This is a genomic window from Streptomyces platensis (genome assembly GCF_008704855.1).
Taxonomy (GTDB): domain Bacteria; phylum Actinomycetota; class Actinomycetes; order Streptomycetales; family Streptomycetaceae; genus Streptomyces; species Streptomyces platensis.
The window spans coordinates 6,061,179-6,118,849 of the sequence record NZ_CP023691.1 but is presented as its reverse complement, the minus strand read 5'-3'; the positions used below and the strand labels follow the sequence as shown (position 1 = coordinate 6,118,849).

The following is a 57,671-nucleotide window of genomic DNA, read 5'->3' as shown; positions in this document are numbered from 1 at the left end:
GCGCCTGTTCCTCCGGGCCGCCCAGCGCGAGCGGCGTCGCCCCGCGCCAGGCGCGGACGGGCCCGAGGACACCGAAACGCGGGGGCATGGGCACGGCACGGCGCTGGGCCGGCACCGGGTGGTCGGTCAGCTCGGGCACCACACCCCCCATCCGCTCCAGCACCGGGCTGGCCAGCACCGCGAAGGCCCGCGCCGACGCCTGTAGCCGCAACTCCCCCTCGGCGTCCCCCATCAGGACCGGGAAGTCCGGCAGCTGCCCCATGTACGGCTCCAGCGACCGGCCGACGGCCTCGACGACCTCCACGGCCTCTTCGGCGCCGAGTCCGCTGGACAGCAGCTCCCGTACACCGGGGCGGAAGTCGTAGACGGGGTGGACGAGATGGCCCGGTGCCGGCGCGCCCAGGGCACGGTCCAGGGTGTGGGCGGCGGCCGCGTCCCGCGCCTGGTCGGTGCGCTCCAGGAGGCCACCGAGCAGGATCTCGGCGACATGGGTGGGCCCGGCGTCCCGCATCGTGGCGGCGCGCACCAGCTGCATCAGGGGCGTGGTCAGGGGGCGGATCGCCGAGAGGCGGACGGCGAGGCGGTAGGCCTCGGGCGAGAACGCCCCCCTGAAGTGGGACAGCAACTCCTCGGCCGTGCCCTGGGGTACGGCGGGCCCGGCGCACGCGGCAGGCGCCTCGTCCAGCAGCGCCGTTTCGATCAGATGCGGCACTCCGGGGCGGGTGAGCAGCCCGGCCCACTGCTCCAGCGCGGAGGCGGTCGGGTGCAATACGGGCAGCGCGAGGAGGCCGTCCGCCTCCGGGTCGCGCTCGCCACTGAGCGCATCGCAGACGATGAGCCGGCCGAGGGGGTCGAACTCGCCCGGTGCGGCCACGAGCCGGGGCCGGGCATCCAGGGCGGTGCCCCGCCACAGCCGCCGGGGCAGCGGGTTCAGTACGGCCAGCGGACCGCGGCGGCCCCATGCGGCGAGGGCGCGTACGGCCTGCGGGCTGCGCCATCCCGGGCTCGTACCGTCGGTCAGCAGGAAGGTCACCGCCGCGCCCGCGGACGGCCGGCGCCCCGCCGGGCCGCTCGGATCCTGGGGATCGACGGGAAGGATGCGGACGGAACGGAAGACCGTACTCCGGGCGAGGAGCGCGCGCAGCTCGGCCGCGAGCGGGCCCCACACCTGCATGGACGGCGAGCAGTCCACCAGCAGCACGGCCGACCGGCACCGCTCCTGCTCCGGGCGGGAGACGACATCGAGGAAGCCGGTCTCGGCGGCGAGCCGGACGGTGGCCTCGATATCGGTGACGGTGCGGTGCGGGTGGTCCCGGGACCGGCGCAACGGCCGCAGGGCCCGCCCCAGTTGCTGGGCATCGGGCAGCGCCCGCCCGCCGGGAACCCGCGCGGGACGGGCCCGCTCCCCGCCCGTCCCGCCGCCCTGGCTGCCCATGGCGTACAGCGCGCGACGGGGCGGAACGGCGGGCGTCAGCGGGTCGCAGGGCGCGGAGCGGGGGCCGCCGTCAGGGGCGGCGGGGGTGGCGTCGGCGACAGCGGGAGCGGTGCGGTCCGTAGGGCCTGTGCCATCGGCGCGGCCCCCAGTACGGCGGGACGGTCCCCCACCCCCCGAGGACTCACCAGGCCGAACGGGGCCGTCGAGACGACCGGCACCATCGGCACCCTCCGCTCCCGCATCAGCCCCACCGGACACCTCGGACGCATCCAACTCGGCCGCCTCGACCTCCGCAGCCTCCGCAGCCCCGCCGGCCCCACCGGCCAAGCCACTTTCTCCACCCCCGTCAGCCCCCTCGTCCCCGGCCCCGTCCCCGACCCCGCTCGTACTCCCCGTCCCACCCACACGCTCCACCGAGTCCCCCGACTCCCCCGTATCCCCCGTATCCCCCGGCGTCCCGGCCGCCGTACGCCCCTCCATCGCCCGCGACAGCCACAGCACATCGAGGAGTTCCGTGGCCCCGAGGTCGTAGCCGGCGGCCGACATCGCCTGTCGCAGTCGGTCGATCATGGCGACATGGACTCGTCGAGGCGGTGCAGTACGGCGGCGAGGAGCTCTTCCTTGGTGAGGTCGGCGCCGCTGATGCGCAGATGGACGGCGGCCAGCAGCTGGTCGGTGGCCAGGGTCTGGGTCTTCGCGCGCTGGTGGAAGACCTCGATGAGGTCCTCCGCGGCGGCGACCGCCTGCTCCCCCAGGTTGTGTTCGATGATCTTCCGCAGCCGGTCGCCGGTCGGCTCCGGCAGATCCAGCCGTACGCAGCGGCGCAGGAAGGCGGGCGGGAAGTCCCGTTCGCCGTTGCTGGTCATCACGACGATCGGGAAGTGGGTGCAGCGGACCACGCCGCGGTGGACCGCGACCCGCTCCCGGCTTCCGCTCAGCAGTACCTGGACCTCCTGTTGGTGCTCGGGCAGCCGGGCCAGTTCCGGGATCTCGAACTCGCCCTCCTCCAGCACCACCAGCAGGTCGTTGGGCAGGTCGATATCGGCCTTGTCGAGTTCGTCGACGAGCAGGACCCGGGGGCGGCCGGCCGCCAGGGCGCTGCCGAGCGGGCCGAGGCGCAGGTACTGGCCGATGTCGCCGGCCCCGGTGGCGCGCCGGACCCGGGGGCGGCGCGCGGAGCCGTGCGGGGCCTCGCGCTCCCGGCGCAGCGAGGCCTCCCGGAGGCGGCCCACGGCGTCGTAGCGGTAGAGGGCGTCCTGGAGCGTGGAGCGGCTGTTGACCGACCAGCGCAGGACGTCACCGAGCCCCAGTTCCTCGGCGACGGCGCGGGCCAGCGAGCTCTTGCCGGCGCCGGGGCGGCCGGTGACCAGCAGCGGCCGGTGCAGATGCAGGGCGGCGTTGATGACGGAGATCTCGTTGCGCTCCAGGAGGTACGGCGCCCGGGGCGTCTCCCCTCGGCCGGCGGGCAGGTGGCGCCAGGGCGGCGGGGCAGGCAGCGGTGACGGGCCGCGGAACACCCACCAGTCCTCCGGCGCCGCCGCCGGGTCGTCGTGTGCGCCTGCTGCGCTCTGTCCGGTCACCGCACGTTCTCCTCGTTCATTACTGCGTCCAGGATCCGGCACTCAGGGCTGGGTCAGCACCCAGGCGTCCGGGGCGAGTTGTGGGGGACGGTGGTCGGGCGCGTCGTAGAGCAGGGACAGCCGGCGGCCGTGGTGGGTGTCGCGGTCCGGCTCGGCCATCGCCCTGGCCCGTTCCAGGCGCACCGCTTCGGGTACCTCGGCGTGGTCGGTGCCGTCGACCAGGGCCAGCAGGTCCTGGGCGATGTGCTCGCCGTGTTCGGCGCGGTGCCACAGCACGGTGTGGACGCCCGCCTGGACGCACTGCCGCAACAGCGTGCCGTGGTGGTGCGGTTCGCAGCACACGATGACCGTGCCGGCATCGCGGTGCACCTCCAGTTGTGCGCGGGCGACCTTGCGGTCGGTGTGCCGGTGGTCGAGGACCAGGCGTTTGGCGTGCGGCAGGGCGGCGGTTCGCTGTTTCCAGCCGGCGTAGCTCTCCCGGGAGCGCTCCGTGGTGCGCACCACCACCCGCCGGGTGATCCCGGGCGCGAACGGCCCGTCCTCGTCGCTGTCGGGCGATTCCCAGGAGTCGACGTCCAGACCGAGCCAGGCGGACGGCAGGAAGTACTCCACCAGGGCGGTCTCCGGGTCTTCCCGGACCTCGGTGCGCAGCACCCGGCGGATGTCGTCGACCACCTGCTCACTGCCCGCCTCGGCATCGCGGACCAGTGCGAGCCGGTGCGGCTGGCGGTCGGCGAAGGTCCAGATCTGGTAGGTGAAGCGGCGTCCGGTCGCGGTGGGCAGCAGCTCCACCTGGACGCGGGGGGCGAGGGCCGCCGGGGTGCCGGTGGCCGGCCGGACGGGGACCGGGGTGCGGACCGGGGCCGCGGCGGCCGTGACATCGGCGCGGAACTGGCAGACCGCCGCTTCGTCGACGCCCGACCGGGCGGCGACGCGCTCGACCCACGCGTCGAGGTCCTCGGCCGGGTACACCCCGGCCGCGCGTTCGTCGACGCTGATCCGCACCACGCCCTGGAGCAGCGGCGGCACCGGCGCCCCGGTGGTGGAGCTGAAGCCCTCCAGGGCGTCCATCGCGTCGGCCAGGCCGGTGACGGCGGGCAGTTCCGGGGCGTGCGGCAGGACACGTTCCAGGAGGGTGCGGGGATCGGTGCGGGTGCAGTGCGCCAACAGGCCGGAGAGGTCGCGGCGTTGGCGGGTGGTCAGGCATTCGGCGGGGCGGACCGTACGGGCGGCGCGGCGCAGGCGCTCCCAGTCCTCGCGGGCACCGTAGAGGCCGGGCCGGGCGTGCGGGTCGTACGGGTCGGCGACCGGCGGCTCGTGGTCCCGTACCAGGTCGAGGAGTTCGGGGATACCGCGGCGGACGCTGACCGCCAGGCCGACCAGCCGTTCCAGGTCGGCGGCCGGGCCCGCGGAGGGCCTGCCGAGCCGGGCGGCGAGCCGCTCCTCACAGGCGAGCACCGCCTCGCGGCCCTTCAGTACCCGCTCCAGCGCGGTGAGCAGCTGCTGGACCCCGCGGCGGGCGGTGGGCACCGCCGAGGGCGGCAGGGTGGGGAGTTCGGCCTCGATGGCGGGGACGCTGATGGCGTACATCGTCGTCGGCCGGGCCCCGGGGGCGGCCCCGTCCGGGGCCCGGTGCACGGCCGCGACCAGGCCGACCACGGCCTGCCGCTCGCGGTCCCACAGCGGCCCGCCGCTGAAGCCCTCGGTGACCTGCGCACCGCCGAGCACGTCCAGCGCGATCCAGGGCGGCGCGGAGACCCGGGGCACGGCGCGCACCGTGGGCAGCGGATTGCCGCTGGCCCATAAGGCGATGGTCTCGTTGGCGTAGTTGTGCTGGAGGAACGGGGCCGGTTCGGCGCCGTCGGGTGCGGCGCCGGTCAGCTCCAGGACGGCGAGATCGCCGTGGTACGGCACCCGGCCGGGCTCGACGGGCGCACTCCCGGCCGCCGTGGCCCGCGGCGGCACCCACATCTCCCGTAAGACCCGGGCGGCCAGGTCGCGCCCGGCCGCGACATGGGGCAGCCGGAGGGTGACGGTGTCGCCGGGTCCGGGGGGCTCCTGGGCGAAACGGTCCCTGCCCAGTGCGCTGTTGACGACATGGGCGCAGGTCAGTACGAGCCGTTCGGCGACCAGCACGCCCGCGCCGATGGCATGGTCGCCATGGCGTACGGAGGCGAAGGACTGCTGGAGCGGGGTGTCCGGGCCTGCGCCTGCGCTCACGGGGCCGTCCCGCCGGGTTCCCCCGTGCCCTGGCCGAGATTCCAGGTGGCCGAGACCTTGAAGCTCGCGTCTCCCTTGCCGGAGAACACCCCGAGGCTCAGATCGGAGCCGAGGGTGACCCCGAACTCCACGGTGACCTCGTCGGGGCGGTGGCTGCCGGCGGCGATCGAGCGGTGAATCTGGCCGAGGACGCCGCCGAGCGGCCGCAGGGCCTCTTCGAGGGCCTCCCCGCCGCGGGTCAGCGCCCGGGCCACCCGGCTGTCGACACTGACCGGCTGGGCGGAGCCGAACTCCTCGGGCAGCTCCAACTCACCGTCGGTGCCGGGCTGCTGCCGTCGGTCACCTTCGGGCGGCGGTTGTGCGCCGGAGTGTTCGTGCGGGCCCGGCCGGCCGGTGGCGGCCGGCTCCTCGGCCCGCAGCCACACGACGGTCGCCTCATCGATTCTGAGAGCCACATCCCCCATGCCGGTCAGTCTGACATGAGCGGCCTGGCCACCGCCCGCACTTTCCTGCCCTTTTTCCGCTTCCGCACCCGCAGCCACCTGCGAAAAGGTACGGAAGCGGCATAGGTCCGCTAGTCCTGGAGCACCGCGCGCGCCAACTGCCGGGACTGGGCGACGAGTCGGTCCTCGGAATCCCAGACCTCGGCGTCCTCCTCCAGGAAGCCGCCGGCGAGGTTGCGGGTGGTGATGGCGACCCGCAGCGGGCCGGGGGCCGGGCGGCGGCGGATGTGGGCGGTCAGTTCGACGGTGGGGACCCAGCCGGACAGGCCCATCTCGAAGGCGGTGGGCGGCAGCGCGTCGACGGTCAGCAGGAGGGACAGCGGGTCGGGTTCGCGACCGTCGGCCAGGCCGAACCAGGCGCGCATCTCGCCCTTGCCGGAGGGGGCGCCGACGGCCCAGCCCGCGGTCGCCGGGTCCAGCCGGAGGGCGAGGCGCTCGGCGATGGCGGTGCTGCCGGGGATCGCGGGACGGCCGTCGGGGGCGCTGTCCGTGCACAGGCAGTGCTCGTACGGCGGGATGGCCGGGGGTTTGGCGGTGGTGCGGACGTCGTCGGGCAGCGCGCCGAGGTCGCCGTACGCGGCCAGCACGCGCAGCCGCTCGACCTCGCTGCCGTCCTCCGCGAACTGGACGAGGGTGGCGGTGCCGGTCGACATCGTGCGGCCGGTGCGGACCACTTCGGTGCGGATCACCGCGGGGCCCGGGACCGAGGCGGTCAGGTAGTGCGCGGTGACCGACATCGGGTCGGGGTGCGGGAGGGCGTCACCCAGGGCGCGGCCCATGAGGGCGAGGAGGTAGCCGCCGTTGACCGCCTGGATGATCGTCCAGCCGGCGGAGAGGTGGGCGTCATAGACGCCGGGTGCGCGGCGGGTGACCGCCGTATCGCGGTCGAACTCGCTGGTGCGGTGGGTCGCCAGAGCCATGGGTTGCACGCTACACGGGATGGTTACCGACCGGTAGTGTCAGTTTTTACCGCCTCGGGCGGAACGACTCGTTCCGCGCCTGCGATGATGTGCGCCATGCTTCACGTCCTCTACCTGGTGGGTGTCGCGGCCTTCGCGGCGAGCGGGGTGCTGGCCGCCTATCGCGCCAACATGGACCCCTTCGGCGGGCTGGTGCTCGCCTTCGCCGCGTCCATCTCCGGCGGCACGCTGCGCGATCTCATCCTCGACCGGCGCCCGCTGTACTGGACGCACGACTGGGTACTGCTCACCGTGATCATCTGTGTCGGCGTCGGCACCATGATCTATCTGCGGTTCTGGCAGCTGCCGCACAAGTCGCTGCTGGTGGTCGACGCGATCGGACTGTCCGTGGTCACGGTCATCGGGGCCCGCGCCGCGATCGACGCGGGCGCCACCCCGCTCGCAGTGATCATCCTGGCGGTGCTGACCGGGGTCGCCGGTGAGGTCATCCGCGATGTGCTGTGCGGGGAGTTCCCGCCGCTGCTGCTGCGGGAGGACGTCTACGCGATCGCCGCGCTGGCCGGCGCCTGCTGCTATCTGCTGCTGTACAACCTCGGCACCGGAGCCACCCCCGCCGCCGGGATCTCGGCGGGGGTGGTCTTCGGACTGCGGATGGGTGCGGTCTACCTCGGGCTGCATCTGCCGCGGCCGCAGCAGCTGCGCCCCCGGGGCGGCCGGCCGGACGCCGACTGACCGCGGGGCCCGGACCTACTCGGGCAGCGCCGGCTTGCTGTCCGTGTTCAGCCAGGTGTCGAAGAGGTCGTCCAGCTGCTGCCCGGAGATCTTCTCGGCGAGCGCGATGAACTGGGAGGTCTCCGCGTTGCCGTAGCGGTGGCGGGCGGTCCAGGCCGGCAGCAGCTTGAAGAACGCCTTGTCGCCGATCCGCTCCCGCAGCACCTGAAGCGTCATCGCGCCGCGTTCGTAGACCGCGTCGGCGAACATGGTGTCCCGCTGCGGATCGGCGACCTTCACCTTCCAGAAGGCGCTGTCGGCCGGGGCGCCGGCGTACGCCGCACGGAAGGCGTCATGGGCGCTGCGGGTGCCGCGGTGCTCGCTCCACAGCCACTGCGCGTACGTGGCGAAGCCCTCGTTGAGCCAGATGTTCTGCCACTTCTTCACCGAGACCGAGTCGCCGAACCACTGGTGCGCCAGCTCGTGGACGATGGTCGACTCGCTGCGCACGCCCGAGTAGACCGGCTTGGACTGCACCTCCAGGGAGAAGCCGGCCTGCGGCATGTCGTCGACGATGGCGCCGGTCTCCTCGAAGGGGTACGGGCCGAAGACCGTCGACCAGTAGTCGGTGGCCTCGGCGGTGAGGCCGTAGACGTCGACCCTGCCGGTGGGCAGCGTGGGGTCGGTGGCGACGTAGATGGGGATGCCGCCGGGCGTGGTGCCCGTACGGACGTCGAACTTCCCGATGGTGGCGGTGGCGAGGTAGGTCGCCATGGGGCGCTTCTCGCGCCAGTGGGCCCAGGACCGGCCGTGCCGCTCCCCGGAGCCGACGAGCCGCCCGTTGGAGACGCCGGTCAGGCCCTTGGGGGCGTCGATGCGGATGTCGTAGGTCGCCTTGTCGCCCGGGTGGTCGCTGGAGGGGAACCACGTCGAGGCGGCGTTCGGCTCGCAGCCGACGAAGACCCCGTCCTTGGTCTTCATCCAGCCGTACTCGGAGCCGAAGACGATCGGGCCGCTCAGCGGCTTGGGGACACCGTGGTAGGCGACGGTGACGGTGAACTTCCTGCCGTGGCGCAGCGGGAAGTCGGGGCGGACGGTTATCTCGTCACCGGATCTGGCGAAGTGGGCCCGCCGGCCGTTCACCCGCACGCTGTCGACCGTCAGCTTCTGGAGATCGAGGTCGAAGGCGGAGAGGTTCTTGGTGGCGCGGGCGGTGAGTGTCGTCCGGCCGTCGAGCCGGCCGCTGTTGGGCTGATAACTGACGCCGAGGTCGTAATGCAGGGCGTCGAAGCCGCCGTTGCCCAGGCGGGGGAAGTAGGAATCACCGACGCCGGGGGCGCCGGGGGAGGCGCCGGGAGCGGCGGCGATGGAGGCGGCCGAGGCCACGGCGGTGGCCAGGGCGAGCCAGCGGGAGGTGCGACGCACAGAACGGGAGAGTGCCATGAGCCGTCCTTTCGGACACACGGGCGAATGAGGAACAATCGCGCCGACTCTGCACCCTCCCGCTCCGTCTTGCCCGGGACTTTGCCAATTCCTCGGTGTTACTTACCGGTTGGCTCCTGACCGGCCCCGCCGGACGCCCCGGCGGCCGGCGCCGGGTCGGGTGCGTTCTCGGGGTGGTGGCAGGCCACCTGGTGACCGGTTCGCAGCGTGACCAGCGGCGGCTCGGTGGTGGCGCACACCTCGGTCGCCTTCCAGCAGCGGGTACGGAACCGGCAGCCGGACGGCGGGTTGATCGGCGACGGCACATCGCCCTTGAGCAGGATCCGGTCGCGCTGGGTACGCCGCTTGGGATCGGGCACCGGGACGGCGGACAGCAGCGCCTTGGTGTACGGGTGCATCGGCGACTCGTACAGCGCCTTGCGGTCGGCCAGTTCCACGATCTTGCCGAGGTACATCACCGCGATCCGGTCCGACACATGCCGGATGACCGAGAGGTCGTGGGCGATGATGACGTACGTCAGGCCCAGCTCCTCCTGGAGGTCGTCCATGAGGTTGACGACCTGGGCCTGGATCGACACGTCCAGCGCGGAGACCGGCTCGTCGGCGACCACCAGCTTGGGCTTGAGCGCCAGCGCCCGGGCGATGCCGATGCGCTGCCGCTGACCGCCGGAGAACTCGTGCGGATAGCGGTTGTAGTGCTCCGGGCTCAGGCCCACCAGCTCCAGCAGCCGCTGCACCTCCTTCTTCACCCCGCCCTCGGGCTCGACGCCCTGGAGGCGGAAGGGGGTGGAGACGATCCCGCCGATGGTGTGCCGCGGATTCAGCGAACCGTACGGATCCTGGAAGATCATCTGCACGTCCCGGCGCATCGGCCGCAGCCGGCCCTGGGACAGATGCGTGATGTCCTGGCCCTGGAACTCGATGGAGCCGCCGGTCGGTTCGTCGAGCCGGGTGATCAGGCGGCCCATCGTCGACTTGCCGCAGCCGGACTCGCCGACGACGCCGAGGGTTTCCCCGGGCCGTACGTCGAAGTCGATGCCGTCGACCGCCTGCACCGCGCCGACCTGCCGCTTGAGCAGGCCCTTGGTGATCGGGAAGTGCCGGACCAGACCGCGGACCCTGAGCAGGGGCTCGGCGGCGGAGGGGGCGTCGGCGGAGGCGTCGGCGGAGGTCTCCGCCCCCTTCTGGAGCGGGATCTTCTTGTTCTGGTCGTCAGTCGTCTCGGTCACAGCTTCGGCGCAATCTCTTCGGTCCAGATACGCTCCCGCTCCTCCTGCGACATATGGCAGGCGGAGAAGTGCCCTCCCCCGTCGGCTACGCCCCCATTGGCGGGGGTGCCCCCACTGCCGGCCTCGCGCAGTTCGGGGCGGACCGTACGGGTGAGGTTGTCCTTGGGCACATCCGCGTACGGGCAGCGGGGGTTGAAGGCACAGCCGGACGGGACGTTGATCAGGCTGGGCGGCGAGCCCTTGACCGGGATCAGCCGGTCCGTCTGCTCACGGTCGATACGCGGCATGGACCCGAGCAGACCCCAGGTGTAGGGGTGCTGGGGCTCGTAGAAGACCTTCTCGGCCGGTCCACGCTCGACGCACCGTCCGCCGTACATCACCAGCAGATCGTCGGCGAGCTCGGCGACCACCCCGAGGTCGTGGGTGATGATGATGACCGCCGAGCCGAACTCCTTCTGGAGATCGCGGATCAGGTCCAGGATCTGCGCCTGGACGGTGACGTCCAGTGCGGTGGTCGGCTCGTCCGCGATCAGCAGCTCGGGGTTGTTCACCAGCGCCATCGCGATCATGGCGCGCTGGCGCATACCGCCGGAGAACTGGTGCGGATGATCGTCGACCCGCTTGTCGGGCTGCGGGATGCCGACCCGGTCGAGCATCTCGATCGCCCGCTTGCGCGCGGTCTTCTTGTCCACGTCGTTGTGGACGCGGTACGCCTCGACGATCTGGCTGCCGACCGAATAGAAGGGGTGCAGCGCGGACAGCGGATCCTGGAAGATCATCGCCATCTCGCGGCCACGCAGCCGGCGCACCTGGTCCGGATCGGCGGAGACCAGCTCCTTGCCGTCCAGCCAGATCTCGCCGGACATGTCCACCTTGCTGCGCTGCTGGCGCGAGGCGCGGTGCAGGCCCATCACGGCGAGCGAGGTGACGGACTTGCCGGAGCCGGACTCGCCGACGATGCCGAGCGTCTTGCCCTTCTCCAGGCTGAAGTTCAGGCCGTCGACGGACTTCACCAGCCCGTCGTCGGTGCGGAAGTGCACCTTGAGGTCCCGCACCTGGAGGAACGGCGCCGGCGCCTTCCCGGTGGTGGTGGCCGCGGCGGACCCGGCCGCCGCGGTCTCGGTCTTGTCCTCGGAGGAGTCGGTCACGAGAGCCTCACCCGCGGGTCGACGGCGGCGTACAGAACGTCCACCACCAGATTGCACATGACGATGAAGAACGCGGCGAGCAAGGTGACGCCGAGGATGTTCGGCAGGTCGTTGGCGTTGATCGCCTCGACGGCGAAGGCGCCGACTCCCTTGAGCGAGAAGACCTGTTCGGTGATCAGCGCACCGCCGAGCAGCAGGCCCAGGTCCATGCCGAAGACCGTGATGATCGGGGTGAGCGCGGCCCGCAGACCGTGCCGTACGACCACCTTGCGCTCCCGCAGGCCCTTGGCGCGGGCGGTACGGATGTAGTCCTCGCTCAGCGTCTCCAGCATCCCGGCCCTGGTGAGCCGGGCGTAGAGCGCGGAGTAGAGGAAGGCCAGGGTGACCCAGGGCAGGACCAGGGTCCGGGCCCAGAGGAACGGATCCTCCATCAGCGGTATGTAGTCGCTGCGTTCGAAGATCGGCCACTGGTAGGTGAACAGCGCCAGGGCCAGGGCTCCCGTGAAGAACATCGGGAGGGAGACACCGGCCAGCGCGACACCCATCGCCATCCGGTCGAAGAGCGAGCCGGGGCGCAGCGCGGAGAGCACACCGGTGGCGACACCGGAGACGACCCACAGCACGGCCGCACCGGCGGCGAGCGAAAGGGTCACCGGGAGCCGGGACTGGATCTCCGGCCAGACCTCGATATGCGTTTTGAAGGAGTATCCGAAGCACGGCACATGGCACTGGGCCGCTTCCGGACCGAATTTGTAGTCGACGCCGACGAAAATGCCCTTGAGGAAGTCCCAGTACTGCTCGTACACGGGCTTGTCCAGGCCGAGATTCTTCTTGACCGCGGCGATGTCCGCGGGCGTGGGGGCCTTTCCGATGTACTGCTGGGCAAGCTGGTCGGTGCTCTGCCCGGCCAGCTTCGGCAGCAGGAAGAAGATGCCGAAGGTGACCGCGCTGACGATCAGCAGCAGAACCACTGCGCTGATCAACCTGCGGATGATGTACGAGAACACGGGGATGCGGCGTCGGCGCCGCGGGCCGGCCGAAGCCGGCCCGCGGACACCAATGCCTTCACCTGCCTTCCAGGGCTGCTACTTCTTGACGCCGATGTTGAGGTAGTCGTACTGACCGCTGAAGGCCGAGGTGGACACCAGGTTGGTGGCCTTGGGCGAGCGGTACATCAGGACCTTGAAGTAGGTGAGCGGAACGATCGCCGCCTGCTCCATCGTCTTCTTGTCGATCTCGGCGTACGCCTTCTCGCGGGCCGCCTTGTCGGTGTTGGCGATGGCGCTGTCGAGCAGCTTGTTGATCTCCGGGTCGTCCAGCTCCGACAGGTTGGTGTTACCGGACTGGCTGATCGCCTTGCCGTTGAGGATCTGCTGGAGGTAGCCGTAGCCGGTCGGGAAGTCCGAGCCCCACTGCATCATGATCAGACCGACGTTGTTCTTCTTGTTGAACTTCGGCACACCGGCGTAGTCCGAGAAGTACTTGCTGGTCGGGTAGGACTGGATCTTGGCGGTGACACCGATCTTCTTGAGCGAGTCGATGACCGTGGTGGCCGCGTCGACCTCGTCCTGGCGGTCGTTGCGGGCCAGGATCGTGGTCGTGGTCTTGCCGGCGCCGCACTTGTCCCAGTGCTTCTTGGCCTCGGCCAGATCCAGCTTGTCGCCGTCGTACTTCTGCGGGTACAGGTCGTACTTCTGGTAGCCGTCGATGTCGGTCGGCAGGACCGTGGAGGCCAGCTCACCGCGTATCGGACCGCCGAGCGAGGTCTGTACGGCCTTCTTGTCGATCGCGTACTCGACGGCCTTACGGCACTCGATGTTGTCGAACGGCTTCACCTTGGTGTTGAGCGCCGTGTAGACCAGCCGCTGACCGAGCGTGTTGTCGGTGTTGGCCTTCTCCTTGGGGTCGGTCAGGAGCTGCGCCTGGGTCTGCCCGTCGACACCGCGGCCGGCCAGGTCCACCAGGGTGTTACCGGACTTGAGGTCCTTGTCGATCGTCGACTGGGCGACCTTCAGATTCAGGACGATCTTGTCCGGCAGCTGCTTGCGCAGCGGGTCGGTCTTCGCCGACCACTGCGGGTTGCGGACCAGGGTGAGCTTCTTGCCCTCTTCGTAGCTCTCGAACTTGTACGAGCCGGTGGACAGCACGGACTTGGTGTAGTCGGCGCCCTTGTCCTTGGCCTGCGGGACCGGAGCGGTCTGCGGGGCGCTCACCAGGTAGTCGAACTCGGCGAACGGCTTCTTCAGGTGGAAGACGACCGTCTGCTCGTCCGGCGTCTCGATGGACTTCAGACCGGCCTTGCTCTTGTCCTTGTAGGGACCCTTGTAGCCGCCGTCGTTGTCCTTGAGGAACTGCTGGAAGTAGTTCGGGCCCAGCGAGAGGGTGTCGCGCGCGAAGTTGCTGCGCTCGACGGCGTACTTGACGTCCTGCGAGGTCACCGTGGAGCCGTCGTCGTACTTGACGCCCTTGCGGATCTTGTACGTCCAGGTCTTGCCGCCGTCGCTGGGCTTGCCCATCGACTCGGCGAGGTCCGGGACCAGCTCGTTGCCCTTGGGGCCGGGGCCCGGCTTGAAGGTGGTGAGCGGGCGTGCGTAGAGCCGGCTGAAGTTGTAGATGAAGGCGTAGTACGTGTTGCCCGGGTCGAACGACTCGGGGGCGTCGCTGATCGCGTAGGTGACCGTGCCGCCCTTCGCGTCCGAGGCGTTGACGATGCCCTTGGTTGCGGCGTTCGCCTCGCCCGAGCCCTCCGCGGAACCCTTGCCCCCGCTACAGCCGGCCAGCAAAAGGCCCGCACTGGTGATGGCCGCGACAGCCGCGACCGGAACTGACCTTCGCATTGGTCGGTGTCCCCTTCGTTCGTCGAGAAACGTCCATACGTCGGTACGTCGGTACCTCGGTATGTCAGAGCTACAGAACTGCGAAAAACGCTGGTGAGACTTCTGAGCGGGTGCCAGGCACGGCCATCAGCGGCTGCGCGGATCCAGCGCGTCCCTCAGACCGTCACCGAGCAGGTTGAACGCCAGCACGGTGACGAAGATCGCGAGGCCGGGGACGATCATGTACTGAGGGTCGACCTCGTAGTACTTGACCGCCTGGTTGAGCATGCCGCCCCAGGACGCCTGGGGCGGTTGGATACCGACGCCCAGGAAGCTCAGCGCCGCCTCGAAGAGGATGTTGGAGGGGATCAGCAGCGTCGAGTAGACGATGATCGGACCCACCAGGTTGGGCAGCAGCTCCCGGAAGAGGATGAACGGGCCGCGTGCCCCCATGCCGCGGGCGGCGTCCACGAACTCCCGCTCGCGCAGCGACAGCGTCTGCGCGCGCACGATCCGCCCCATGTACGGCCAGTTGAAGAAGCCGATCACGAAGATCAGCACCGAGATGTGCAGCGGCAGACCCTCCAGGCCGAAGGCGCCGCCCTGGAGCGAGGCGGAGATCGCGATGGCGAACAGCAGCAGCGGGAAAGCCAGGAAGACGTCCATCATCCGGCTGATGAAGGCATCCACCCGCCCGCGGTAGAAGCCGGCGACCACCCCGAGGACGGTGCCGATGGCTACCGACAGCAGGGTCGCGCCGAACGCCACGATCAGCGACACCCAGGAGCCCTCCAGGATCCGGGCGAGCAGATCGCGGCCGAACTTCGGGTCCACGCCCAGCGGGTGGTCCCCGCTCATCCCGCCGAAGTCGCCCTTGGGGAGCGTGGTGTTGGGGTCGATCAGCGACTGGTTGGGGTTGTTGGGGTCCAGCCCCAGCAGCGACTGGATCGGGCGGGAGAGCGCGGCTACGGCGATGAGCAGGATGACAACGATGGCACCGGCCACCGCGACCTTGTCCCGCCGGAAGCGCAGCCAGGCGATCTGACCGAGCGAACGCCCCTCGATCCGCTTTTGTTCCACGCCTTTCAGCACCGCTTCCGGCTGCGCCTCAGCAGCTGCTCCGGTGGTCTCGATCGGTGCGGTCACGGTGCCTTTGACCCCTCTCGGCCGACAGTGGCCGGCCCATGCCCCGCCGCGGTAGCGGCCTTCTTCACATCACTGGTGCAAGTCATGCAGGCATCGCGGAAGTTCGCGTTTTATGGAAATTCAAAAGGTGCGCGACGCCGTTCTCGGATGACGCTCGTACAAAGGACCGATGGCCCTCTGCTGCCGGAGTCTTCATCCGATTCGCGATCAGTCACCAGCCCTGAAGGGGAAAGGATGCGTAACTGTGATGTGATCCGCGGCATTCCGTTATACGGACAAAAGTGGGAGCTGAGCGGTGTGTATACCCGTGAGAAAGGGGCTCAACTGCGGGGCACATGGGGCGAATTCCCCCCAAGCCCGGCGCCGGGGCGGCGCGCCGGGCGTCAGTACGGACGCGGGTAGCCGTAGCCGTACGAGGGCGCGGGAGCCTGCGGCTGGACGTAGCCGTCACGGTCGAAGAAGGGGCGCGTGGAGGCCCGCATCCACATGCCGACCGGGTCGAACTCGTCGTTCATCGCGACCGTGGAGACGGGCAGACCGTCCGGAACGGCACCGATCGACTGCTGGATCATCAACCGCACCGAATCCACCGCTTGTTGGCCGGTGTCGTACAGATCCAGACCGATCGCCAGATACGGGGCACCCAGCGCGGGCTGCACCCAGGCCCGGCGCAGCGACCGGACGGCGGGCGTCCGGTGCGCGTTCTGGGCGAGCAGCGCGTAGAACTGCGGGATGTCGATCACCGGCTCCGAGATCCGCAGCGGCCCGGCGGGCAGCCGGTCGAGGCCGCCGGCGATACGACGCAGATCCAGCCAGGGAATGCCGACGCCGCCGCCGGGAGCATGCGGATTCAGCCACAGGCCCCAGCGGTCAGGGAAGAGCGCGGCGGCGATTTCGGGACCGGTGACCACCTCGTGGTCACGGTTCCAGCCGGAGGCGGCGAGCTCGGGCGCCGAGGTCACACACGGCGCATAGCCGAGGCCCTCGACCTCCATGTTTCCGTACTGCGCATCGGGCATACCGGCCCGGCCCTGCCAGAGCAGCATCCAGACCTGGCCCGCGGCGAGCGCGTGCAGCAGCGCCTCATAGGCGTCGTAACGGCCGGGCGAGACCTGCTGAAGCAGCTGCTCCAGCTGTCCGGCCGCCGCCGGCCCCTGATGCGCACCCGCGCTCACGTGGTCCGTCCCTTCTCTCAGCAGGGCACGTGAGGGTGCGCCCGCCTGTCATCCAACCAGCTTAGGGCTTGCCGATGGGCCAGGACCGGTCCTGGCCCATCGGCAAGCCCTTACGAGTGGTCACGACTGTAGAAGGGCCGCACGCGCTCCAGCATCCAGTCGGCGACCGGGTCGCCCTGGGCGAGGTCGAGCATGACGAGTTGTACGGGCCAGGGCAGCGGTACTGCGCCGAGCGCACGTCCGAGGGCTGAGAGTACCGTCTCGCGGGCGGTGCCGTCGTGCAGCGCGAGGGCATCCGCCGCGACCTGAACACCGACGAACAGCGCGGGCGTGTCGCCCTCGACGCTTGCCAGGGCACGCCGGGCACTCAGGACAATTCCGGCGCCGGAGAACTCCAGCCCGGCCGAGGCCAGGAAGTCCACCGGCTCGTCCTGCCAGTCCGGCTCGAAGAGCCGTACCCGGCCGCCGCTCGGCAGCCCGTCGAACTCCGGCTGTCCCGGCCGCCGCTCCCGGCACAGTTCGGCCACCGCGGGCGGCGGCAGCGGGACGCCGACCGTGCCGTCGGGATTGACCGCGATGCCGATCTGCGGCGGCAGCCCGCGGGCGAACTCCCGGGCCGGGGCGACGGTGAAGGACATATGCGAGCCGATCACCCGCAGGAACTCCTGCTCGGAGCTGTAGACCGGGACGTAGTGCGCCCCGTCGAGCTCCACGGTGGGCAGATCGAGGCCGCGGGTGCCGGGACCCGCGCTCTCCGGACCGCCGCCTTCGGGCAGCGGCACCCACAGCCGGCTACGGCCGAGGACCTCGACGATCCGGCCGCCGGCGCCCGGGTGTCCGACCGACGCGGACAGCACCTCTTCGAGCTCGTTCGCCGGCCATGCCAGCTGCGGTATCCCCTGCTCCGGAAATGTCATTCGTCCCACCCGTTCCAAACCGCGCCATCTGGCCAAAGACCCTAGACGAGACGGCGCGCGGTGCGGCGTGCGGGGGCGTGCCCGGCGACTAATGGAAGGTGACCGTCTCCAGGGCTCTCGCCGACCGCCGGTCGAGGAGGGCGGCAGAGCAGAAGCCCTTGGGCAGCCGGGCCGATTCCGCGGCGCCGACCAGCCGGCCCACCGCCCCGCGGTGCCGGGCGAAGGCGTACCCCGACACCCCGCGGCCCCGTGACTCCTGGCCGGAAAGCGCCACCTCGGGCGCCACATCGAGTAGCACCAGATGCGCCCCGCGGCCGCCGCGCCGCGCCGCGCGCGCGATCCAGCGGCGCACCCACGCCAGCGTCCCGCAGTCGTGCACCACCACGCTGTCACCGGAGCGCAGCGCACGGCCCAGGGTCAGGTAGTGGGCGGCCCGGACCAGCGGGCGGTAGAGCCCGTACGGCAGCCGGCGCAGCCTGCCGTGCTCCCAGCGCTCACGGACGTCCTGCGAATCGATGCGGTGCACGACGGCGCCGTGCCCGTCCAGCGGCGGCACGACCCGGTGCATCAGGGTGCTCTTGCCGCTGCCCGGCAGCCCGGAGACCACCACCAGGTCGCCGGCCGGGAACCGCAGCTCGGTGGCGCCGGGCGGCCGCCGCTCGCCCCGCAGGTCCACGACCGCGGTGCGGCGTCCGGGCCGGATGACGGCCCGCCGCGTACGGCCGGTGCGGGACATGGCGGCGGACGGCGCCGTCGGCACGACGTCCGGGGGCACGACCCCTGAAGTCGCCCCGAATGCCGCTTCGCTGTGCACCGTGATCGCCCTCCCCGCCCGTTCTGGTCCGGTTCGAGTCCGTCCCCTACCCGCAGAGTGTCAAGAAAAGGTAATGCCCATCAAGGCGATTGTCCGATCTGCCCACGTCGTGGGCGGGGCGGCGGAGGGGGCTCCTTTATCCGGCGATCCCGTGCAATGATGTGGCCGCCACGTGCACATCACAGCTCACCTGTGCACCGCCAACTGCATACCGGCCGCTTGAACCCGCGCGGGAGAGTCCCCGGCCGCCACGGCGGGGCGCCGAAGGAGCAAGTCCTCCCTTGAATCTCTCAGGCCCCTATACCGCACGGGCGAGGCAGATCTGAAAAGCGAGCCGCTGCCCGGCTGACGGGCCGGCTCCACCCAAGGTGCAAACCGGGTCCGTTCGCGGGATACCGGTGAACCTCTCAGGTTCCGATGACAGATGGGGAGAACGTCTTGTCACCCCTGCCTGGGAGCCCGGAACCATGACTGATGCCCCCCGCCGTACCGCGCTGGACGCCACCCATCGCGGGCTCGGCGCGACCATGACCGACTTCGCCGGCTGGGACATGCCGCTGCGCTACAGCAGCGAGCGGGATGAGCATGTCGCCGTCCGTACCCGCGCCGGCCTCTTCGACCTCTCCCACATGGGCGAGATCACCGTCACCGGGCCGCAGGCCGCCGACCTGCTCGACTACGCGCTGGTCGGCAACATCGGCGGCGTGAAGACGGGCCGCGCCCGCTACACCATGATCTGTGAGGACAAGGGCGGCATCCTCGACGACCTGATCGTCTACCGCCTCGCCGACCAGGAGTACATGGTCGTCGCCAACGCCTCCAACGCCCAGGTGGTGCTGGACGCGCTGAGCGCGCGAGCGGGCGGCTTCGACGCCGCGATCCGCGACGACCGGGACGCCTACGCGCTGCTCGCGGTGCAGGGCCCGGAGTCCCCCGGCATCCTCAAGAAGCTGACGGACGCCGATCTGGACGGTCTCAAGTACTACGCCGGGCTGCCCGGCACGGTCGCCGGGGTGCAGGCGCTGATCGCCCGTACCGGCTACACCGGTGAGGACGGCTTCGAGCTGTTCGTCCGGCCGGCGGACGCGGTCGCCCTCTGGGAGGCGCTGACCGAGGCGGGCAAGGACGCCGGGCTGGTGCCCTGCGGGCTGTCCTGCCGGGACACCCTGCGCCTGGAGGCGGGCATGCCGCTCTACGGGCATGAGCTGACCACCGCGACGACGCCGTTCGACGCGGGTCTGGGCCGGGTCGTGAAGTTCGAGAAGACCACCAACGGCGGGGACTTCGTGGGCCGCGAGGCCCTGGCCGAGGCCGCCGAGCGTGCCGAGGCCCGGCCGCCGCGCAAGCTGGTCGGGCTGATCGCCCGGGGCCGCCGGGTGCCGCGGGCCGGGTACCCGGTCGTCACGGCCGACGGCACGGTCATCGGCGAGGTCACCTCCGGGGCCCCGTCCCCCACGCTCGGCAAGCCGATCGCCATCGCCTATGTCGACGCGGCCTACGCCACCGCGGGCACGGAGGGTGTCTGCGTGGACATCCGTGGAAGCCATGAGCCGTACGAGGTCACCGCGCTGCCGTTCTACAAGCGGCAGAAGTAACCGTTCACCGACGGCAGGCGGCGGCGCGCGCCCGCGCGTCTCACTGCGCAAGACGTGCCCCCGGACTTCGTCCGGGAGGTGCCCCCCTTCACGATCACACCCTCGCGTACAGGAGAATCGAGCCATGAGCAACCCCCAGCAGCTGCGCTACAGCAAGGAGCACGAGTGGCTGTCGGGCGCCGAGGACGGCGTCTCGACGGTCGGCATCACCGAGCACGCGGCCAACGCGCTCGGCGACGTCGTCTACGTGCAGCTCCCCGAGGTCGGTGCCACGGTCGCGGCGGGCGAGACCTGCGGTGAGCTGGAGTCGACCAAGTCGGTCAGCGACCTCTACTCGCCCGTCGACGGTGAGATCGCCGAGATCAACGAGGACGTCGTCAACGACCCCTCGCTGGTGAACTCCGCCCCGTTCGAGGGCGGTTGGCTGTTCAAGGTGAAGATCAGCGGCGAGCCGGGCGACCTGCTCTCGGCCGACGAGTACGCCGCCTTCATCCAGAGCTGAGCCCCCGGCTCTCCCCCGCTCCCGGGCCCGCCCGGACGGGAGCCCCGACCGCCACCGCCCGCGCGGAAGCTCCCCCGGACCCCGTCCGGAGAGGCCCCTCGCGCCCCTGACTCCCCAGGAACTCTCATGTCGCTTCTCAACAGCTCCCTCCATGAGCTCGACCCCGACGTCGCCGCCGCCGTCGATGCCGAGCTCCACCGCCAGCAGTCCACCCTCGAAATGATCGCGTCGGAGAACTTCGCCCCCGTCGCCGTCATGGAGGCCCAGGGCTCCGTCCTCACCAACAAGTACGCCGAGGGCTACCCCGGCCGCCGCTACTACGGCGGCTGTGAGCACGTCGACGTGGTCGAGCAGATCGCCATCGACCGCATCAAGGCGCTCTTCGGTGCCGAGGCCGCCAACGTGCAGCCGCACTCCGGTGCGCAGGCCAACGCCGCGGCCATGTTCGCGCTGATCAAGCCGGGCGACACCATCCTGGGTCTCAACCTCGCCCACGGCGGGCACCTGACCCACGGCATGAAGATCAACTTCAGCGGCAAGCTCTACAACGTGGTGCCCTACCACGTCGACGAGAAGACCAACCTGGTCGACATGGAAGAGGTCGAGCGCCTCGCCAAGGAGCACCGCCCCAAGCTGATCGTCGCCGGCTGGTCCGCCTACCCGCGTCAGCTCGACTTCGCCGCCTTCCGCCGCATCGCGGACGAGGTCGGCGCCTACCTCATGGTCGACATGGCGCACTTCGCCGGTCTGGTGGCGGCGGGCCTGCACCCCTCCCCCGTGCCGCACGCCCACGTGGTCACCACCACCACCCACAAGACCCTGGGCGGCCCCCGCGGCGGTGTGATCCTCTCCACCCAGGAGCTCGCCAAGAAGATCAACTCCGCGGTCTTCCCCGGTCAGCAGGGCGGTCCGCTGGAGCACGTGATCGCCGCCAAGGCCGTCTCCTTCAAGGTCGCCGCCTCCGACGACTTCAAGGAGCGCCAGCAGCGCACCCTGGACGGTGCCCGCATCCTGGCCGAGCGCCTGATGCAGGACGACGTCAAGCAGCACGGCGTCTCGGTCCTGTCCGGCGGCACCGATGTCCACCTCGTCCTGGTCGACCTGCGCGACTCCGAGCTGGACGGCCAGCAGGCCGAGGACCTCCTCCACGAGGTCGGCATCACGGTCAACCGCAATGCCATCCCGAACGACCCCCGCCCGCCGATGGTCACCTCCGGCCTGCGCATCGGCACCCCGGCCCTGGCCACCCGCGGCTTCCAGGCCGAGGACTTCCGCGAGGTCGCCGACATCATCGCCGAGGCCCTCAAGCCCGGCTACGACGCCGACGCCCTCAAGGCCCGGGTCACCGCGCTCGCGGGCAAGTTCCCGCTCTACCCGTCGCTGTGACGCGTCACCTCCGCTGAACCCCCGCCCGCCGCCATCCGGCGGGCGACGGGCCACGGAGCGTGAGCCCGGGGCCGACCGCCCCGGGCTCACGGCCGCCGGCCCGCTCCTCCCCCTCCCGCAGGTCCCGGCGGCTCCGGTGAGACCTGCGGCACACGGCACCGGCACGGCGGACGGCGACAGCCCCGCCACAGGACCGGTCCACCGGGCCCCGGCCCGCACCCGGATCCGGACGCCGGGCCCCGCCCACCTGGCCACCGGGCCCTCGACCGCCCGGCCCCCGGACGGCCGCCTTCCGGTTCCGTATCCACCCCGACACCAACTGTTACCGCTGACGACGGACGCCCGAGGGTTTCCGTCCGACGGCGCTGCGCCGCGTCCGCGTTACGCTCGACAAACGGCGCAGAAACACCCCCCTCCTGCCCCATTGCTCCACCCGTCCACCACGAGCAGACAAGGGAGTCCGCCCCCGTGGCCATCTCCGTCTTCGACCTCTTCTCCATCGGCATCGGCCCCTCCAGCTCCCACACCGTCGGCCCGATGCGCGCCGCCCGGATGTTCGCCGGACGCCTCAAGAAGGACGGCCTGCTCTCCCAGACGGTCCGCGTCCGCGCCGAGCTCTTCGGCTCGCTCGGCGCCACCGGCCACGGCCACGGCACCCCCAAGGCCGTCCTCCTCGGCCTCGAAGGCCACTCCCCCCGCACCGTCGATGTCGAATCCGCCGACGCCGAGGTCGAGCGCATCCGCACCTCCAAGCGGCTGCGGCTGCTGGGCGCCGAAATAGGCAGCGCCCACGAGATCGACTTCGATGAATCGGCCGAGCTGATCCTGCACCGCCGCCGCGCGCTGCCGTACCACGCGAACGGCATGACGCTCTTCGCCTACGACGCCGCGAACGCCCCCCTGCTGGAGAAGACGTACTACTCGGTGGGCGGCGGCTTCGTCGTCGACGAGGACGCCGTCGCCGGCGAGAACCCGATCGTGCCCGACGACACCGTCCTGACCCACCCCTTCCGCACCGGCGACGAGCTGCTGCGGCTGGCCCAGGACACCGGCCTGTCGATCTCCGCGCTCATGCTGGAGAACGAGAAGGCCTGGCGCACCGAGGACGAGATCCGCGCCGGGCTGCTGGAGATCTGGCAGGTCATGCAGGCCTGTGTGACCCGCGGGACGAGCCGCGAGGGCATCCTGCCCGGCGGGCTGAAGGTCCGCCGCCGCGCCGCCCACTCCGCCCGCCAGCTGCGCTCCGAAGGCGACGCCACCGCCCGCGCGATGGAGTGGACCACGCTCTACGCGATGGCCGTGAACGAGGAGAACGCGGCCGGCGGCCGGGTGGTGACCGCCCCCACCAACGGTGCGGCCGGCATCATCCCCGCCGTCCTGCACTACTACATCAACTTCGTGCCCGGCGCGGACGAGGACGGCGTCGTCCGCTTCCTGCTCGCGGCCGGCGCCATCGGCATGCTCTTCAAGGAGAACGCCTCCATCTCCGGCGCCGAGGTCGGCTGCCAGGGCGAGGTCGGCTCGGCCTGCTCGATGGCCGCCGGCGGTCTCGCCGAGGTCCTGGGCGGGTCCCCCGAGCAGGTCGAGAACGCCGCCGAGATCGGCATGGAGCACAACCTCGGCCTGACCTGCGACCCCGTCGGCGGCCTCGTCCAGATCCCGTGCATCGAGCGCAACGGCATGGCCGCCGTCAAGGCCGTCACCGCCGCCCGGATGGCGCTGCGCGGCGACGGCCGCCACCACGTGTCCCTCGACAAGGTCATCAAGACCATGAAGGACACCGGCGCCGACATGAGCGTCAAGTACAAGGAGACGGCGCGGGGCGGGCTGGCCGTCAACATCATCGAGTGCTGAGGGGGTGCCGGGCCCGGCCGCGCGTCGTCGATGACCGCGCCCCGGCCCGGCACTCGGATCGGGGCGCCGTGCCCATGTGGATACGGCGCCCCGAGGCGTAGGACCTGACCGGAAGCGGCCGGGGGCCGGATGCGGCCAGGGCGGCGCCCCCGGGTCTATCTGCCGATCTCCCAGGCGAAGGGCGGAAGTTCGCGGGCCCTGGAGTAGATGTCCAGGGCCTGGGGCGCGGGGACGAAGGGGTGGACCCGGGCACCTTCGAGGCCGGCCAGCAGGCGGGCGCAGTGGTGGACACAGCCGGCGGACTCCCGGCCGTGGCGGTCGACGATGGTGGCCGCGTCCCGTGGTCCCTCGCACGGTGTGGGGTCCTTGGCGGCGGCGGCCGGACAGCGCCCGTGGGACGCGGTGTGCGCCCCGGTGGTGCGCCACGGCGGCGGGGTGTCGAGTGGCTGGTTCATCGGTGCGTTCCCCCTGGTGGTGCGGTGGTACGTGCCGTGAGCGGCGCCGTGGCGGAATCGCTTCGCCGTCCCGGCGCCCAGGACAGTGCTGCTCGGCGCGGGACACGTCCATGCCGCCTTGGGGAAGACCTGGTCCGATCGTCAGCTATTCATGGGAATGGGTGCCCCGGGGGTCGCGGACCGGCCCGGTCAGGAGCGGTCCGGCCGGCGGAGGGCGAACGGCTCCAGAAGCAGCGCGAGGGCGAGCAGTCCGGCCGCCAGGAACCAGCCGCCAAGGACATCGCCGGGCCAGTGAACGCCCAGGTAGACACGGGTGAGGCCGACTCCGGCTGCCCACAGGGCGAGCACCACGCACCAGGTGCGGGCCACGGCGGGGCGGGCGCGCCGGGCGATGCCCCAGGCCAGGATTCCGGCCGCCAGCGCCGAGGTGGTGGCGTGGCCGGAGGGGAACGCGTATCCGGAGGCGGAACCGGTCCAGTCGGCGACCGGCGGGCGGGGGCGGGCGAGCAGCTCCATCAGGCCGTAACGGATCGCCTGGCCGACGGCGAGGACGACGACGGCACAGCACACCGCGCGCATCCGGCCGCGCGCCCGCCGACCGGCCAGCAGACCGGCGAGCACCGCCATCAGATACGGGACGGCGCCACTGCCGGTGGCGGTCAGCGCCCCGGCCATGGAGTGCGCGGGCTCCCCGCGGTGCGCGATGGACCAGCGGACGGCGGCCTGTTCGGCGGCGAGCGGAGCCCCGTGCCGTACGGACACGGTCACGGCCGTGGCGGCGAAGAGCGCCGCGCAGGTCCCGGCGACGGTGCGGAGGGCGGCGGTATCGCGGCGCGGGACCGGCGCCGGCTCCGGCCGTGGCTCCTCCGCCGCCGGGCCTGGTTCCGGTCGCCGTTCGTGTCCCGGTTCCGGTCCCGAGGCGGTCACCGCGCGGCCTCCGGGGGGTGCGGCGGCCGGGTGGCCCGGAGGCCGGTCCTGGCGCACGGGGCGACGGCGATGCCGCGCGTTCCGGACTGTCTGGGCAGGGAGTCGGCATCGCACTCGTTCACGGCCTGGGCAAGCCTTCTCACCTGCGGAAAGGCGGCGGCTACGGCCATGTCGGCGGCCCCTTTGATAATGGGTTGCGGGCCTGCCGTGCGACCGGCCCGACCGACTACCGTCACATAGACGGTCTACGGCACTGTAGACGACGAACAGGTGGAGGGCGTGCCATGGCGGAGACATCACCTGTGCGGCGGCGCCCGGCCGGTGAGCTGGAGGCGAGCGTGCTCGCGGCACTGTGGGCGGCCGAGGGCCCACTGAGCGCCGCCGCGGTGCAGAGCGCCCTGGGCGGGCGGCTCGCGCGCACCACCGTCACCACGATCCTCACCCGGCTGCACGACAAGGGGGCGGTGTCCCGCTCCCGGGCCGGCCGCGGCTTCGCGTACTCGCCCATACAGGACTCCGCGGGGCTGACCGCCCGGCGGATGCGCCATGAGCTCGACAAGCAGCACGACCGCGGCACCGCGCTCGCCCGCTTCGTCTCCCAACTGACCCGCGAGGACGAGGAGTTGCTGCGGAATCTGCTCGGAGCGGCGGGGGACGGTGTGCGCGGGGGGCCGCAGCCCGGTGTGGGGGACGGTCCGGGGGCCTAGGACCCCGGCCCGGTCTCCGTATGTGCTCCGCCGCCGGAGCCCGCACCGCTCCCCGTCCCCGTCCCGGTGCCGACCGTGAAGCCCAGGGTGGCGCCGCCGCCCGGGCGGTGGGTGGCGAAGGCGTGGCCGCCGTGGGCGGTGGCGATCTCGCGGACGATGGCGAGGCCGAGGCCGGAGCCGGGCAGGCCACGGGCGGCCGCGGCGCGGTAGAAGCGGTCGAAGACCCGGGTGAGATCGGCGTCCTCGATCCCGGGGCCGCGGTCGAGGACCTCGACCCGGGCGCCCGTGACCACGACCTCGATCGGCGCCGTGCCGCCCGCGTCGAACTTGGCGGCGTTCTCCAGCAGGTTGGTGAGCGCACGGTGCAGCGCGGCGGGCCGGCCCTCGACCACCGCCGGGCGCACGCTCCGTACGGTGATCTCGCGGCCGGTGCGGCGGCGGGCCGAGGCGGCCGCCTTCTCCGCGACCTCGGCCAGCCCCACCTCGGCGAGCGGGTCGTCGTCCCGCTGCCCGGCGGCCAGGTCCACCAGCTCATTGACCAGATCGCTGAGTTCCCGGGCCTCGCCCGCCAGATCGGCCAGCAGCTCGTCGCGGGCGTCCGACGGCAGTTCCTCGAACCGTTTCAGCAGCGAGATGTTCGTACGGAGCGAGGTCAGCGGGGTGCGCAGCTCATGGCCGGCGTCCTGGACGAGGCGCTGCTGGTCCTGGACGGCGCTGGCCAGCCGGCCGAGCATGTCGTCGAAGGCCCGGCCGAGCCGGGCGACCTCGTCGCGCCCGGCCACCGGGACCGGGACGTCCAGCCGGCCGTGCTCCGCCACGCTCTCGGCGACCGCGGTCAGCCGCACCAGCCGGCCGGTGATCCGGCGCGCCAGCCACCAGCCGCCCGCACCGGCCAGCGCGATGACCGCGGCGGCCAGCAGGGCGGTGCGCTGCTGGAGCGCGGAGAGCAGATCCTCGGTCTCGCTGAACTTCTGGGCGACCTGGACCGCCCCGCGGCCGCCGCCGAGCGCGACGGTCGCGACGTGGTACTCCTCGTCGCCGATGTCCGCCTCCCGCTCCGCGTGCAGGCCCGCCCGGTCGTCGCCGGCGATCCGGCGCTCCGCGGCACCGGCCGGCAGCGCCGGGCGCCCCCGCTCCACGATCTGGCCGCCGGCGCCCAGGATCTGCACCTCGGTACGGCTGGGCCGGGTGAGGTCGTCGCGCGGCCCGTCGTGGTCGGGGTCGGCGGTCGCGTAGTCGGCGGGCCAGAACGGCTTCTCCCGGACCTGGGTGCGCAGGTCCCGTACGACCTGCGAGAACACCGACTTCTCATCGACCCGTACCAGCCGGGCCGCCGCGTCGTAGCTGAGGAACCCGACGAGAACGGTCACCGCCGCGGCCCCGGCGGCGAACGCCACCGCGAAGGCGGTGCGCAGACTGGCGGGCCTGCGGGTGCGTACCCAGGCCGCCGATCCGCCGCGCCGCCAGGACCGCAGCCGGGCGCACAGCCGGACCCACAGCCGGCGGCGGCCGGCGCGGGTGCCGCTCCCGGCACGGTCGGAGGGTCCGGGCATCTCAGTCCTCCCGCAGGACGTAACCGACGCCACGCACCGTGTGGATCAGCGGGCGGCTGCCCGGGACGTCGACCTTGCGGCGCAGGTAGCCCACGTACACCGCGAGGTTCTTCGAGCCCGGCCCGAAGTCGTAGCCCCAGATCCGGTCGTAGATCGTCGAATGGTCCAGCACGATCCCGGCGTTGCGGGCCAGCAGCTCCAGCAGCTCGAACTCGGTCCGGGTCAGCTCCAGCTCCCGATCGCCGCGCCAGGCCCGGCGCGAAGGGCCGTCGATCCGCAGATCCGCGGCCTCGACGACACCGCTGTCCGCCACCCTGGCGTCGTACGCCCCGCCCGTTTCCGCGCCCCCGCCCGTCTCGCCGGGCTCCTCGGCGGCGTCCGGACCGGTCCCCGCGGCGTGGGGCGCGCCGCCGTCCTCCGCCCCGGACGCCCCGGCCGCCCCGGCCCCGCCCGCCGTCGTCCGCCGCAGCAGCGCCCGCAGCCGGGCGAAGACCTCCTCGACCTCGAACGGCTTGACCACATAGTCGTCCGCCCCGGCGTCCAGACCGGCGATCCGGTCCGCGGTGTCGACCCGGGCGGTCAGCATCAGGATCGGGGTGCGGTCCTGCTCGGCCCGCAGCACCTGGCACACCTGGAGCCCGTCGATCCCCGGCATCATCACGTCCAGCAGGATCACGTCCGGCCGCTCGCGGTGCGCGGCGGCCAGCGCCTGGATGCCGTCGGCGACGGCGGTGACCTGGTATCCCTCCAGGGTCAGGGCACGCTCCAGCGCGGTCCGGATGGGGCGGTCGTCCTCGGCGAGCAGTACGGAATGGGTCACCCGGCAAGTCTGCCAAGGGCCCGGCGGTGCGAAGACAGGTGGCCGGTGGGGCGGCGGCTTTCTTACCCGGATCTCACCCCTGGTTCTTACCGGGCTCTCACCCGGGCCACGCCCTCGGCTTACCCCGTGGCGACACGGTGGCCCCGTGCCGGACGGGCCGGTCGCGGCGCCCCGCCGCGCAGGTACCGGCCGGTCGGAATGATTCGGCACACCTCGGGGAAGACACCACACCGCATGAAGATCACCCTCCTGCTGCACAACGCCTATGCCATCGGCGGCACGGTCCGCACCACCCTCAACCTCGCCGCCGCGCTCGCCGACCGGCACGACGTCGAGATCGTCTCGATGCTGCGGCACCGCGAGGTCCCGCGGTTCACGGTGGACCCCCGGGTGCGGCTGATCCCGCTGGTGGACACCCGGGTCGGCAGCGAGGACATGGCGGACCCGCTGTTCGGTGAGCCCGCGCAGGACTTCCCGCTCGCCGAGAAGCGGCACCACCAGTACAGCCGGCTGGTCGATGTCCGCGCCGCGGAGCTGCTGCGGACCACCGACGCGGACGTACTGATCGGCACCCGGCCCGGCATCAACGTCTACCTGGCCCGGTTCGGCCCCCGCCGGGCACTGCGGATCGCCCAGGAACACCTCCGGCACGACGCGCACAGCAAGCGGCTGCGCGCCGAACTCGCCCGCCACTACCGGACGCTGGACGCCGTGGTCACCACCACCGAGGCGGACGCCGCCGTCTACCGCGCACGGATGCCGCTGCCCGGCGTACGGGTGCTGGCGGTGCCCAACATCGTGCCCGCGCCGGCCGGTCCGCCGTCGGACGGCACCTCGAAGGTGATCGCGGCGGCCGGGCGGCTGGTCCGCGGTAAGCGCTTCGACCTGCTGATAGAGGCGTTCTCGGGGGTCGCCGCCAAGCACCCCGACTGGCGGCTGCGGATACACGGCGGCGGCGCCGAGCGGGCGCAGCTCCAGGGGCTGATCGACGGGCTCGGGCTGGGCGGGCAGGCGGAGCTGACCGGGCCGCGCTCACCGATCGAGGCGGAGTTCGCCAAGGCGTCGATCGTCGCCTCGGCCTCGGACGCCGAGTCGTTCGGCATGACCCTCGTCGAGGCGATGCGCTGCGGGGTGCCCGTCGTCAGCACCGACTGCCCCCTGGGCCCGGCCGAGATCATTCACGACGGCACGAACGGGCTGCTGGTGCCGCGCGGCGACGGCCCGGCGCTGACCGATGCCCTGCTCACCCTCATCGAGGACCCTGAGCGCCGCCGCACGATGGCCGGGAACGCGCGGGAGAGCTCGCACCGCTACGACCCGGAGCCGATCGCCGAGCGCTATCAACTCCTCTTCGGGGAACTGCGGTCCACGCGCGCACGGCGGGCCCGGCAGCGCGCCATGGCGCGGATCCGCGCCCGCGCACGACGGCTGCTGCGACGCGCCCTGCGGCGCTGAATCGACCGCCCACGGACGGCGGGGCCGGACCGGTCGGCGGGACCGGTCCGGCCTCAACTTGACTTCGGCACAAGGAACTTCCCGCCTCTTGTCTGGCGTCCCCGGTAGCGAACATGCTGAACTGCTGGAAACGAAACGGAATCGCACGGAACGCAGAATCGCCGGATCACAGCACCGGATCACCACCGGATCACCGAATTGCCGATCACGGAACGCCCGGAACACGGCAACGCAGTTGGCGCTTCGAGCAGTTGACGCTTCGAATCCGCAGGTCCGAGGGCAGGAGGCCGCTCATGCTGCATGGTGTCGATGTCAGCTCCTACAACACCTCGTATTCCACCGCAGGGCTGGACTTCGTTTTCGTCAAGGCCACAGAAGGCCGCTCCTACATCAATCCGCACCAGTCGGCGCAGGCGTCAAAGGCCCGTAAAGCGGGCTGCGTGGTCGGTTTCTACCACTTTCTGTGGCCGGGAAATATCGCCGCCCAGGCGGAATACTTCGTGAAGAAGTGCGCCTCGGTCCAGGGCGACATTCTGGCCTGCGACTGGGAACGCACCGGCGAGGGCACCTATGCGAGCAATGCGCAGAAGGACCAGTTCCTGCGCGAGGTGAAAAAGCTGCGGCCCACCCACCGGGTGATGCTCTACTGCAACCGCGACTTCTGGCTCAACCACGACAGCACGTCCTACGCGGCCGACGGCCTGTGGATCGCCGACTACGTCACCGCCGGGCACCCGCGGATCAAGGCGAAGTGGCGCATCCACCAGTACACCGACGACCCGCTGGACAAGGACGTCGCGGACTTCTCCAGCAAGGCCGCCCTCAAGAAGTGGGCGCACCCGGCATAAGGTTTCCTACCGGCACGCCGATTCGCGTCGCCAGGCACCGCACGCGGGCGGCGGAGAAACGCTGCGTACGGAACACAGGAACAGCGCGTCACCGCCACCGCACGACGCGGCACGAGAACCAGAGGAGCAGTCGTGACCGACCCGGCGCCCAAGGCCCTGCAACAGGAGATCGCCCGGGATCTCCAGGTGACCGCGTCCTTCGACGCCGAGCAGGAAATCGAGCGCCGGGTGACCTTCCTCACGGAGCGGCTGACCTCCACGGGCCTGCGCTCGCTGGTCCTGGGCATCAGCGGCGGCGTCGACTCCACGACCACCGGCCGGCTCTGCCAGCTCGCCGTCGAGCGGGCCCGCGCCGCCGGGCACGAGGCGACGTTCTACGCGATGCGGCTGCCGTACGGCGTCCAGGCGGACGAGAAGGACGCCCAGCGGGCGCTGGAGTTCATCCGCGCCGACCGGGAGCTGACCGTCGACATCCGCCCGGCGAGCGATGCGGCGCTCCAGGCCGCGCTGGACGGCGGGCTCACCTTCCGCGACGCCCACCACCAGGACTTCGTCCAGGGCAACATCAAGGCCCGGCAGCGCATGATCGCGCAGTACGCGGTCGCCGGTGCGCACGACGGCCTGGTCGTCGGCACCGACCACGCGGCCGAGGCGGTCTCCGGCTTCTTCACCAAGTTCGGCGACGGCGCGGCCGACGTCGTACCGCTCACCGGGCTCACCAAGCGCCGGGTGCGCGCCGTCTCGGCGGCACTGGGCGCCCCGGCGGAGCTGGTCCAGAAGGTGCCCACGGCCGACCTGGAGACCCTCGACCCGGGCAAGCCGGACGAGGACGCGCTCGGCGTGAGCTACGACCAGATCGACGACTTCCTGGAGGGCAAGCCGGTCGACGACGCCGCCGCCCAGGCGATCGTCCGCCGCTACCACCTCACAGAGCACAAGCGGGCACTGCCGATCGCGCCTTGAGGGAACGTTTCCGGGGGCGGGGCGGGGCGGGGTCGGAGACCCGCTCGCGCGGGCCCCGGAGCTCTCCCCCGCCCCCTCCCCCTCTCCCCCTTCGGGGGAGGGGGCGGGGGTGGGTTCGGGGGTGGGGGGAGCAGAGCCGCGGCAGCGGCACCTCACCGGCCCGCCCGGCCCGCCCTGCCCCCGGCCTCCCCGTCCCGCTCTCTGCCTCCCGGCCCGCCCCGTCCCGCCCGGCCCCTCCCTGACGCGCCCCTCCCCACCCCGTCATGTCATGGCCCGGCTAGGGGACCGTCATCATCCCGGTGCTAAATCGTGGGTGTGAGCGGGCATGCATGCGGCCATGGGAAGCCGCGAAGTGCGATCGGAAGATCAACTGTCAGTGGGTCCGCCTACGCTCCGGGGCATGGGTTACGCAAACCTGCGCGAACTCCAGACCGCGCTGACCACCGCCTCCGACCTTGCCTCGGCCATGCAGTCCGCGCCCACCCGGCGTGACGCGGACCAGCTCGTCGATGTCCTCCGCCAAGCATTGACCGCCGCCAGTTCGCTGGGTGCGGAGACCGGCCCGACCGGCTGCGCCCTGCATCCGCACGGTGCGGTCGACCCGTTGTACGGCGACCCGGAAGATCCCCTTCCGCCGGGCTACGGGAAATGCCTGCTCTGCAACGACCGCCGGCGCCGGGCGGACGCCCACCCTCCGCACGCCCGCCCGTATGCCCGCCCCCATCCGCGCTGGCGGCGACGCCTCAGCGCCTAGCACCGGTGGGGGTGCGGGCCCGGAACGGGCCCGGTGGGCGGGCAGGACTACCATCCGCGCATGCGACCTGCCAGATACAGCGATGAGGATCTAGAGCAGCACTCCCTCCGGCGACGGGTGCCCGACGACGGGCAGCGGTCCGGGTTCGAGCATGACGTCGACCGGATCCTGTACTCGACGCAGTGGCGGGCGCTGGCCGGCAAGAGCCAGGTGGTGGCGAGTGCAGAGCTGGGTGCGTACCACACCCGGCTGACGCACTCGATGAAGGTGGCGCAGCTCGGCCGGCGGATGGCGGAGCGGCTGGAGCGGCAGTACGGCGGGCCGAATCCGGCGCTCGTCGAGGCGGCGTGCATGGCGCATGACATCGGGCATCCGCCCTTCGGGCACGCGGGTGAGATGGCGCTGCGCGCCACGATGGACGAACTGCACTTCGCGGACGGCGTCCTCGACAGCTTCGAGGGCAATGCGCAGACCCTGCGGGTACTGACCTTCCTCGCCGCCCACAAATACCCGGGCCACCGCGGGCTGCATCTGACCCGCGCCTGTCTGGACGCCGCCACGAAATACCCCTGGGAGCGGGCGCCCGTCGACCAGGATCCGGCGCGGCATGTGAAGTGGGGCGTGTACGTCGCCGACCGGGAGGCGTTCTCCTGGGTGCGGGCCGGCCGTACGGACACCGCCGTACCGGTCGAGGAACAGGTCATGGACTGGGCGGACGATGTCACCTACGCCTGCCATGACGTCGAGGACTTCTATCGCACGGGCCTGATCCCGCTGGCCGCGCTGTTCCCGCCGGACGGCGCCGCGGGCAGCGACACCGAGCGGGAGACCTGCCGCTTCCTGGACTATGTGCAGGCCAAGCGGGCGCGGGCGGGCGAGGACTTCGACCGGGCGGCCGCGCTGGTGATGATGGAGGACATCGGCAAGCGGCTGGCGGTGCCCGCCCCGTACAGCGGCAGCCATGAGGACGCGGTGGCGGTCAATCGCCGCACCGCGGATCTGATCTCGTACTTCACCCGGGGCATCGAGCTGGAGGTGGGCGGCCCCGCGGCGATCCGCTACGGGGCGCAGCTGGTGATCCCGGCGGACCGGCGGGCCGCCTGCGATCTGCTCAAGGAGCTGGTGTGGTGCTACGTCATCGACCGCCCGGCGCTGGCCACCCAGCAGCACGGCAAGCGGCGGGTGGTGAGCGAGCTGCTGCGCTGGAGCCATGACGCGCCCGAGCTGCTGCCGCCGGACCGCGCCGAGGAGCTGGCGCTGCACGGCGACCGGCTGCGGGCCGCCGCGGACCATGTCGCCTCGCTGACCGAGGATCAGGCACTGGCCCTGCACCGGCGGCTGTCCGGCACGGGCCTGGGCTCGGTCAACGACAACGTGTGGCTGTGAGGCCGGGGAGCGGGGCTCACCGTCTCCCGGTGGGCCCCGCTCGCGCGTGGCTATTCGGTACCGTCCCGCTGCTTCTTCTCCGGCCGTAGCGCGAACCGGCCGAGCACCCCGGCGATGACCAGCGCGGCGACCGCGATCAGGACGGCATCGGGCACGCCGTTGCCGATCCGCGTGGCCCACTCCTCGGCCCGGAATTCACTGTCCGCGTCGAGGATGCCGGGCAGCGCACTGGTCCCGTTGAAGCGCAGGAACAGCACGCCGATACCGATGAAGAACAGCCCGGACAGCAGCGAGGTGGTGTGCAGCCGCAGCCTGCCGACGGTGAATTCACGGCCCCGCAGCCAGCCCCGGGTGCCGAGCTTGCAGCGGTCCCACAGCAGCGCCAGTACGAACAGCGGCAGCGCCATGCCCAGCGCGTAGACGGCGAGCATGGAGGCGCCGTAGACCGGTGAGCCGCTGACCGCCGTCACCGTCAGCACCGCGCCGAGGATCGGCCCCGCGCAGAACCCGGCCAGGCCGTAGACACAGCCGAGCAGGAAGGTGGAGACGGCCGACCGCGGGGTGATCCGCGCGGCGGCGGCCTGGGCGCGCCGGGAGGCGAAGCCCAGGCCGAGGATCTGGGCGAGGCCCATCGCGATGACGACCCAGCCGCCGACGGCGATCAGCAGATCGCGGTGGCCGTTGAACAGCCGGCTGGCCGCCGTACTGGCCGCGCCGAGCGGCACCAGTGTGGTGGCCAGCCCCAGATAGAACACGCCGGTACGGGCGACCAGCCGGCCGGGCGTGGACAGGGAGTACGCGAAGAACGCCGGCAGCAGCAGTGCGCTGCACGGGCTGAGCAGCGCGAGCGCACCGCCCAGGAACGCCGCGAGATAGCCGATGTCGGTCATTTGCCGGCTCCCTTGGCCGACGTGCCGTGCTTCGCCCGTGCCGCCGCCTCCTCGATGGCCTGGGCGAAGACCTCCTGGGGCTGGGCCCCGGCCACCGGACGGCCGTTGACCAGGAAGGACGGCGTGGACTGCACCCCGAGCTGGTAGCCCTCGTCCTGATCCTTCTTCAGCGCCCGCTCGGCTTCCTTGCTGTTCAGATCGGTACGGAACTTGTCGAGGTCGTCCACGCCGCTCTCACGGGCCATGTCGACGAGCTTGTCCTCGGCGAGCGCCGCGCCCTTACGGGTCTTGGCGTACAGCTCGTCGTGCAGCTGCCAGAACTTGCCCTGCTGACCGGCGGCCCAGGAGGCGCGGGCGGCCCGCTCGGAGTGCGCGCCGAAGACGGTGAAGTTGCGGAATTCGATGCGCAGAGTGCCCTTGTCGACGAACTTCTTGATCAGGCCGGGCTGGGTCTCCCGGGTGAAGCGGCCGCAGAACGAGCACTGGTAGTCGGCGTATTCGACGAGGACCACCGGGGCGTCCTTCTTGCCGATGGCCAGCGGGTCGCCGTCGGCGCGCCGGCTGGTCCGCTTGGCGAGGTCGTCGAACATCTTCTGCTGCGCGGGGTCCTCCTGGGGATCGGTGGAGGCGGCGGCCTCGGGTGCGTCGGTGCGGCCGGTGTCGCGGTCGCCCTCGACGGACGAGCCGACGGCGATCGCGATGGCGATCAGGGCGACGACGAGGGCCACGACCGCGCCGATGGCGGCCAGTTTGCGGGTGGGAGAGGCGGAAACGGGCATGCGGAAGCTCCAGACGTACGGAGGGGGAATTCGGGCCGGGTGCGTCGGGGCGGCGGCCTATATCCGCAGTACGGGGAGGAGCGCGGTGTGGTCGATGACGGATGCGCTGTCCGTCGGTGGCCGGGCCAGCGCGCACTGCACGGGCAGATCCACGGCGAGCGGCCCCGGGCCGATGGTGGCGGGGGCGAGGGGCTCACCGCGGTGCGGTGCGGGCAGCGGGGCGCCCTCGTCGGGCCCCGGCGCATGCCGGTCCGAGCACCTCTTGGGCGCGTGGGCGACGGCGAGCGGGGCAGCGGGGTCGAGCCGCGGGCCGTGGTGCGCGGTGGCCGGTCGCGCGGTGGCGGTTCCGTCCGCCGGGCCGGTGGTGTCCGGGGCGGCCGCGGGCGGCGCGTCACCCGCCCGCCAGTCCGCCGTGGCCGTCGCCGCCCGGCCCGCCAGCCAGGCCTGGTCGCCGCCGATCCGGCACAGCAGCGGCCCGAAGGTGACGGAGAGGAGGAGCAGCAGCGTCAGCGCGGCCGACCGGCGCACAGGGCGCATGTCCCTCCCTCTCTGTACCTCGCGCGAGCATGAACAACCCATCCTACGGATCGTCGCCGCGCGAGCGGAGCACCGCCGGACCCCGGCGCCTGTCGCGGGCCGCCCGGCCGGGCCGGGGCCGGGGAACCGGCGTTCAGCGGTCGGCGATCCGCATCTCGAACCAGGTGGTCTTGCCGCGGGGCAGCAGATCCACGCCCCAGCGCTCGGAGAGCGTGTCGACGAGGAAGAGACCGCGGCCGCTGAGGTCCATCTCCTGGACCGGCATGAGACATGGCAGGCCGCGGGACGGGTCGCGTACCTCGATGCGGATCCAGCCACGGCGGCGCAGCATCCGCAGCCCGAAGGTGCGGGCGCCGGTGTGCCGTACGGCGTTGCCGACGAGCTCGGAGACCAGCAGCACGGCGTGCTCGGCGAGCTGGGGCGTCAGGAACCACTGCTTGAGGAGGACGGCGGCGGTGAGCCGGCGGGCGATACCCGCGGACTGGGGGCGGGAGGGGAGCCGGACCTCACCGAGGGCCGGATCGCCGGCCGGTTCGGGTGCCGCGGACGCCGGTCTGCGGGGAGCCGGGGCCTGGTCCCGGTCCGTGCCGGGGATGCCCCATCCTGCGGCGGCCGGTTCGCTCCGCGGCCGCGGCTGCTCCATTCCTTCGAGGCCCGCCATGCCCCCCATCATGGCCGTTACTTGACGGTCACGGGGGTGGAACCGACGGAATCCGCTGTCCGGAATCGTCGGTTCCATCCCCTCGCCGAGACATCTGCCAAAGGCAGTCAAGGTTCCGGGTCGCACCTGCTGAGCTGCGACAACACCCGGCATCCGCAGAGCGGGCGAAAAGCCTCAACAAGGTTGCCTTAAGGCGTAATTAAGGTGTGCATCATTCCCCCACAAGGGGCATCACGTCCCGGCCAAACCTCAGATGTCCCGTCAACACCAGTTGTTTCAGCGGAACTTGGCCTTGCCCGGACCTTCCTCGACGAAGCTGCGCATGCCGGTCTCCCGGTCCTCGGTCGCGAACAGCCCCGCGAACCAGTTGCGTTCAATGGTGAGGCCGGTGTCGATGTCGGTCTCCAGGCCCGCGTCGACGGACTCCTTCGCGGCCCGCAGCGCCAGCGCGGGGCCGGCCGCCAGCCGCGCGGCCCAGGCGTGCGCCTGCTCGTAGACCTCGGCGGCCGGCACCACCCGGTCGACCAGCCCGAGGGTGAGCGCCTCGTCGGCCTTCACCTGACGGCCGGTGAAGATCAGGTCCTTGGCCTTGGACGGGCCCACCAGCCGCGCCAGCCGCTGGGTGCCGCCGGCGCCCGGGATGAGCCCCAGCAGGATCTCCGGCTGGCCGAGCTTGGCGTTGTCGGCCGCGATCCGGATGTCGGCACAGAGCGCCAGCTCGCAGCCGCCACCCAGCGCATAGCCGGTGATCGCGGCGACCACCGGCTTGGGGATCCGGGCCACGGCGGTGAACGAGTCCTGGAGCGCCTTGGACCGCACGACCATCGCCGCGTGATCCATGACCTGCATTTCCTTGATGTCCGCACCGGCCGCGAACACCTTCTCCCCGCCCCAGATGACGACCGCACGGACGTCGTCGCGGCGGGTCGCCTCCTCGGCCAGCTCGCGCAGCCGGTCCTGGGTGGCGATGTCCAGTGCGTTCATCGGCGGACGGTCCAGGCGGATGGTGCCGACGCCGTCGGCGACCTCGAGATTCACAGTCATGCCGGAAGGTTAGTACGCGTTAACGACGCCGGGCCCGGTGCACTCGGTCACAGTGCAGCGGGCCCGGTCGCCTTCCGGCCGTTCTACTGCGCGGCCTTCCACTTCTCCCAGGAGAGGTTCCAGTCGCTGAAGCCGTTGTCCGGCTGGATCGTTTCATCGTGCGAGTTCTTGACGACGACCACATCGCCGATGACGGAGTTGCGGAAGAACCACGCCGCCGGGGTGGAACCGTCACCGCCGCCGCGCTGGTCGAACAGGCCGACACAGCCGTGGCTGGCGTTGCGGGTGCCGAACGCCGCGCGGCCCGACCAGTAGTTGCCGTGGATGAAGGTGCCGGACGTGCTCAGCCGCATCGCATGCGGCACGTCCTTGATGTCGTACTCCCCGCCGAAGCCGACGGTGTCCCCGTTCATCCGCGTCACGAGGTGCTTCTCGCTGATCACCATCTTGCCGTTGTACGTCTCGGTGCCCGGCGCGCCCGAGGTGATCGGGATGGTCTTGACCGTCTTCCCGTCACGGACCACGGTCATCTGCTTCGACTTGGCGTCGACCGTGCTGACCTGGCTGCGGCCGATGGTGAACGAGACCTCCTTGGCCTGGGTGCCGTAGACACCGGGCCGGCCCTCGACACCGTCGAGGTCGAGCTTGAGGGTGACCTTGGTGCCGGGCGCCCAGTACTTCTCGGGGCGGAAGTCGAGCCGGTCGTTGCCGAACCAGTGGCCCTCGATCGGGACCGACGGCTCGGCGCTGACCTTGACGGCGTCCTCGACGGCCTTCGGGTCCGTGATGCCGCGGGTGAAGCGGATCGAGACCGGCATCCCGACGCCGACCCGCTGGCCGTTCTCGGGGCTGTACTGGCCGATGAAGGTGTTCTTGGGGACGAGGGTGGTGAAGCCGGAGTGCTCGGCGGCCTCCCGGCCCTGACCGTCCACCGCTATGGCGTCGACGGTGTACTTCGTCGAGGCGCCCAGGTGGCCGCTCGGCTTCCACACGGCGCCGCCGGCCGCTATCTTCCCGTCGACCTCATTGCCCTTGCCGTCCTTGACCCTGACGGACTTGAGCCGGCCCTTCTGGGCGGTCACCTTCAGCGCGCCGCTGGTGGCGACCTCGTCCGCGCCGTCCTTGGGCGCTATCGTCACGGCGGCCTGCGAGGCGTCCTTGTCCCCGCCCGCCTTGCCGGCCTTCTCGCCGTCACCGTCACTGCCACCACACCCCGTCGCCAGCAGCAGTACGGCGGCGAGCGCGACGGCAAGCGGGCCGCCGCCCTTGTGCGGCCAGCGACGCCGGCGAGCCGGCACCCCCGAATTCGGCTGGACGTTCACGACTGGCCCCTTTTCCCCTCGCACGGCCCGCGGTCCCCCGCACGCGGATGCGGACAGCCGCGCGCTTGCCGTTAGATAACCACACCGACGTGACAGTGAACTCCCCGTGAATGTCACTGTTCAGTCCCAAGTGCGGGGGTGGTGCGGGGGACTTGTCCCGGCGGACCGGCGCCCGTTCAGCGCAGCGCGGATCCCGCCCGCCACAACTCCCACGGCATGTTCCAGCCACCGAGGCCGTTGTCCGGCGCGACCGTGCGCTCCGGGGAGTTGTGCACCTCCACGGTGTCGCCGACGATCGAGTGGCCGAAGAACCAGCCGGCCGGGGTGTTCGGTCCGCCGCCCTTGATGTCCTTCAGCCCCACGCAGCCGTGGCTGGTGTTGACGCCGCCGAAGACCTCGGGCGGCGCCCAGTAGTTGCCGTGCAGGAAGGTCCCCGACCTGGTGAGGCGCATGGCGTGCGGCACGTCCGGGATGTCGTACTCGCCGCCGAAGCCGACGGTGTCGCCGTCCATCCGCGTCATCGAATGGCGCTCCAGGATCACCATCCGCCCGTTGTACGTGGGGTTCTCGTCGTCGCCCGCGGTGACCGGCAGCACCGCCACGACCCGGCCGTCCTGGCGCACGGTCATGGTGTGCCGGGCGGCGTCGATGGTGCTGACCTGGTCCCGGCCCACCCGGTAGCGGATGGTTCTGCGCTGGGTCCCGTAGGCGTTCGGCCCCGCCTTCACCCCGCGCAGCCGCAGCTGCACGGTGATCACGGTGCCCGGCCGCCAGCGGTCGCGGGGCCGGAAGTCCAGCCGCCGGCGGCCGAACCAGTGGGCGGCGATCGCGACGCCGGGCCGGGCGCTGACCCGGACGGCGCGTTCGACGGCCGCGCGGTCGGCGATCGGGCGGCTGAAGACCATCGAGAAGATCAGGCCGGTGCCGACGGTGGCATCGCGCTGGGGTGAGAAGTGGCCGACGAAGCGGTGGACGGGGGCCGCGGTGGTGAAGGTGGTGTGGCGGGCGAAGCGGTGGCCCGCGCCGTCCAGCGCCACCGCGTCGACGGTGTACTTCGCGCCGAGCCGGAGGCGCCCGGGGGCGGGCCGCCAGGTCAGGCCGTCCGACGAGATCCGCCCGGTGACGGACCGCCGGCCGGCGTCACCGGTCCGGCTGACCGCCACCCGCTCCAGCCGCCCCGCCGGCACCCGGACCTCGAACCGCCCGTCGGCCCGTACCCCGTGCGCGCCGTTGTGCGGGACGACCGTGATCGTGCCCTCCGGGGAGGGCGGTTTGCCGCCGGTGAAGACCTCCGGGTCCCCGCAGCCTGCCAGTGCCGCGGCCCCGGTGAGCCCGGCCAGGACGACGAGGGCGAGACGGGTGCGGCGGGCCGCCCGCACCGCCGCGCCACCGGCCGTCCGGCGTTCCGCCCCTTCCGGCAGCCGGCCCCGCGCCCGGGCGCCACCGCGGCGCTTCGCTCGGTCCCCTGCTCGGTCCTGCTGATGGGCGGTCATATACCGCATTGTGCGGGATGATGCCCGTATAGGGACGTATGCCGCGTAACGGGATGTCATCGGCAGAACGGAGCGGTGCGAGGCCCTTCCCACGGGAAGCGTGAGGCAACGCCCGGTTGCGGGAAGAACAACGGGGAGGGCGGACACCTGCACGGCCGGGACTCCCCAGCGCACGCTGGTGGGCACCGCCATGCCGGGACCCACCGCCCGACCGAGCCATGAGCCGCAGGAGGCGGGCACGTGTCGAGCGCACCCGAGCAGGAGGCAGTGGCGGACGAACCACTCGCCCCACCCGCGGACATCCGTCCCGGCAGCCCCACTCCCCTGGGGGCCCGCTACCGCACCGGCCCCGATGGCATCGCCGGCACCAACTTCGCCCTGTGGGCGGGCGGCGCCGAGGCGGTCGAGCTGTGTCTCTTCGACGACGCGGAGCGCGAGACGCGCCATGCGCTGACCGAGCTCACCCATGAGATCTGGCACGGCTTCCTGCCCGGTATCCGCCCCGGACAGCGCTACGGCTACCGGGTGCACGGCCGCTGGGACCCCTGGTCCGGCGCCCGCTGGAATCCGGCGAAGCTGCTGCTCGACCCGTACGCCAGAGCAGTGGACGGCGACTTCGGCACCCGTACGGAAGGGTCCGGCACGGGGGCCGCGCTGCCCGCCCAGCTGTACGGGCACGTCCGCGACTGGCCGCAGCAGCAGGTCGCCGACACCGTGCGCGACGACCGGGACTCGGCGCCGTATGTCCCCAAGGGCGTCGTGGTCGGCGACGACACCGGGGGCGAGGGCGGTGCCGACGAATGGCGGGACGACCGCCGGCCCAAGACGCCCTGGCCGGATTCGGTGCTCTACGAGCTGCATGTGCGCGGTTTCACGATGCGCCACCCCGGTATCCCGGAGCGGCTGCGCGGCACCTACGCCGGGCTGGCGCACCCCGCGGCGCTGGAGCACCTCGTCCGGCTCGGGGTCACCGCCGTCGAACTGCTGCCGGTGCACCAGTTCGCGCACGAGGACCACCTGGTGCGCCGGGGGCTGCGCAACTACTGGGGCTACAACTCCCTCGGCTACTTCGCGCCGCACGCCGGATACGCCGCCACCGGTACCCGGGGGCAGCAGGTCGGCGAGTTCAAGCGGATGGTGCGGGCGCTGCACGACGCCGGTATCGAGGTGATCCTCGACGTCGTCTACAACCACACCGCGGAGGCCGGTGAACTGGGCCCGACGCTCTCCCTCCGGGGCATCGACAACCGCGGCTACTACCGTCTGGCGGGCGACGCCCGCCGCTACGCCGACTACACCGGCTGCGGCAACACCCTGCATGTCGTCCAGCCCCAGGTACTGCGGCTGATCACCGATTCGCTGCGCTACTGGGTCACCGAAATGGGGGTGGACGGCTTCCGCTTCGACCTGGCGGCCGCACTGGCCCGCTCGATGCACGACGTCGACATGCTCTCCCCGTTCCTCGCCGTGATCGCCCAGGACCCGGTGCTGCGCCGGGTCAAACTGATCGCCGAGCCCTGGGACGTGGGCAACGGCGGCTACCAGGTCGGCGCCTTCCCGCCGTTGTGGACGGAGTGGAACGACCGCTACCGCGACACCGTCCGGGACTTCTGGCGCGGCGCCCAGCACGATGTCCGCGATCTGGGCTACCGGCTTTCCGGATCGAGCGACCTCTACGCCTGGGGCGGCCGCCGCCCGTACGCCTCGGTCAACTTCATCACCGCACACGACGGCTTCACCCTGCGCGACCTGGTCAGCTACGAGCACAAACGCAACGCGGACAACGGCGAGGGCAACCGCGACGGCACCCACGACAACCGGTCCTGGAACTGCGGCGCCGAGGGCGAGACCGACGACCAGGAGGTCCGCGCGCTGCGCCACCGCCAGCTGCGCAACCTGCTGACCACGCTCCTGCTGTCGACGGGCGTGCCGATGCTGGTCGCCGGTGACGAGATGGGCCGCACCCAGCACGGCAACAACAACGCCTACTGCCAGGACAACGCGACCAGTTGGCTCGACTGGTCGCTCCTGGAGGACCCGGAGTGGCGCCCGCTGGCCGGTCTCGCCACCCGGCTCATCGCCCTGCGGCGCGCCCACCCCGTCCTGCGCCGCCGGGCGTTCTTCTCCGGCCGGCCGCATCAGCAGGGCGGTCTGCGCGACCTCGCCTGGTTCACCGCGGACGGGACGGAGATGACCGAACAGGACTGGTACACCCCGGGCGCCACGCTCGGCATGTACCTCTCCGGGAACGACATCTCCCAGCGCGACGACCGGGGCATCCGGATCGTCGACGACAGCTTCCTCGCCGTGCTCCACGCCGGCGACCGCCCGCGCCCGTTCACCCTCCCCGGGCCGCCCTGGGCCGGCGGCTACGAACTCCTCGTCGACACCGCACGGGAGGACCAGCCGGGGGCGGCGGAGGCGCCGTACGCGGCGGGCGAGCCGATCACGCTCGCCGGGCGGTCGGTGCTGTTGTTCCGGGCGGTTCCGGACTGAGGCATACGGCGCGGCGGCACGGCGCGGATCATCGGCCGAAATCCGGGTGAGCGTTGTCAGTGCCGCGCCTTACGCTCGCGGGTGATGGCTGATACCGCGCAGACGACGAACCGGACCGACCCGACCGACTTACCCCGGCGCTCCGCCGTGCGCTCGCTGGTGCGCCTGTGGCCGTTCGCCCGGCCGGTGCGGGCGCGGCTGTTCACGGCCGCCTTCGTCGCGGTGCTCGCCTCCTGCGTCAGCCTGGTCATTCCGCTGGTGCTCAAGTGGCTGGTGGACGGGCCGGTGGCGGAGCGCGACCCCGGCGGGGCGTGGCTCGGCGGCGGCTGTCTGCTGCTGCTCGGGCTCGCGGAGGCGCTGCTGTTCGGGCTGCGGCGCTGGCTGGTGGCGCGTCCGCTGGCCGGGGTCGAGGCGGCGATGCGGGAGGCGCTCTACCGCCATCTTCAGCGGCTTCCGGTCGCCTTCCACGACCGCTGGCCCTCGGGCCAGTTGTTGTCGCGCGGCACGACCGATCTCCAGATCCTGCGGTTGTTCCTCGCCTTCCCGCTGACCTTTCTGCTGGTCAACGGCGTCACCCTGCTGGTGGGCGCGGTGCTTCTGCTGGCCCAGCGGTGGTCGCTGGGGCTGGTGCTGCTGGCGCCGGTGCTACCGCTGATGGTGCTGTGCTCCGTCTTCGAGGCGAAGTACGGGCGCGCGGCCCGCCGGACCCAGGACCAGCTCGGCGATCTGACGACGGTGGTCGAGGAGTCGGTGCTCGGCATCCGCATCATCAAGGGCTTCGGGCGGCATCGCAGCCAGACCGAGGCCTTCCGGAAGCTGACCCGCGCGCTCCGTACGTCCGAGCTCCGCAAGGCGCGGCTGCTGGCGTGGATCTGGGGGTGCAACACCACCCTGCCGGAGATCGCGATCGGTGGCGCGCTGGTGCTCGGCACCCTCCAGGTGGCCGACGGCGCACTGTCCGCTGGCACCCTGGTCGCCTTCCTGTCCACCGCCCTGGCGCTGCGCTGGCCGGTGGAGTCGATCGGCTTCCTGCTGGCCATGAGCAACGAGGCGGCGGCAGCCACCGACCGGTACTTCGAGGTCCTGGACGTGCCGGCGGTGGACGACGCGGCAGGGGACGCAGCGGCCGGTGAGGCGTCGGGCCGGGGCGCAGCGGCACGGGACGCAGCGTCCGCGGACGCACCGGTACGGGCCGCCGCACCGATGGAGAACGCTCCGGTACGGCACGCCCCCGAGCCCGCCCGCACCGGCGGCCTGGTCTTCTCCGGCGTGCAGTTCCGCTACCCCGACGCGCCGCCGGACTCCCCGCCGCTGCTGACGGACATCACCCTGCACATCCACCCCGGCGAGACGATGGCGCTGGTCGGGGCGACGGGCAGCGGCAAGACCACGCTCACGGCGCTGGTGCCGCGGCTGTACGACCCGACCGCGGGCCGGATCAGCCTCGACGGGCGCGATCTGGCGACCCTCGGCCGGGGGGAGGTCCGTGCGCTGGTCGCGATGGCCTTCGAGGAGCCGACGCTCTTCTCGGCGACCGCCGCGGAGAACGTCCTGATGGGCGGCGAGGGCGCCCAGGAGAGCGATCTCCGGCGGGCGTTGGAGGTGGCGCAGGCCGATGGCTTCGTCGATGCCCTCCCCGAGGGCGCGGCCACCCAGGTCGGTGAGCAGGGCCTGAGCCTGTCCGGCGGGCAGCGGCAACGGCTCGCCCTGGCCCGTGCCGTGGTCGGCCGGCCGCGCTTCCTGATCCTCGACGATCCGCTGTCCGCCCTCGATGTGCACACCGAGGCGCGGGTGGAGGCGGCGCTGCGGCAGGTGCTGGCGACCACCACCGCCCTGGTCGTCGCCCACCGGCCGTCCACGGTCCTGCTCGCCGACCGGGTGGCCCTGCTGTCCGGCGGCCGGATCACCGCCGTCGGCACCCACCACGCACTGCTCAGGGACCACCCCGAGTACGCCACGCTGATGTCCGGCGACGGAGAGGGCGCCCGATGACCACGACCACGACCGGCCGCCCGTCCGACGACCCCGAGGACCGCCCCGGCGCCCGGCCACGGCCCGCCGCCGAGCCCCCGGAGCCCGCGGACCCCGCCCCCGACGCGCTCGCCCACGACGCCCTGCCCGCCCCCAAGGGGGCCGCGCGTACCCTCCTCGCCTCCCTGCTGGCCCCGCACCGGCGTCGCGTCGGGCTGGTGGCCGTTCTGCTGCTGCTCCAGCAGGCCACCGTGCAGGCCGGGCCGCTGCTGGTCGCCTACGCGCTCGACCGGGCGGTGCCTGCGCTGCGGGCCGGCGACCACGGGCCGCTGCTCACCGTGGCGGTGGCGGCGGTGGTGTGCGCGGCGGCGTCCGGCGGGCTCCAGTTCGGCTTCATCGAGTTCAGCGCGCGGGTCAGCCAGGATGTGCTGCTCGATCTGCGCGGCCGGATCTTCCGGCACGGCCAGGCGCTGAGCCTGGACTTCCACGAGCGCTATACGTCCGGCCGGCTGATCTCCCGTGCCACCACCGATGTGGAGGCGCTGCGCGAACTCCTCGACGAGGGGCTGCAAGAGCTGATCACGGTCTTCCTCTCGTCGGTCTACATCACCGTGACCCTGCTCTGGCTGGACGCGGGCCTGGGCGCCGCCGCCCTCGCCTCCGCCGCGCCGCTCGCCCTCCTCGTCCGCTCCTTCCGGCACCGTTCGCACCGGGCCTACGGCGCGAAGTCCACGGCGATGGCGGCCGTCATCGTGAAGTTCACCGAGACCCTCAACGGCATCCGGCCGGTGCAGGCGTTCCGCCGCGAGCGCCCGAACGAGGCCGCTTTCGCCCGGCTGAACCACCGGCACGCACGGCTCAACGGCGACACGCTCTTGGAGATGGCGCGCTATGTCGTCGCCTCCCGGGTGGTGGCCAATGCCGCGGTCGCCGCGATCGTCCTGTGGGGCGCCTCCCGCGTGGCCACGGGCGACCTGGCGCTGGGTGTCCTCGCCGCCGCGGTGCTCTATCTGCGCCGGCTGTACGACCCCATCGACCGGCTCGGGATGTTCCTCAACTCCTATGAGTCCGCGGCTGCTTCCCTCCAGAAGATCGCCGGACTGCTCGCCCGGCGCCCCGGTGTCCCGGAGCCGGCCGCATCGGCCACACTGCCGCCCGTCGTGGCCGGCCGGCCGGGCCGCGAGGTCACCTTCCGCGAGGTCCGTTTCGCCTACCGCACCGGCGGCGAGGTGCTGCCCCGCTTCGATCTGACCCTCGCGGCCGGGTCGACCGTGGCCGTGGTGGGTGCCACGGGCGCGGGCAAGTCGACCCTCGCCAAGCTGCTGGCCCGCTTCTACGACCCCACCGAGGGCCAGGTGCTGCTCGACGGGGTCGATCTGCGCGAGCTGTCGACGGCCGCGCTGCGCCGTGGCGTCGTCATGGTCACCCAGGAAGCCTTCCTGTTCTCCGGCACGGTGGCCGACAACATCGCCCTCGGCCGCCCGGACGCCACCCGCGAGGAGATCGAGCGCGCCGCGAAGGCCCTGGGCGCCCATGACTTCATCGCCGCCCTGCCGGACGGCTACGACACCGATGTCCGCAAGCGCGGCGGCCGCATCTCCGCAGGCCAGCGCCAACTGGTGGGCTTCGCAAGGGCGTTGCTCGCCGACCCGGCCGTGCTCATCCTCGACGAGGCCACCAGCTCCCTGGACATACCCGGCGAACGCGCCGTGCAGCGCGCGATGGACACTGTCCTGGAGGGCCGTACGGCCCTGGTGATCGCCCACCGCCTCTCGACCGTCGAGATCGCCGACCGGGTCCTGGTGATGGACGGCGGCCGGATCGTCGAGGACGGCCCGCCGGACGAACTCATCGCCGCCCGGGGCCGGTTCGCGCAGCTGCACCAGGCATGGCGGGACAGCGTGGGGTAGGGCGGCAACGACGCGAGGGGGGCGCAGTGAGGACCGAGACCGCACGGGGGCCGGGAACCCCCGACCACCGCAGTGCCGGACGCTATGTGTGGTGGCTGGTGGTCAGCCAGCGGGGGCGGGTGGCGGCAGGCGCCACCTACGGGAGCCTGTGGATGGTCGGGCTGATGCTGCCGCCCTATGTGCTGTCCCGGGCCATCGACGAGGGGCTGGTGCCCGGCCGGCTGGCGGTACTGCTCGGCTGGGTGGCGGTGCTGTTCGCGGTCGGGGTGGCGAACGCCTGGCTGGCGGTCATGCGGCATCGCACCATGACCAGGATCCGGATGGACGCCACCTTCCGCACGGTGCGGGTCATCGTGGCGCACACCCTGCGGCTGGGGGCCGCGCTGCCCCACAAAGTGACGGCCGGGGAGGTCGTCACGATCGGGATCGGCGATGTCGGCGTGATCAGCCAGACGCTGACGATGACCGGGCCCGGTGTCGGCGGAGTGCTGGCCTATGGGGTCGTCGCCGTGCTGCTGCTGACCGTCTCGCCGCTGCTGGCCGGGGTGGTGCTGCTGGGTGTCCCGCTGCTCGCGCTGCTGGTCGGGCCGTTGCTGGTGTGGTTACAGGGGGCCGAGTCGCGCTACCGCGAACGGCAGAGCGGGCTGGCGGCCCGGCTGACGGACCTGGTCGGCGGGCTGCGGGTGCTCAACGGTCTGGGTGGCAAGGAGGTGTTCGCCGACCGTCACCGGCGCGAGGCACGGGAGCTGCGGGACGAGGGCTACCGGGTCGGTGCGGTGACGAGCTGGGTGCAGGCCCTCGGGGTCGGCCTGCCGACGCTGTTCCTGGCCGCGGTGACCTGGCTCGCGGCCAGGATGGCGGCCCAAGGCGCCATCACCGTCGGCGAGTTGGTGGCCGTCTACGGATACGCGGCGGCGCTGGTGGTGCCGGTCTCGTTCTTCATCGAGGGCGGCTACGACCTCACCCGCGGGCTGGTCGCCGCCCGGCGGGTGGTCCGGTTTCTGCGACTGGAGCCGGATACCGCGGACGGCTCCGGGAGCGCGGCCGCGGACGGCTCCGGGAGCGCGGCCGCGGACGGCTCCGGGAGCGCGGCCGCGGACGGCTCCGGGGACGCGGCGGGGAGCAGGGCCGGGGGCACGCCCGGGAGCAGGGCCGGAGACGCGGCCGGGAGCGGGGCCGGGGACGCCCCCGAGGCCGCGTCCGTGCTGCGGGATCCCGCGTCGGGTGTCGAGGTGGTGCCCGGTCTGCTGACCGCGCTGGCCACCGCCCGGCCGGGCGAGTCGGCGGCAGTGGTCGACCGTCTGGGCCGGTTCGCGGATTCGGCCGCCACCTGGGGCGCGGTACGTCTCGACGAGATCCCGCTGCCGCAGGTCCGCGACCGGATCCTGGTCGCGGACAACGAGGCCGACCTGTTCGCCGGGACGCTGCGCGAGGTGGTGAGCGGGCGGCGGGACCGGGCCGAGGAGGCGATCGGCCGGGCCGTCCGGACGGCCCTGGCCGAGGACATCGTCCGTGGGCTGCCGGACGGGCTCGACTCGGCGGTCGAGGCGCAGGGCCGCAATCTCTCCGGCGGGCAGCGGCAGCGGCTGCGCCTGGTGCGGGCGCTGCTGGCCGACCCCGAGGTGCTGCTCGCGGTGGAGCCGACCTCGGCGGTGGACGCGCACACCGAGGCCGGTGTCGCGGCCCGGCTGCACCACGCACGGGCGGGCCGTACGACCGTGGTCACCAGCACCTCACCCCTGCTGCTGGACCGGGCCGACCGGGTGTACTTCCTCGTCGACGGCCGGGTCGCCGCCGTCGGCAGCCATCGTCAGCTCCTGGCCGAACAGCCCGGATACCGCCGCCTGGTGGCCCGCGGCGAGGACGAGGACGGCACGGACGAGAGCGCCACGAGCGCGAGCAGCACGGGCGCGAGCAGCGAGGACGTGACCCACACGACCGACGGCGCGGACCCCCGCCCCGAGGCCCCCGTGACCAAGGAGGACGCGTGATGACGGCGACCGCCACCCGGCCCGGACGGTCCGGGAACGCGCCGCCGGGCGGTGCGGCGCTGCCGGTGGCCGATCCGGCCACGACCCGGCGGGCGGCGCTCCGGCTGGTCCGGCGGGACGGCCGGGCCGTCACCCTGATGCTGGCGCTCAACGCGCTGGCGGCCGGCGCCGGTCTGGCCGGGCCCTGGCTGCTCGGCCGGATCGTGGACACGGTGCGGTCCGGCGGCGGCGTGCACACGGTGGACCGGCTGGCGCTGGTCATCCTGGCGTGCGGGCTGGCGCAGTTGCTGCTGGCGCGCTACGCCCGGTATGTCGGGCACCGCTTCGGCGAGCGCACCGTGGCGCGGGTCCGCGAGCAGTACGTGGACCGGGCGCTGGCGCTGCCGGCCGCCGTCGTGGAGCGGGCCGGCACCGGCGATCTGACCGCCCGTGGGACCTCCGATGTCACCTCGGTCGCCCGGGCGCTGCGGGACGCCGTGCCGGAGGTGTGCGTGGCCGCGGCGCAGGCGCTGTTCCTGCTGGGTGCGGTGGTGGTGCTCGATCCGCTGCTCGGCCTGTGCGGGCTGGGCGTGTTCAGCGGGGTGTTCGCGGTCCGCTGGTATCTGCGCCGGGCGCACGGCGCGTATCTGGCGGAGGGCGCGGCGACCTCGGCGCTCGCCGAGCTGCTGGCGGCCACCGCCGCGGGTGCCCGGACCGTCGAGGCGCTGGGCCTCCAGGAGCGCCGGACGGCGGCGAGCGAACAGGCCGTCGCGCACTGCCGCCGTACCCGCACCCGCACGCTGTTCCTGCGCAGTGTGCTGCTGCCGGCCGTGGATGTGGCCTATGTCGTCCCGGTGGTCGGCGTGCTGCTGGTCGGCGGGGCGCTGCACGGGCATGGCGGGATCAGCCTGGGCGTGGTCATCACCGCGGCGCTGTATCTGCGGCAGCTGTCCGACCCGCTGGCGACGATTCTGTTCCGGGCCGAGCAACTCCAGAGCAGCGGCGCCGCGTTCGCCCGCGTCGAGGGCCTGGGCCAGGCCCCGCGGACGAGGACCGCCCCCGCGGCCCTCCTCCCGCACCCGTCCGCGAAGCGCTCCCCCGCCCTCCCCGCCGACGACCGCATCGAGGTCACCGCCGTCCACTACGCCTACGGGGCCGCGGGCGGGAGCCCCGCCGCGGACCGCGATGTCCTGCACGGTGTGGACCTGACCGTCCGCCCCGGCGAACGCCTCGCCGTGGTCGGCCCCTCGGGCGCCGGCAAGTCCACCCTGGGTCGGCTGCTGGCCGGGATCGACGCGCCGCGCCACGGCTCGGTGACGGTCGGCGGGGTGCCGGTCGCCGCGCTGGAGCCAGCAGCGCTGCGCCGCCAGGTCGTCCTCGTCACCCAGGAGCACCATGTCTTCCTGGGCACCCTCCGGGACAACCTCCAGATCGCCGCGCCCGACGCCGGGGACGCCGCGCTGCGGGCCGCGCTGGCCGCCGTGGGCGCCGACTGGGCCGCGGAGCTGCCGGCCGGCCTGGACACCGAGCTGGGCGCCGGCGGCCACCGCCCCGACGGTTCCCAGTCCCAGCAACTGGCCCTGGCCCGTGTGGTGCTGGCGGATCCGCACACGGTGATCCTGGACGAGGCGACCGCGCTGCTCGACCCGCGGACGGCCCGGCACACCGAACGCGCCCTGGCCGCCGTCCTGACGGGCCGTACGGTCATCGCCATCGCGCACCGTCTGCACACCGCCCACGACGCGGACCGGGTGGCCGTCATGGAGGAGGGCCGGCTGACCGAACTCGGCACCCATGACGACCTGGTGGCGGCGAACGGGGCCTACGCCGCCCTGTGGCACTCATGGCACAGCTAGGGGCTACCCCATAGCCGTACCGTCGGGAGGAGACGTCCGTCCGGGCCGGTGCGCCCGGCCCGGCCCGTACGGACGTTCAGCCCCCCGTCCGGCTTCCGGACACCGATTTCGGGCAACGGACGGTTTCCGGCCAATTAGTTGAACGGAGCCTGACAACAAGCCGCTGACGGTGGGACTCTTCCCCGCAACCGCCGCACGGGCCCCACAGCACCACTCCCCGCGGCCGGAAGCTCCACCCGCTCCACCCGCACCATCCGTTCCACCCGAAACACCCAGCACCTCACGTACGTCTCCCCCCACACGCTCCAAGAGTTCTGCCTCGCTCTGCCCGGACGGCCGCTTCGCCGCCCGGTCCCCCTCGGCCGCATCGTCACGTGGCGGCCACCGCAGAAGGAGTCAGTGTGAGACGCACCCCCCATGGACGCGCCGTCGCGACCGGTGCACTCGTCGCCGTCACGGCGATGCTGGCCGTCGGCGTTCAGGCCGGTACCGGCACCGCGGCCGCCCCGCGGCCGGGCAGCACGCATGCCACCCCCGATCCCGGCGCCCTGCCGGCCAAGCTGTCCCCGTCCCAGCGTGCGGAGCTGATACGGGCAGCCGGCGCCACCACCGCCGAGACCGCGCGGCAGCTGAAGCTCGGCGCGAAGGAAAAGCTGGTCGTCAAGGACGTCTCGAAGGATGTCGACGGCACCGTTCACACCCGCTACGAGCGCACCTACGACGGACTGCCGGTCCTCGGCGGTGACCTCGTGGTGCACGAGAGCAAGGGCGGCACGCTCAAGGGCGTCACCAAGGCCGTGCGCTCCCAGCTGAAGGTCGCGAGCACCACCGCGAAGGTGAAGCCCGCCACGGCCGAGGCGAAGGCCGTCAAGGCGGCGCAGGCCCGCGGTTCGGAGAAGACCGAGGCCGCGAAGGCCCCCCGCAAGGTGGTCTGGGTCGCCGACGGCAAGCCGCTGCTGGCGTACGAGACGGTGGTCGGCGGGCTCCAGGACGACGGCACCCCCAGCCAGCTGCACGTCATCACGGACGCCACGACCGGCGCCAAGATCTTCGAATACCAGGGGATCAAGACCGGCATCGGCAACAGCGAGTACAGCGGCAAGGTCACCATCGGGACCTCGGGCTCGGCGCCCAACTTCTCGATGACCGACGCCACCCGCGGCAACCACAAGACGTACGACCTCAAGCACGGGTCGTCCGGCACCGGTTCGCTGTTCACCGACGCCGACGACACCTGGGGCGACGGCACCCCGCAGAACACCCAGACGGCCGGTGTCGACGCGGCCTACGGCGCCCAGGAGACCTGGGACTACTACAAGAACGTGCACGGCCGCAGCGGCATCAAGGGCGACGGCGTCGGCGCCTACTCCCGGGTCCACTACGGCAACAGCTACGTCAACGCCTTCTGGGACGACGGCTGCTTCTGCATGACGTACGGCGACGGCAGCGGCAACGCCGCCCCGCTGACCGCCATCGACGTGGCCGGCCACGAGATGTCGCACGGTGTCACCGCGGCCACCGCGAACCTCACCTACAGCGGCGAGTCCGGCGGTCTGAACGAGGCGACCTCCGACATCTTCGGCACGGCGGTGGAGTTCTACGCCAACAACACCTCCGACCCCGGTGACTACCTCATCGGCGAGAAGATCGACATCAACGGCGACGGCACCCCGCTGCGCTACATGGACAAGCCGTCCAAGGACGGGGCCTCGGCCGACTACTGGTCCAGTGGCGTCGGCAACAAGGACGTGCACTACTCGTCCGGTGTCGCCAACCACTTCTTCTACCTGCTGTCCGAGGGCAGCGGCCCGAAGGACATCGGCGGCGTCCACTACGACAGCCCGACCTCCGACAACCTGCCGGTCCCGGGCATCGGCCGGGCCAACGCCGAGAAGGTCTGGTTCAAGGCACTCAGCCAGTACATGAGCGCCAACACCAACTACGCGGCCGCCCGCACCGCCACCCTCAAGGCCGCCGCCGACCTGTTCGGTGAGGGCAGCGCCTCGTACAACACGGTCGCCAACACCTGGGCGGCGGTCAACGTCGGCTCCCGCGTCCCGGACGGCGGCGGCGTCACCGTCACCAACCCGGGCAACCAGTCCGGCACCGTGGGCCAGGCGGCGAGCCTCCAGATCAAGGCGACCAGCGGCACCGCGGGCGCACTGTCGTACGCGGCGACCGGGCTGCCCGCCGGGCTGTCGCTCAACGCCACCACCGGTCTGATCTCCGGTACGCCGACCACGGCCGGGACCAGCAATGTGACGGTCACGGTCACCGACGCCGCGAAGAAGACCGGCACCGCCGCCTTCACCTGGACGGTCAACCCGGCCGGCGGCGGCAATGTCTTCGAGAACGCCGCCGATGTGCAGATCCCGGACGCGGGCTCGGCGGTCACCTCGCCGATCAACGTCGGCCGCACCGGCAACGCGCCGAGCACGCTGAAGGTCGGCGTGGACATCGTGCACACCTACCGCGGTGACCTGGTCGTGGACCTGATCGCCCCGGACGGCACGGCCTACCGGCTGAAGAACGCCAGCGCGTTCGACTCGGCGGCGGACGTGAAGACCACGTACACCGTCAACGCCTCCTCGGAGAAGGCGAGCGGCACCTGGAAGCTGCGGGTGCAGGACGTCTACTCCCAGGACACGGGTTACATCAACGGCTGGAAGCTGACCTTCTGACCGCGAGGCAGCACTCAGCTGTCACCTAGGTGTGACATAGGCGGGTCACAGATCACGCCACCGCACAACTGACACACGAGGCACGCGCGTTGGGCGTCGCCCCCTGATATCCGGGGGCGGCGCCCAGCTCCGTTATGCGAACGGCGCGCACCTCTCTACGGACAATTTTCAGCCAATCCCCGAACACCCTCCTGACATGCACGCGTTCGAATGGCAGTCTTCCCGAACGCACGTCACACCCGCATCGCTTTGCACCCCCACCACTTGGCAAAGTTGAAGGAGCACGCGTGACCCCCCGCATATCCCGTAAGACCCGCGTCATCGGTACCTCATTCGCCGTCGCGGCCCTCGTGGCCGCCGGCATCACCGCTGGTACCGCCGGCGCCTCCCCCGCCCAGACCCCCACCGCGGACGGTTCGCCCCTCAAGCTCACCGCCTCGCACCGCGCGGAACTGCTGCGCGACGCGAGCGCGACCAAGGCGCAGACCGCCAAGGAACTGGGCCTGGGCGCGCAGGAGAAGCTGGTCGTCAAGGACGTCATCAAGGACGCCGACGGCACCACGCACACCCGCTACGACCGCACCTACGCCGGCCTGCCGGTGCTGGGCGGCGACCTGATCGTGCACACCGCCAAGGGCGGCGCGGTCAAGAGCACCACCAAGTCGACCGAGAAGTCGGTCAAGGTGGCCTCCACCACGGCGAAGATCGCCCCGACGGCCGCCGCGAAGTCGGCCCAGGGCCTCGCGGTCAAGTCGCTCAGCGCGAAGAAGGCCGACGCGCAGGCGCCCAAGAAGGTCGTCTGGGCCGCCTCCGGCACCCCGGCTCTCGCCTACGACACCGTCGTCAAGGGCGTGAAGAAGGACGGCACGCCGAGCCGGATGCACGTCATCACCGACGCCAACAGCGGCAAGAAGCTGTTCCAGTACGACGACATCCGTACCGGCAAGGGCGAGAGCGAGTACAGCGGCAGCGTCGACCTGGGCACCTCCAAGGAGGGCAGCGGCTTCACGCTGACCGACAAGGAGCGCGGTGGTCACAAGACCACCAACCTGGAGAACGGCGAGTCCGGTGACGGCAAGGCCTTCACGGACGAGGACGACAAGTGGGGCACCGGCAAGCCGGACAACCCGCAGACCGCCGCCGTCGACGCGCACTACGGCGCGGCCGTGACCTGGGACTACTACAAGACCGTGCACGGCCGCAGCGGCATCAAGGGCGACGGCAAGGGCGCCTCGTCCCGCGTGCACTACGGCAAGAGCTACGTCAACGCCTTCTGGGACGACGACTGCTTCTGCATGACGTACGGCGACGGCGAGGGCGACAAGGCCCCGCTGACCGCGCTGGACGTCGCCGCGCACGAGATGTCGCACGGTGTCACCTCCGCCACCGCCAACCTCACCTACAGCGGTGAGTCCGGCGGCCTCAACGAGGGCACCTCGGACATCTTCGGGACCTCGGCCGAGTTCTTCGCCAAGAGCGAGAAGGACCCGGGCGACTACCTCATCGGCGAGAAGATCGACATCAACGGTGACGGTACCCCGCTGCGCTACATGGACAAGCCGTCCAAGGACGGTCAGTCGCAGGACAACTGGGACTCCAAGACCGGTGGCCTGGACCCGCACTACTCCTCGGGTGTCGCCAACCACTTCTTCTACCTGCTGTCCGAGGGCAGCGGCGCGAAGGAGATCGGTGGCGTCAAGTACGACAGCCCGACGGCGGACGGCAAGAAGGTCGAGGGCATCGGCCGGGACAAGGCCGAGAAGATCTGGTTCAAGGCCCTGACCGAGTACATGACCTCGAACACGGACTACAAGGCCGCCCGTGAGGCGACCGTCAAGGCCGCCACCGACCTGTACAAGGCCGGCAGCGCCGAGGTCAAGGGCGTCGAGGCCGCTTGGACCGGTGTCGCCGTCAAGTGACGCAACGTGCGGGAACGTGCTGATCGTCCCGGGGTGATGTGACCCCGGAGCGGGCGGTGTCCGGAGATCCTCCGGGCACCGCCTTCGCGCGTTGTGGGCCCGGATGCGGCCGACCGGCCCAAGTGCCGCGAGAAGGTCGGCGCCCGGCTACCCGGACTCCGCCGGCCCGCTCTCCTTCCGCGCACGGGCCCGGCTGTAGGTCCACGCACCCGCACCCACCAGCACCGCCGCCCCAGCCCCGTACAGTGGCAGCCAGAGGGTGGTCGTGGCTGACAGGCAGTCGGCGACGGCCACATGACTGCGGGCCTGCTGCGCACGGGCCAGCGCGGGCCGGTCGCGACCGGTCAGCTGCGCCAGCTCGGCCTCCGCCCGGAGGCTTTCGTATCTGCCCAGTTCACCGCACCCGCTACGGGTCCCCTCCATCGGAAACAGCCACGCCCAGCGCTGGAGCATCGGCGCCAGTGTGATCGCGACGCACAGACCGACGGTCAGCGCGAACGCGACCAGTTTCCGCACATACGCGGTGCGCAGCCCGGGCGTCCAGGCCGGCAGCGCGTAGAAGGAGCAGACCACCGCGAGCAGCGTCACCCCGACGTAGGTGGCGAACCACTGCCAGGAGCCCTGCGCGAGAGCGGCCGTCAGCACGGCGGCGAGCGCGATGCCGATGACCCCGGCTTCACCGCCGGTGGCCTGGCCGGCGCCGGGGCGTGCCGGTTCCCGGGTGCCGTGCGGACCGGGCTGGTTCACGGGCCTCTCCTGCGGGTCGGTGACCCTCAGCATCCGGCACCGCCCGGCGTCGGCCCCGGCACCGTGCCGGACGGGCCCGGGACCCCGCCCGGTTGGGGGAGAACGCACCCCGCGGCAGCGCGGCCCGGGCAGGCCGGAGCCCCGTTCCCGCCGCTTAGTCTGACGGTATGACTGAGTCCCGCGGCGGCCCGCCCGTCAGCCGTACCAGGGTCCTCCTCGCCGACGACGAGCCGTTGATGCGGGCCGGTGTGCGCGCGATCCTCGGCACGGCGCCCGATATCGAGGTCGTCGCGGAGGCCGCCGACGGCCGCGAGACGGTCGATCAGGCGCTCCGGCACCGGCCCGACGTCTGTCTGCTGGACATCCGGATGCCGCGGCTGGACGGCCTCGGGGTCGCCGCTGAGCTGGCCAGGGCACTGCCCGCCACCGCCGTCGTGATGCTGACGACGTTCTCCGAGGACGAGTACATCGCCGGTTCCCTCGGCTCGGGCGCGGCCGGCTTCCTCCTCAAGTCCGGCGATCCGCGGGAGCTGATCGCCGGGGTCCGGGCCGTCGCCGAGGGCGGCTCCTGTCTCTCCCCGTCCGTCGCCCGGCGCGTCATCTCGCACCTGGGAGGCGGGCAGTTGGGCCGCGGGGCGGCCGCCCGCGCCCGGGTCGCCGAGCTGACCGGGCGGGAGCGCGAGGTGCTCGGGCTGGTCGGCGCCGGGCTGTCCAACGCGGAGATCGCCCAGCGGCTGTTCCTGGTCGAGGGCACCGTCAAGGCGCATGTCAGCGCGATCCTCGCCCGGCTGGGCTTCCGTAACCGAGTCCAGGCGGCCATCCTCGCGTACGAGGCGGGCCTGGTCCCGGCGTCATGACGCGGTGGAAGCGGCCGGACGCCCGGCGGCTGCGCGCCCACGCCCCCGCGCTGGGACTCTGGCTCGCGCTGTGCGGTCCGCCGGCGCTCGTCGTCGCCTCCCTCGACGGCGCCCAGCGGTGGGCCACCGCGGCCGCCTTCCCGCTGCTCGGCGTCTGCGTGCTGGTGCGCCGGCGCAGTCCGCTGACGGCGCTGGCGCTGCCGGTCGCGCCGAGCCTGGTGATCTCGCTGGATCTGTTCACCACCGGGTACTGCGCCGCGCTGGCGGCGTTCGGCTATCTGGCCGGGGTCCGGCTGTCCCGGGCCCGCTCCGCGCTGTGGTTCTTCTCCGCCGTGGCGGCCGGCGGGCTGCCGCTGGCCGCCGTGGTGGGCCGCACGGTGTGGCCGTGGTTCTCGCTGCTGTTGACGCTGCTGCTCAATGTGGTGCTGCCGTGGCTGCTGGGCCGCTACCGCCGGCAGTACGCCGAACTCGCCCGTACGGGCTGGCAGCTCGCCGAGCGGATGGAGCGCGAACAGCAGGCCGTCGCCGACCGCACCCGGCTGCGCGAACGCGCCCGGATCGCCGGCGACATGCATGACTCCCTCGGCCATGACCTGGCACTGATCGCCCTGCGGGCCGGGGCGCTGGAGGTCGATCCGCGGCTGGACGCGGACCGGCAGGCGGCGGCCGGTGAGCTGCGCGCCGCGGCCGGGACGGCGACCGAACGGCTGCGGGAGATCATCGGCGTCCTGCGCACGGATGACGAGAGCGCGCCCCGGGTACCGGCCGACGAGAGCGTGGCGGGGCTGGTGGACCGGGCGCGCGCGTCCGGGATGACGGTGACTCTGGAGCAGGCGGAGGGCACCGGGACCGGCACGCTTCCGGCCATGACCGGACACGCCCTGCACCGCGTCGTCCAGGAGTCCCTGACCAATGCCGCCAAACACGCCCCCGGCGCGGCCGTCCGGGTGCGGATCGGACGGGCCGCCGGGCAGGTGCAGGTCACGGTGGACAGCACCGCGGGAACGGCCGGTCCAGGGGCCGGGCCGGTCTCCGGCGGCAGTGGGCTGGTGGGACTGGACGAGCGGGTGCGGCTGGCCGGCGGCGCGCTGCGGGCCGGTCCCGACCCGGAGGGCGGTTTCACGGTCTCGGCCCGGCTGCCGACCGCCGGCGGCGCCCTCCCGGAGTCTCTCGCCCGCCCCGAACCCACCGCGTCCCAGCGGGAGTTGGCGTACGCCCAGCGGCAGGTGCGGCGCCGGCTCCGGCAGATGGTGGCGGCCCCGGTGGCGCTGCTGGC

General features: G+C 72.1%; 46 protein-coding genes and 2 riboswitches (2 of these 48 cut by a window edge). Of the genes, 20 read left to right on the top strand and 26 right to left on the bottom strand.

From position 1 onward, the window contains the following. The 5 genes from CP981_RS27230 to CP981_RS27210 form a co-directional block, all read right to left on the bottom strand. Positions 1–1,915, bottom strand: partial view of an SAV_2336 N-terminal domain-related protein gene (locus tag CP981_RS27230; RefSeq protein ID WP_280117069.1) — the 5' end (the start) only. It extends 3,233 nt beyond the left edge of the window; only the first 1,915 of its 5,148 coding nucleotides appear in the window; its start codon is at positions 1,913–1,915; its stop codon lies off the left edge, out of view. Between the two features lie 86 nt (positions 1,916–2,001). Then, positions 2,002–3,015, bottom strand: coding sequence for an AAA family ATPase (locus tag CP981_RS27225; RefSeq protein WP_085928248.1), 1,014 nt, complete (start codon positions 3,013–3,015; stop codon positions 2,002–2,004). 42 nt (positions 3,016–3,057) lie between these two features. Beyond that, positions 3,058–5,235 carry a VMAP-C domain-containing protein gene (locus CP981_RS27220; protein WP_085928249.1) on the bottom strand — a complete coding sequence of 726 codons (2,178 nt, stop codon included), beginning with the start codon at positions 5,233–5,235 and terminating at the stop codon, positions 3,058–3,060. Further along, positions 5,232–5,699, bottom strand: coding sequence for a CU044_2847 family protein (locus CP981_RS27215; protein ID WP_085928250.1), 468 nt, complete (start codon positions 5,697–5,699; stop codon positions 5,232–5,234). The genes CP981_RS27220 and CP981_RS27215 overlap by 4 nt, the downstream gene beginning before the upstream one ends. Positions 5,700–5,809: 110 nt before the next feature. Then, on the bottom strand, positions 5,810–6,658 hold the full coding sequence (locus tag CP981_RS27210) for a thioesterase family protein (protein WP_085928251.1): 849 nt from the start codon (positions 6,656–6,658) through the stop codon (positions 5,810–5,812). A 96-nt stretch (positions 6,659–6,754) separates the two neighbouring features. Here CP981_RS27210 and CP981_RS27205 point away from each other — a divergent pair, with 96 nt between their 5' ends. Continuing rightward, positions 6,755–7,390 (top strand): trimeric intracellular cation channel family protein, encoded by a 636-nt coding sequence (locus CP981_RS27205; protein ID WP_167536158.1) that lies wholly within the window; start codon positions 6,755–6,757, stop codon positions 7,388–7,390. Positions 7,391–7,405: 15 nt separating this feature from the next. Here CP981_RS27205 and CP981_RS27200 read toward each other — a convergent pair whose 3' ends face one another. The 9 genes from CP981_RS27200 to CP981_RS27160 all read right to left on the bottom strand — a co-directional run bounded on the left by CP981_RS27200 (position 7,406) and on the right by CP981_RS27160 (position 17,979). Then, positions 7,406–8,812, bottom strand: a complete 1,407-nt coding sequence (locus CP981_RS27200) for a M1 family metallopeptidase (protein ID WP_085928253.1) — start codon at positions 8,810–8,812, stop codon at positions 7,406–7,408. Positions 8,813–8,910: 98 nt separating this feature from the next. After that, entirely contained in the window at positions 8,911–10,041 is a 1,131-nt protein-coding gene (locus CP981_RS27195) for an ABC transporter ATP-binding protein (RefSeq protein ID WP_208852986.1), read from the bottom strand. Further along, complete coding sequence (locus tag CP981_RS27190; protein WP_085928254.1) at positions 10,038–11,189, bottom strand: ABC transporter ATP-binding protein; 1,152 nt, start codon at positions 11,187–11,189, stop codon at positions 10,038–10,040. The genes CP981_RS27195 and CP981_RS27190 overlap by 4 nt, the downstream gene beginning before the upstream one ends. After that, the gene (locus CP981_RS27185; protein ID WP_085928255.1) at positions 11,186–12,196 is read right to left on the bottom strand and encodes an ABC transporter permease; all 1,011 of its coding nucleotides are present in this window, start codon (positions 12,194–12,196) and stop codon (positions 11,186–11,188) included. The genes CP981_RS27190 and CP981_RS27185 overlap by 4 nt, the downstream gene beginning before the upstream one ends. A gap of 78 nt (positions 12,197–12,274) precedes the next feature. Further along, entirely contained in the window at positions 12,275–14,026 is a 1,752-nt protein-coding gene (locus tag CP981_RS27180; RefSeq protein ID WP_085928256.1) for an ABC transporter substrate-binding protein, read from the bottom strand. 126 nt (positions 14,027–14,152) lie between these two features. Beyond that, a complete protein-coding gene (locus CP981_RS27175) occupies positions 14,153–15,151 on the bottom strand; it encodes an ABC transporter permease (RefSeq protein ID WP_085928257.1) in 999 nt (332 codons plus the stop codon). A 383-nt stretch (positions 15,152–15,534) separates the two neighbouring features. Then, positions 15,535–16,326 (bottom strand): enhanced serine sensitivity protein SseB C-terminal domain-containing protein, encoded by a 792-nt coding sequence (locus CP981_RS27170; RefSeq protein ID WP_085928258.1) that lies wholly within the window; start codon positions 16,324–16,326, stop codon positions 15,535–15,537. A gap of 110 nt (positions 16,327–16,436) precedes the next feature. Then, entirely contained in the window at positions 16,437–17,243 is an 807-nt protein-coding gene (locus CP981_RS27165; RefSeq protein ID WP_085928259.1) for an enhanced serine sensitivity protein SseB, read from the bottom strand. Between the two features lie 88 nt (positions 17,244–17,331). Next, on the bottom strand, positions 17,332–17,979 hold the full coding sequence (locus CP981_RS27160; RefSeq protein WP_085928273.1) for an AAA family ATPase: 648 nt from the start codon (positions 17,977–17,979) through the stop codon (positions 17,332–17,334). Between the two features lie 298 nt (positions 17,980–18,277). Then, positions 18,278–18,373: riboswitch (glycine riboswitch) on the top strand. Continuing rightward, positions 18,374–18,491, top strand: a riboswitch (glycine riboswitch). A 33-nt stretch (positions 18,492–18,524) separates the two neighbouring features. Here CP981_RS27160 and gcvT point away from each other — a divergent pair. The 4 genes from gcvT to CP981_RS27140 all read left to right on the top strand — a co-directional run bounded on the left by gcvT (position 18,525) and on the right by CP981_RS27140 (position 23,394). Continuing rightward, positions 18,525–19,652, top strand: a complete 1,128-nt coding sequence (gene gcvT, locus CP981_RS27155) for a glycine cleavage system aminomethyltransferase GcvT (RefSeq protein WP_085928260.1) — start codon at positions 18,525–18,527, stop codon at positions 19,650–19,652. Positions 19,653–19,776: 124 nt separating this feature from the next. Then, positions 19,777–20,154 (top strand): glycine cleavage system protein GcvH, encoded by a 378-nt coding sequence (gene gcvH, locus CP981_RS27150; RefSeq protein WP_085928261.1) that lies wholly within the window; start codon positions 19,777–19,779, stop codon positions 20,152–20,154. A 126-nt stretch (positions 20,155–20,280) separates the two neighbouring features. Beyond that, complete coding sequence (gene glyA / locus CP981_RS27145; RefSeq protein ID WP_085928262.1) at positions 20,281–21,540, top strand: serine hydroxymethyltransferase; 1,260 nt, start codon at positions 20,281–20,283, stop codon at positions 21,538–21,540. Positions 21,541–22,008: 468 nt separating this feature from the next. Further along, positions 22,009–23,394, top strand: coding sequence for an L-serine ammonia-lyase (locus CP981_RS27140; protein ID WP_085928263.1), 1,386 nt, complete (start codon positions 22,009–22,011; stop codon positions 23,392–23,394). A gap of 155 nt (positions 23,395–23,549) precedes the next feature. Here the strand turns inward: CP981_RS27140 and CP981_RS27135 are convergent, their stop codons facing one another. Beyond that, complete coding sequence (locus tag CP981_RS27135; protein WP_085928264.1) at positions 23,550–23,849, bottom strand: hypothetical protein; 300 nt, start codon at positions 23,847–23,849, stop codon at positions 23,550–23,552. Positions 23,850–24,038: 189 nt separating this feature from the next. Beyond that, positions 24,039–24,776: a phosphatase PAP2 family protein gene (locus CP981_RS27130; protein WP_085928265.1), complete on the bottom strand. Its 738-nt coding sequence runs from the start codon at positions 24,774–24,776 to the stop codon at positions 24,039–24,041. 284 nt (positions 24,777–25,060) lie between these two features. Between CP981_RS27130 and CP981_RS27125 the strand changes: the two genes are divergently transcribed. Continuing rightward, positions 25,061–25,483 carry a BlaI/MecI/CopY family transcriptional regulator gene (locus CP981_RS27125; protein WP_085928266.1) on the top strand — a complete coding sequence of 141 codons (423 nt, stop codon included), beginning with the start codon at positions 25,061–25,063 and terminating at the stop codon, positions 25,481–25,483. Here the strand turns inward: CP981_RS27125 and CP981_RS27120 are convergent. Both CP981_RS27120 and CP981_RS27115 read right to left on the bottom strand, forming a co-directional pair. Then, the gene (locus CP981_RS27120; protein WP_085928267.1) at positions 25,480–27,036 is read right to left on the bottom strand and encodes a sensor histidine kinase; all 1,557 of its coding nucleotides are present in this window, start codon (positions 27,034–27,036) and stop codon (positions 25,480–25,482) included. The two genes, CP981_RS27125 and CP981_RS27120, sit on opposite strands and share 4 nt — an antisense overlap. Before the next feature lies 1 nt (position 27,037). Continuing rightward, positions 27,038–27,856, bottom strand: coding sequence for a response regulator transcription factor (locus CP981_RS27115; protein WP_085928268.1), 819 nt, complete (start codon positions 27,854–27,856; stop codon positions 27,038–27,040). 234 nt (positions 27,857–28,090) lie between these two features. Between CP981_RS27115 and CP981_RS27110 the strand changes: the two genes are divergently transcribed. The 5 genes from CP981_RS27110 to dgt all read left to right on the top strand — a co-directional run bounded on the left by CP981_RS27110 (position 28,091) and on the right by dgt (position 33,262). Continuing rightward, a complete protein-coding gene (locus CP981_RS27110) occupies positions 28,091–29,311 on the top strand; it encodes a glycosyltransferase family 4 protein (RefSeq protein ID WP_085928269.1) in 1,221 nt (406 codons plus the stop codon). Between the two features lie 293 nt (positions 29,312–29,604). Then, positions 29,605–30,159: a GH25 family lysozyme gene (locus tag CP981_RS27105; RefSeq protein ID WP_085928270.1), complete on the top strand. Its 555-nt coding sequence runs from the start codon at positions 29,605–29,607 to the stop codon at positions 30,157–30,159. A gap of 132 nt (positions 30,160–30,291) precedes the next feature. Next, positions 30,292–31,122, top strand: a complete 831-nt coding sequence (gene nadE, locus CP981_RS27100) for an ammonia-dependent NAD(+) synthetase (RefSeq protein ID WP_085928271.1) — start codon at positions 30,292–30,294, stop codon at positions 31,120–31,122. A gap of 400 nt (positions 31,123–31,522) precedes the next feature. Continuing rightward, positions 31,523–31,876: a hypothetical protein gene (locus CP981_RS27090; protein ID WP_085922999.1), complete on the top strand. Its 354-nt coding sequence runs from the start codon at positions 31,523–31,525 to the stop codon at positions 31,874–31,876. 60 nt (positions 31,877–31,936) lie between these two features. Continuing rightward, on the top strand, positions 31,937–33,262 hold the full coding sequence (gene dgt, locus CP981_RS27085) for a dGTP triphosphohydrolase (RefSeq protein WP_244329801.1): 1,326 nt from the start codon (positions 31,937–31,939) through the stop codon (positions 33,260–33,262). A 50-nt stretch (positions 33,263–33,312) separates the two neighbouring features. Here dgt and CP981_RS27080 read toward each other — a convergent pair whose 3' ends face one another. The 7 genes from CP981_RS27080 to CP981_RS27050 all read right to left on the bottom strand — a co-directional run bounded on the left by CP981_RS27080 (position 33,313) and on the right by CP981_RS27050 (position 39,988). Then, entirely contained in the window at positions 33,313–34,152 is an 840-nt protein-coding gene (locus CP981_RS27080; protein ID WP_085922997.1) for a cytochrome c biogenesis CcdA family protein, read from the bottom strand. Next, on the bottom strand, positions 34,149–34,931 hold the full coding sequence (locus tag CP981_RS27075) for a DsbA family protein (RefSeq protein WP_085922996.1): 783 nt from the start codon (positions 34,929–34,931) through the stop codon (positions 34,149–34,151). The genes CP981_RS27080 and CP981_RS27075 overlap by 4 nt, the downstream gene beginning before the upstream one ends. A 57-nt stretch (positions 34,932–34,988) precedes the next feature. Further along, positions 34,989–35,468: a hypothetical protein gene (locus tag CP981_RS27070; RefSeq protein ID WP_143658822.1), complete on the bottom strand. Its 480-nt coding sequence runs from the start codon at positions 35,466–35,468 to the stop codon at positions 34,989–34,991. Positions 35,469–35,601: 133 nt separating this feature from the next. Further along, positions 35,602–36,141: an ATP-binding protein gene (locus tag CP981_RS27065; RefSeq protein WP_085922994.1), complete on the bottom strand. Its 540-nt coding sequence runs from the start codon at positions 36,139–36,141 to the stop codon at positions 35,602–35,604. Positions 36,142–36,405: 264 nt separating this feature from the next. After that, positions 36,406–37,173 (bottom strand): enoyl-CoA hydratase/isomerase family protein, encoded by a 768-nt coding sequence (locus CP981_RS27060; RefSeq protein ID WP_026169224.1) that lies wholly within the window; start codon positions 37,171–37,173, stop codon positions 36,406–36,408. Between the two features lie 83 nt (positions 37,174–37,256). Continuing rightward, on the bottom strand, positions 37,257–38,495 hold the full coding sequence (locus CP981_RS27055; protein ID WP_244329800.1) for a L,D-transpeptidase: 1,239 nt from the start codon (positions 38,493–38,495) through the stop codon (positions 37,257–37,259). A 176-nt stretch (positions 38,496–38,671) separates the two neighbouring features. Beyond that, the gene (locus CP981_RS27050; RefSeq protein ID WP_085922993.1) at positions 38,672–39,988 is read right to left on the bottom strand and encodes a L,D-transpeptidase; all 1,317 of its coding nucleotides are present in this window, start codon (positions 39,986–39,988) and stop codon (positions 38,672–38,674) included. A gap of 240 nt (positions 39,989–40,228) precedes the next feature. On the opposite strand from CP981_RS27050, the gene glgX reads away from it, so the two are divergent. The 7 genes from glgX to CP981_RS27010 all read left to right on the top strand — a co-directional run bounded on the left by glgX (position 40,229) and on the right by CP981_RS27010 (position 54,791). After that, the gene (gene glgX, locus CP981_RS27045; RefSeq protein WP_085922992.1) at positions 40,229–42,484 is read left to right on the top strand and encodes a glycogen debranching protein GlgX; all 2,256 of its coding nucleotides are present in this window, start codon (positions 40,229–40,231) and stop codon (positions 42,482–42,484) included. 84 nt (positions 42,485–42,568) lie between these two features. Continuing rightward, entirely contained in the window at positions 42,569–44,476 is a 1,908-nt protein-coding gene (locus CP981_RS27040; protein ID WP_085922991.1) for an ABC transporter ATP-binding protein, read from the top strand. After that, positions 44,473–46,365 (top strand): ABC transporter ATP-binding protein, encoded by a 1,893-nt coding sequence (locus CP981_RS27035; RefSeq protein ID WP_085922990.1) that lies wholly within the window; start codon positions 44,473–44,475, stop codon positions 46,363–46,365. Before CP981_RS27040 ends, CP981_RS27035 begins: the two co-directional genes overlap by 4 nt. A 152-nt stretch (positions 46,366–46,517) precedes the next feature. Next, a complete protein-coding gene (locus CP981_RS38825) occupies positions 46,518–48,356 on the top strand; it encodes an ABC transporter transmembrane domain-containing protein (protein WP_244330081.1) in 1,839 nt (612 codons plus the stop codon). Further along, entirely contained in the window at positions 48,356–50,191 is a 1,836-nt protein-coding gene (locus CP981_RS27020) for an ABC transporter ATP-binding protein (protein WP_085922989.1), read from the top strand. The genes CP981_RS38825 and CP981_RS27020 overlap by 1 nt, the downstream gene beginning before the upstream one ends. A gap of 401 nt (positions 50,192–50,592) precedes the next feature. Next, the gene (locus CP981_RS27015; protein WP_085922988.1) at positions 50,593–52,872 is read left to right on the top strand and encodes a M4 family metallopeptidase; all 2,280 of its coding nucleotides are present in this window, start codon (positions 50,593–50,595) and stop codon (positions 52,870–52,872) included. Between the two features lie 287 nt (positions 52,873–53,159). After that, positions 53,160–54,791 carry a M4 family metallopeptidase gene (locus tag CP981_RS27010; RefSeq protein ID WP_085922987.1) on the top strand — a complete coding sequence of 544 codons (1,632 nt, stop codon included), beginning with the start codon at positions 53,160–53,162 and terminating at the stop codon, positions 54,789–54,791. A gap of 147 nt (positions 54,792–54,938) precedes the next feature. Here the strand turns inward: CP981_RS27010 and CP981_RS27005 are convergent, their stop codons facing one another. Beyond that, positions 54,939–55,538 (bottom strand): hypothetical protein, encoded by a 600-nt coding sequence (locus CP981_RS27005; protein ID WP_085922986.1) that lies wholly within the window; start codon positions 55,536–55,538, stop codon positions 54,939–54,941. Positions 55,539–55,705: 167 nt separating this feature from the next. Here CP981_RS27005 and CP981_RS27000 point away from each other — a divergent pair, with 167 nt between their 5' ends. After that, positions 55,706–56,395 carry a response regulator gene (locus CP981_RS27000; RefSeq protein WP_085922985.1) on the top strand — a complete coding sequence of 230 codons (690 nt, stop codon included), beginning with the start codon at positions 55,706–55,708 and terminating at the stop codon, positions 56,393–56,395. Continuing rightward, positions 56,392–57,671, top strand: the 5' portion of a protein-coding gene (locus tag CP981_RS26995; protein ID WP_244329799.1) for a sensor histidine kinase. 289 nt of this gene lie beyond the right edge of the window; 1,280 of the gene's 1,569 nt are visible here — the first part of the coding sequence; the start codon lies at positions 56,392–56,394; the stop codon falls past the right edge of the window. The genes CP981_RS27000 and CP981_RS26995 overlap by 4 nt, the downstream gene beginning before the upstream one ends.

Coding starts and splice junctions, on each gene's coding strand:
- CP981_RS27105 (WP_085928270.1), top strand. CDS start 29,605: ATGCTGCATGGTGTCGATGTCAGCTCCTACAACACCTCGTATTCCACC.
- CP981_RS27205 (WP_167536158.1), top strand. CDS start 6,755: ATGCTTCACGTCCTCTACCTGGTGGGTGTCGCGGCCTTCGCGGCGAGC.
- CP981_RS27050 (WP_085922993.1), bottom strand. CDS start 39,988: ATGACCGCCCATCAGCAGGACCGAGCAGGGGACCGAGCGAAGCGCCGC.
- CP981_RS27060 (WP_026169224.1), bottom strand. CDS start 37,173: ATGACTGTGAATCTCGAGGTCGCCGACGGCGTCGGCACCATCCGCCTG.
- CP981_RS27075 (WP_085922996.1), bottom strand. CDS start 34,931: ATGCCCGTTTCCGCCTCTCCCACCCGCAAACTGGCCGCCATCGGCGCG.
- CP981_RS27035 (WP_085922990.1), top strand. CDS start 44,473: ATGACCACGACCACGACCGGCCGCCCGTCCGACGACCCCGAGGACCGC.
- CP981_RS27200 (WP_085928253.1), bottom strand. CDS start 8,812: ATGGCACTCTCCCGTTCTGTGCGTCGCACCTCCCGCTGGCTCGCCCTG.
- CP981_RS27120 (WP_085928267.1), bottom strand. CDS start 27,036: ATGCCCGGACCCTCCGACCGTGCCGGGAGCGGCACCCGCGCCGGCCGC.
- CP981_RS27180 (WP_085928256.1), bottom strand. CDS start 14,026: ATGCGAAGGTCAGTTCCGGTCGCGGCTGTCGCGGCCATCACCAGTGCG.
- CP981_RS27210 (WP_085928251.1), bottom strand. CDS start 6,658: ATGGCTCTGGCGACCCACCGCACCAGCGAGTTCGACCGCGATACGGCG.
- CP981_RS27090 (WP_085922999.1), top strand. CDS start 31,523: ATGGGTTACGCAAACCTGCGCGAACTCCAGACCGCGCTGACCACCGCC.
- CP981_RS27000 (WP_085922985.1), top strand. CDS start 55,706: ATGACTGAGTCCCGCGGCGGCCCGCCCGTCAGCCGTACCAGGGTCCTC.
- CP981_RS27020 (WP_085922989.1), top strand. CDS start 48,356: ATGACGGCGACCGCCACCCGGCCCGGACGGTCCGGGAACGCGCCGCCG.
- CP981_RS27040 (WP_085922991.1), top strand. CDS start 42,569: ATGGCTGATACCGCGCAGACGACGAACCGGACCGACCCGACCGACTTA.
- dgt (WP_244329801.1), top strand. CDS start 31,937: ATGCGACCTGCCAGATACAGCGATGAGGATCTAGAGCAGCACTCCCTC.
- gcvH (WP_085928261.1), top strand. CDS start 19,777: ATGAGCAACCCCCAGCAGCTGCGCTACAGCAAGGAGCACGAGTGGCTG.
- CP981_RS38825 (WP_244330081.1), top strand. CDS start 46,518: ATGGTCGGGCTGATGCTGCCGCCCTATGTGCTGTCCCGGGCCATCGAC.
- CP981_RS27160 (WP_085928273.1), bottom strand. CDS start 17,979: ATGTCCCGCACCGGCCGTACGCGGCGGGCCGTCATCCGGCCCGGACGC.
- CP981_RS27165 (WP_085928259.1), bottom strand. CDS start 17,243: ATGACATTTCCGGAGCAGGGGATACCGCAGCTGGCATGGCCGGCGAAC.
- CP981_RS27080 (WP_085922997.1), bottom strand. CDS start 34,152: ATGACCGACATCGGCTATCTCGCGGCGTTCCTGGGCGGTGCGCTCGCG.
- gcvT (WP_085928260.1), top strand. CDS start 18,525: ATGACTGATGCCCCCCGCCGTACCGCGCTGGACGCCACCCATCGCGGG.
- CP981_RS27125 (WP_085928266.1), top strand. CDS start 25,061: ATGGCGGAGACATCACCTGTGCGGCGGCGCCCGGCCGGTGAGCTGGAG.
- CP981_RS27135 (WP_085928264.1), bottom strand. CDS start 23,849: ATGAACCAGCCACTCGACACCCCGCCGCCGTGGCGCACCACCGGGGCG.
- CP981_RS27065 (WP_085922994.1), bottom strand. CDS start 36,141: ATGATGGGGGGCATGGCGGGCCTCGAAGGAATGGAGCAGCCGCGGCCG.
- CP981_RS27215 (WP_085928250.1), bottom strand. CDS start 5,699: ATGGGGGATGTGGCTCTCAGAATCGATGAGGCGACCGTCGTGTGGCTG.
- CP981_RS27110 (WP_085928269.1), top strand. CDS start 28,091: ATGAAGATCACCCTCCTGCTGCACAACGCCTATGCCATCGGCGGCACG.
- CP981_RS27070 (WP_143658822.1), bottom strand. CDS start 35,468: ATGCGCCCTGTGCGCCGGTCGGCCGCGCTGACGCTGCTGCTCCTCCTC.
- glyA (WP_085928262.1), top strand. CDS start 20,281: ATGTCGCTTCTCAACAGCTCCCTCCATGAGCTCGACCCCGACGTCGCC.